This window comes from Pseudomonas sp., assembly GCF_030684895.1.
Lineage (GTDB): Bacteria > Pseudomonadota > Gammaproteobacteria > Pseudomonadales > Pseudomonadaceae > Aquipseudomonas.
In genome coordinates this window covers 1-54,245 of the sequence record NZ_JAUXXP010000090.1, presented here as the reverse complement: position 1 = coordinate 54,245, position 54,245 = coordinate 1, and the positions used below count along the sequence as shown (strand labels likewise).

Annotated in this window: 59 protein-coding genes (1 of these 59 running past the window's edge); 20 read left to right on the top strand and 39 right to left on the bottom strand. The window is 62.4% G+C overall.

What is annotated here, in order from left to right; translation table 11 throughout:
* The 7 genes from Q8M42_RS19860 to Q8M42_RS19830 all read right to left on the bottom strand — a co-directional run.
* A protein-coding gene (locus Q8M42_RS19860) for a DUF1028 domain-containing protein (protein ID WP_304864768.1) crosses the window boundary here: on the bottom strand, window positions 1-62 show its beginning. 613 nt of this gene lie to the left of the window's left edge; the window shows 62 of its 675 coding nt (coding positions 1-62); the start codon lies at window positions 60-62; its stop codon lies beyond the left edge, outside the window.
* Window positions 63-174: 112 nt separating this feature from the next.
* Entirely contained in the window at window positions 175-594 is a 420-nt protein-coding gene (locus tag Q8M42_RS19855; protein WP_304864766.1) for a RidA family protein, read from the bottom strand.
* 72 nt (window positions 595-666) lie between these two features.
* A complete protein-coding gene (locus tag Q8M42_RS19850) occupies window positions 667-1,986 on the bottom strand; it encodes an NAD(P)/FAD-dependent oxidoreductase (protein WP_304864764.1) in 1,320 nt (439 codons plus the stop codon).
* A gap of 296 nt (window positions 1,987-2,282) precedes the next feature.
* Window positions 2,283-2,912, bottom strand: coding sequence for a transcriptional regulator (locus Q8M42_RS19845; RefSeq protein WP_304864762.1), 630 nt, complete (start codon window positions 2,910-2,912; stop codon window positions 2,283-2,285).
* A gap of 81 nt (window positions 2,913-2,993) precedes the next feature.
* Window positions 2,994-4,121 carry an FAD-binding oxidoreductase gene (locus Q8M42_RS19840; RefSeq protein ID WP_304864760.1) on the bottom strand — a complete coding sequence of 376 codons (1,128 nt, stop codon included), beginning with the start codon at window positions 4,119-4,121 and terminating at the stop codon, window positions 2,994-2,996.
* Window positions 4,121-5,074, bottom strand: a complete 954-nt coding sequence (locus tag Q8M42_RS19835) for an ornithine cyclodeaminase family protein (protein ID WP_304864758.1) — start codon at window positions 5,072-5,074, stop codon at window positions 4,121-4,123. Before Q8M42_RS19835 ends, Q8M42_RS19840 begins: the two co-directional genes overlap by 1 nt.
* 99 nt (window positions 5,075-5,173) lie before the next feature.
* Entirely contained in the window at window positions 5,174-6,121 is a 948-nt protein-coding gene (locus Q8M42_RS19830; protein ID WP_304864757.1) for a GlxA family transcriptional regulator, read from the bottom strand.
* A 120-nt stretch (window positions 6,122-6,241) separates the two neighbouring features.
* Here Q8M42_RS19830 and Q8M42_RS19825 point away from each other — a divergent pair, with 120 nt between their 5' ends.
* The 3 genes from Q8M42_RS19825 to Q8M42_RS19815 all read left to right on the top strand — a co-directional run bounded on the left by Q8M42_RS19825 (window position 6,242) and on the right by Q8M42_RS19815 (window position 8,214).
* On the top strand, window positions 6,242-6,712 hold the full coding sequence (locus tag Q8M42_RS19825) for a nuclear transport factor 2 family protein (RefSeq protein ID WP_304864755.1): 471 nt from the start codon (window positions 6,242-6,244) through the stop codon (window positions 6,710-6,712).
* Between the two features lie 179 nt (window positions 6,713-6,891).
* Window positions 6,892-7,212, top strand: a complete 321-nt coding sequence (locus tag Q8M42_RS19820; protein ID WP_304864753.1) for a GIY-YIG nuclease family protein — start codon at window positions 6,892-6,894, stop codon at window positions 7,210-7,212.
* A gap of 66 nt (window positions 7,213-7,278) precedes the next feature.
* Window positions 7,279-8,214 (top strand): glutathione S-transferase family protein, encoded by a 936-nt coding sequence (locus Q8M42_RS19815; protein WP_304864751.1) that lies wholly within the window; start codon window positions 7,279-7,281, stop codon window positions 8,212-8,214.
* A gap of 45 nt (window positions 8,215-8,259) precedes the next feature.
* Here Q8M42_RS19815 and Q8M42_RS19810 read toward each other — a convergent pair whose 3' ends face one another.
* From Q8M42_RS19810 to yejK, 3 genes are all read right to left on the bottom strand, one after another.
* Window positions 8,260-8,577: a glutaredoxin domain-containing protein gene (locus Q8M42_RS19810; protein WP_304864749.1), complete on the bottom strand. Its 318-nt coding sequence runs from the start codon at window positions 8,575-8,577 to the stop codon at window positions 8,260-8,262.
* A gap of 46 nt (window positions 8,578-8,623) precedes the next feature.
* Entirely contained in the window at window positions 8,624-9,442 is an 819-nt protein-coding gene (locus Q8M42_RS19805; RefSeq protein ID WP_304864748.1) for a polyphosphate kinase 2 family protein, read from the bottom strand.
* A gap of 147 nt (window positions 9,443-9,589) precedes the next feature.
* Window positions 9,590-10,597 (bottom strand): nucleoid-associated protein YejK, encoded by a 1,008-nt coding sequence (gene yejK / locus Q8M42_RS19800; RefSeq protein WP_304864746.1) that lies wholly within the window; start codon window positions 10,595-10,597, stop codon window positions 9,590-9,592.
* Window positions 10,598-10,978: 381 nt separating this feature from the next.
* Here yejK and Q8M42_RS19795 point away from each other — a divergent pair, with 381 nt between their 5' ends.
* On the top strand, window positions 10,979-12,589 hold the full coding sequence (locus Q8M42_RS19795) for a M28 family metallopeptidase (protein ID WP_304864744.1): 1,611 nt from the start codon (window positions 10,979-10,981) through the stop codon (window positions 12,587-12,589).
* 89 nt (window positions 12,590-12,678) lie between these two features.
* On the opposite strand, the gene Q8M42_RS19790 is transcribed toward Q8M42_RS19795, so the two are convergent.
* Together Q8M42_RS19790 and yjeH are read right to left on the bottom strand one after the other, a co-directional pair.
* Window positions 12,679-14,004, bottom strand: coding sequence for a TAXI family TRAP transporter solute-binding subunit (locus tag Q8M42_RS19790; RefSeq protein ID WP_304864742.1), 1,326 nt, complete (start codon window positions 14,002-14,004; stop codon window positions 12,679-12,681).
* 215 nt (window positions 14,005-14,219) lie between these two features.
* On the bottom strand, window positions 14,220-15,488 hold the full coding sequence (gene yjeH / locus Q8M42_RS19785; protein WP_304864740.1) for an L-methionine/branched-chain amino acid transporter: 1,269 nt from the start codon (window positions 15,486-15,488) through the stop codon (window positions 14,220-14,222).
* A 127-nt stretch (window positions 15,489-15,615) separates the two neighbouring features.
* Between yjeH and Q8M42_RS19780 the strand changes: the two genes are divergently transcribed.
* The 5 genes from Q8M42_RS19780 (at window position 15,616) to Q8M42_RS19760 (ending at window position 23,124) form a co-directional block, all read left to right on the top strand.
* Window positions 15,616-16,035 carry an Lrp/AsnC family transcriptional regulator gene (locus Q8M42_RS19780; protein WP_304864738.1) on the top strand — a complete coding sequence of 140 codons (420 nt, stop codon included), beginning with the start codon at window positions 15,616-15,618 and terminating at the stop codon, window positions 16,033-16,035.
* A gap of 2 nt (window positions 16,036-16,037) precedes the next feature.
* Window positions 16,038-17,258 (top strand): exonuclease subunit SbcD, encoded by a 1,221-nt coding sequence (sbcD, locus tag Q8M42_RS19775; protein WP_304864736.1) that lies wholly within the window; start codon window positions 16,038-16,040, stop codon window positions 17,256-17,258.
* Window positions 17,255-20,689: an AAA family ATPase gene (locus Q8M42_RS19770; protein ID WP_304864734.1), complete on the top strand. Its 3,435-nt coding sequence runs from the start codon at window positions 17,255-17,257 to the stop codon at window positions 20,687-20,689. Before sbcD ends, Q8M42_RS19770 begins: the two co-directional genes overlap by 4 nt.
* A 273-nt stretch (window positions 20,690-20,962) precedes the next feature.
* The gene (locus Q8M42_RS19765) at window positions 20,963-21,754 is read left to right on the top strand and encodes an ABC transporter substrate-binding protein (protein WP_304864732.1); all 792 of its coding nucleotides are present in this window, start codon (window positions 20,963-20,965) and stop codon (window positions 21,752-21,754) included.
* Window positions 21,755-21,804: 50 nt separating this feature from the next.
* Window positions 21,805-23,124 (top strand): AarF/ABC1/UbiB kinase family protein, encoded by a 1,320-nt coding sequence (locus Q8M42_RS19760; protein WP_304864730.1) that lies wholly within the window; start codon window positions 21,805-21,807, stop codon window positions 23,122-23,124.
* Here the strand turns inward: Q8M42_RS19760 and Q8M42_RS19755 are convergent.
* The gene (locus Q8M42_RS19755) at window positions 23,121-24,263 is read right to left on the bottom strand and encodes an ABC transporter substrate-binding protein (protein ID WP_304864728.1); all 1,143 of its coding nucleotides are present in this window, start codon (window positions 24,261-24,263) and stop codon (window positions 23,121-23,123) included. The genes Q8M42_RS19760 and Q8M42_RS19755 overlap by 4 nt on opposite strands.
* Before the next feature lie 121 nt (window positions 24,264-24,384).
* Window positions 24,385-25,179 (bottom strand): ABC transporter substrate-binding protein, encoded by a 795-nt coding sequence (locus Q8M42_RS19750; protein WP_304864726.1) that lies wholly within the window; start codon window positions 25,177-25,179, stop codon window positions 24,385-24,387.
* 367 nt (window positions 25,180-25,546) lie between these two features.
* Between Q8M42_RS19750 and Q8M42_RS19745 the strand changes: the two genes are divergently transcribed.
* Window positions 25,547-26,785 (top strand): SLC13 family permease, encoded by a 1,239-nt coding sequence (locus Q8M42_RS19745; protein WP_304864724.1) that lies wholly within the window; start codon window positions 25,547-25,549, stop codon window positions 26,783-26,785.
* A gap of 103 nt (window positions 26,786-26,888) precedes the next feature.
* Here Q8M42_RS19745 and rlmF read toward each other — a convergent pair whose 3' ends face one another.
* The 25 genes from rlmF to Q8M42_RS19620 form a co-directional block, all read right to left on the bottom strand.
* Window positions 26,889-27,917 carry a 23S rRNA (adenine(1618)-N(6))-methyltransferase RlmF gene (gene rlmF, locus Q8M42_RS19740; protein ID WP_304864722.1) on the bottom strand — a complete coding sequence of 343 codons (1,029 nt, stop codon included), beginning with the start codon at window positions 27,915-27,917 and terminating at the stop codon, window positions 26,889-26,891.
* A gap of 90 nt (window positions 27,918-28,007) precedes the next feature.
* Window positions 28,008-28,571 (bottom strand): VTT domain-containing protein, encoded by a 564-nt coding sequence (locus tag Q8M42_RS19735; protein ID WP_304864720.1) that lies wholly within the window; start codon window positions 28,569-28,571, stop codon window positions 28,008-28,010.
* A 15-nt stretch (window positions 28,572-28,586) separates the two neighbouring features.
* A complete protein-coding gene (locus Q8M42_RS19730) occupies window positions 28,587-28,883 on the bottom strand; it encodes a winged helix-turn-helix domain-containing protein (protein WP_304864718.1) in 297 nt (98 codons plus the stop codon).
* Window positions 28,884-28,930: 47 nt separating this feature from the next.
* A complete protein-coding gene (gene nhaD / locus Q8M42_RS19725) occupies window positions 28,931-30,304 on the bottom strand; it encodes a sodium:proton antiporter NhaD (RefSeq protein WP_304864716.1) in 1,374 nt (457 codons plus the stop codon).
* A gap of 213 nt (window positions 30,305-30,517) precedes the next feature.
* The gene (gene nhaC / locus Q8M42_RS19720) at window positions 30,518-31,981 is read right to left on the bottom strand and encodes a Na+/H+ antiporter NhaC (protein WP_304864714.1); all 1,464 of its coding nucleotides are present in this window, start codon (window positions 31,979-31,981) and stop codon (window positions 30,518-30,520) included.
* 174 nt (window positions 31,982-32,155) lie between these two features.
* A complete protein-coding gene (locus Q8M42_RS19715; RefSeq protein WP_304864712.1) occupies window positions 32,156-35,002 on the bottom strand; it encodes a valine--tRNA ligase in 2,847 nt (948 codons plus the stop codon).
* Window positions 35,003-35,192: 190 nt separating this feature from the next.
* On the bottom strand, window positions 35,193-35,588 hold the full coding sequence (locus Q8M42_RS19710) for a DNA polymerase III subunit chi (protein ID WP_304864710.1): 396 nt from the start codon (window positions 35,586-35,588) through the stop codon (window positions 35,193-35,195).
* A 9-nt stretch (window positions 35,589-35,597) separates the two neighbouring features.
* Entirely contained in the window at window positions 35,598-36,017 is a 420-nt protein-coding gene (locus Q8M42_RS19705; protein WP_304864708.1) for a DNA polymerase III subunit chi, read from the bottom strand.
* A gap of 96 nt (window positions 36,018-36,113) precedes the next feature.
* On the bottom strand, window positions 36,114-37,604 hold the full coding sequence (locus tag Q8M42_RS19700; protein WP_304864706.1) for a leucyl aminopeptidase: 1,491 nt from the start codon (window positions 37,602-37,604) through the stop codon (window positions 36,114-36,116).
* Between the two features lie 72 nt (window positions 37,605-37,676).
* Window positions 37,677-38,885 (bottom strand): site-specific integrase, encoded by a 1,209-nt coding sequence (locus Q8M42_RS19695; protein ID WP_305285429.1) that lies wholly within the window; start codon window positions 38,883-38,885, stop codon window positions 37,677-37,679.
* 175 nt (window positions 38,886-39,060) lie between these two features.
* Window positions 39,061-40,938: a DNA cytosine methyltransferase gene (locus Q8M42_RS19690; protein ID WP_305285427.1), complete on the bottom strand. Its 1,878-nt coding sequence runs from the start codon at window positions 40,936-40,938 to the stop codon at window positions 39,061-39,063.
* The gene (locus Q8M42_RS19685; protein ID WP_305285425.1) at window positions 40,935-41,252 is read right to left on the bottom strand and encodes a hypothetical protein; all 318 of its coding nucleotides are present in this window, start codon (window positions 41,250-41,252) and stop codon (window positions 40,935-40,937) included. Before Q8M42_RS19685 ends, Q8M42_RS19690 begins: the two co-directional genes overlap by 4 nt.
* Window positions 41,249-41,635: a Lar family restriction alleviation protein gene (locus tag Q8M42_RS19680; protein WP_305285423.1), complete on the bottom strand. Its 387-nt coding sequence runs from the start codon at window positions 41,633-41,635 to the stop codon at window positions 41,249-41,251. Before Q8M42_RS19680 ends, Q8M42_RS19685 begins: the two co-directional genes overlap by 4 nt.
* A complete protein-coding gene (locus tag Q8M42_RS19675) occupies window positions 41,635-41,916 on the bottom strand; it encodes a hypothetical protein (protein WP_305285421.1) in 282 nt (93 codons plus the stop codon). The genes Q8M42_RS19680 and Q8M42_RS19675 overlap by 1 nt, the downstream gene beginning before the upstream one ends.
* Complete coding sequence (locus tag Q8M42_RS19670; protein WP_305285419.1) at window positions 41,913-42,497, bottom strand: phosphohydrolase; 585 nt, start codon at window positions 42,495-42,497, stop codon at window positions 41,913-41,915. Before Q8M42_RS19670 ends, Q8M42_RS19675 begins: the two co-directional genes overlap by 4 nt.
* Window positions 42,494-42,718: a hypothetical protein gene (locus Q8M42_RS19665; RefSeq protein ID WP_305285417.1), complete on the bottom strand. Its 225-nt coding sequence runs from the start codon at window positions 42,716-42,718 to the stop codon at window positions 42,494-42,496. The genes Q8M42_RS19670 and Q8M42_RS19665 overlap by 4 nt, the downstream gene beginning before the upstream one ends.
* Window positions 42,715-43,422: a hypothetical protein gene (locus Q8M42_RS19660; RefSeq protein ID WP_305285415.1), complete on the bottom strand. Its 708-nt coding sequence runs from the start codon at window positions 43,420-43,422 to the stop codon at window positions 42,715-42,717. Before Q8M42_RS19660 ends, Q8M42_RS19665 begins: the two co-directional genes overlap by 4 nt.
* A gap of 71 nt (window positions 43,423-43,493) precedes the next feature.
* The gene (locus tag Q8M42_RS19655; protein ID WP_305285413.1) at window positions 43,494-43,688 is read right to left on the bottom strand and encodes a hypothetical protein; all 195 of its coding nucleotides are present in this window, start codon (window positions 43,686-43,688) and stop codon (window positions 43,494-43,496) included.
* A 3-nt stretch (window positions 43,689-43,691) separates the two neighbouring features.
* Entirely contained in the window at window positions 43,692-44,018 is a 327-nt protein-coding gene (locus tag Q8M42_RS19650; protein ID WP_305285411.1) for a pyocin activator PrtN family protein, read from the bottom strand.
* On the bottom strand, window positions 44,015-44,470 hold the full coding sequence (locus Q8M42_RS19645) for a hypothetical protein (protein WP_305285410.1): 456 nt from the start codon (window positions 44,468-44,470) through the stop codon (window positions 44,015-44,017). The genes Q8M42_RS19650 and Q8M42_RS19645 overlap by 4 nt, the downstream gene beginning before the upstream one ends.
* Window positions 44,467-44,673, bottom strand: a complete 207-nt coding sequence (locus Q8M42_RS19640) for a hypothetical protein (protein WP_305285409.1) — start codon at window positions 44,671-44,673, stop codon at window positions 44,467-44,469. Before Q8M42_RS19640 ends, Q8M42_RS19645 begins: the two co-directional genes overlap by 4 nt.
* Complete coding sequence (locus Q8M42_RS19635) at window positions 44,663-44,953, bottom strand: phage antirepressor KilAC domain-containing protein (protein WP_305285408.1); 291 nt, start codon at window positions 44,951-44,953, stop codon at window positions 44,663-44,665. Before Q8M42_RS19635 ends, Q8M42_RS19640 begins: the two co-directional genes overlap by 11 nt.
* Window positions 44,954-44,962: 9 nt before the next feature.
* Window positions 44,963-45,562 carry a hypothetical protein gene (locus Q8M42_RS19630; protein ID WP_305285406.1) on the bottom strand — a complete coding sequence of 200 codons (600 nt, stop codon included), beginning with the start codon at window positions 45,560-45,562 and terminating at the stop codon, window positions 44,963-44,965.
* Window positions 45,559-45,864 carry a hypothetical protein gene (locus Q8M42_RS19625; protein WP_305285404.1) on the bottom strand — a complete coding sequence of 102 codons (306 nt, stop codon included), beginning with the start codon at window positions 45,862-45,864 and terminating at the stop codon, window positions 45,559-45,561. Before Q8M42_RS19625 ends, Q8M42_RS19630 begins: the two co-directional genes overlap by 4 nt.
* A 241-nt stretch (window positions 45,865-46,105) precedes the next feature.
* Window positions 46,106-46,927, bottom strand: coding sequence for a helix-turn-helix transcriptional regulator (locus tag Q8M42_RS19620; protein WP_305285403.1), 822 nt, complete (start codon window positions 46,925-46,927; stop codon window positions 46,106-46,108).
* 81 nt (window positions 46,928-47,008) lie between these two features.
* Between Q8M42_RS19620 and Q8M42_RS19615 the strand changes: the two genes are divergently transcribed.
* The 10 genes from Q8M42_RS19615 to Q8M42_RS19570 form a co-directional block, all read left to right on the top strand.
* Window positions 47,009-47,272, top strand: a complete 264-nt coding sequence (locus tag Q8M42_RS19615) for a YdaS family helix-turn-helix protein (RefSeq protein WP_305285401.1) — start codon at window positions 47,009-47,011, stop codon at window positions 47,270-47,272.
* A gap of 404 nt (window positions 47,273-47,676) precedes the next feature.
* On the top strand, window positions 47,677-48,198 hold the full coding sequence (locus Q8M42_RS19610; protein ID WP_305285399.1) for a phage regulatory CII family protein: 522 nt from the start codon (window positions 47,677-47,679) through the stop codon (window positions 48,196-48,198).
* A complete protein-coding gene (locus tag Q8M42_RS19605) occupies window positions 48,173-48,409 on the top strand; it encodes a TraR/DksA C4-type zinc finger protein (protein WP_370870363.1) in 237 nt (78 codons plus the stop codon). Before Q8M42_RS19610 ends, Q8M42_RS19605 begins: the two co-directional genes overlap by 26 nt.
* Complete coding sequence (locus Q8M42_RS19600) at window positions 48,406-48,732, top strand: hypothetical protein (protein WP_305285395.1); 327 nt, start codon at window positions 48,406-48,408, stop codon at window positions 48,730-48,732. The genes Q8M42_RS19605 and Q8M42_RS19600 overlap by 4 nt, the downstream gene beginning before the upstream one ends.
* Window positions 48,725-50,965 (top strand): VapE domain-containing protein, encoded by a 2,241-nt coding sequence (locus Q8M42_RS19595; protein ID WP_305285393.1) that lies wholly within the window; start codon window positions 48,725-48,727, stop codon window positions 50,963-50,965. The genes Q8M42_RS19600 and Q8M42_RS19595 overlap by 8 nt, the downstream gene beginning before the upstream one ends.
* Window positions 50,962-51,336: a hypothetical protein gene (locus Q8M42_RS19590; RefSeq protein ID WP_305285391.1), complete on the top strand. Its 375-nt coding sequence runs from the start codon at window positions 50,962-50,964 to the stop codon at window positions 51,334-51,336. The genes Q8M42_RS19595 and Q8M42_RS19590 overlap by 4 nt, the downstream gene beginning before the upstream one ends.
* Window positions 51,337-51,911: 575 nt before the next feature.
* Entirely contained in the window at window positions 51,912-52,259 is a 348-nt protein-coding gene (locus Q8M42_RS19585) for a phage holin family protein (RefSeq protein ID WP_305285389.1), read from the top strand.
* A gap of 89 nt (window positions 52,260-52,348) precedes the next feature.
* Window positions 52,349-52,690, top strand: a complete 342-nt coding sequence (locus Q8M42_RS19580) for an HNH endonuclease signature motif containing protein (protein ID WP_305285387.1) — start codon at window positions 52,349-52,351, stop codon at window positions 52,688-52,690.
* 122 nt (window positions 52,691-52,812) lie between these two features.
* Complete coding sequence (locus Q8M42_RS19575) at window positions 52,813-53,292, top strand: P27 family phage terminase small subunit (protein ID WP_305285383.1); 480 nt, start codon at window positions 52,813-52,815, stop codon at window positions 53,290-53,292.
* A 41-nt stretch (window positions 53,293-53,333) separates the two neighbouring features.
* A partial coding sequence (locus Q8M42_RS19570) for a terminase large subunit domain-containing protein (protein ID WP_305285381.1) occupies window positions 53,334-54,245 on the top strand: 912 nt, incomplete at its 3' end.

Sequence of the window (54,245 nt, the reverse complement as noted above, 5' to 3'; positions counted from 1 at the left end):
GAGCTGATGGCGATGCCCAGCTGGCCGGTTTCGGCGCAGCGACCGACGATGGAAAAGGTCATGCTTACTCCTTGTAATTGCTCGGGTGGATCGGGGCGCGTAGCTGACGCTTCACCCATCTGCCATGTGTTACTCGGTGGACGGAAAAAGCGCCGTCCACCCTACTTATCTCGCTTATGGCTGGCTGTCTGGAATTACCGCGATTACGTCGATCTCCATCAACCACTCCGGCTGGCCGAGGCCGCTGATCACCAGGCCGGTGGAGATCGGGAACACGCCTTTGAGCCACTTGCCGACTTCCTGGTAGACCGGTTCGCGGTAGCGCGGGTCGATCAGGTAGGTGGTGGTTTTGACGATATGCGACAGGTCGCTGCCGGCCTCTTCGAGCAGTTGCTTGACGTTCTTCATGGCCTGCTCAGCCTGCGCGCGCGGGTCGCCGAGGCCGACCAATTTGCCGCTAAAGTCGGTGCCGATCTGACCGCGTACATACACGGTGTTGCCGGCGCGCACGGCTTGGCACAGGTCGTTGTCCAGGCTCTGGTTGGGGTAGGTGTCTTTGGTGTTGAACATGCGGATGCGGGTATGGGTAGGCATCGACGTGCTTCCTGTAAGCAGAGTGGTTGAGGAGGCCCCGCAGGGCCTCGGTCGGCAAGCTGGGTAGGGCGCTCAGTCAGCGCGCTGCCGCGCGTTGCTATCGCGATAGGCCAGGTAGGTGCGTTGCGTGGCGATATGCCCGGCAACGTGTTTGGCGTCGTGCCACACGCCCCAGATAAAGCTCGAACCACGGCGCGACAGCCACGGTAGGCCGAGGAAGTACACCCCCGGCTCGCTGGAGACACCGCGCTGATGCTGCGGCTTGCCCTTGGCGTCGAAGGCGTTTACCTGCAGCCAGCTGAAATCCACGGCATAGCCCGTGGCCCAGATGATTGAGGTGACGCCGGCCTTGGCCAGGTCCAGTTCGAGCAGCGGCTTGGTCACGCAGTCCGGGTCCGGATAGCTGGCGCGGGCCTCGGGTTCTTCCGGCAGGTCGAGGCCATTGCGGGCGATATAGGCATCGGCGGCATCCAACAGCGCCAGGTAGTTCGTATCGCCGTTCTTGAGGTTCTCCAGCAGGTCCTGCTGGAAGGTCACTACGCCGTTGTCGAAAGCTTTGGTCAGCCCGACTAGGGTCATGCCCTGATGGGCCAGGCCACGGAAATCTACGGTATGGCCACCCCGAGCGCCGCTGACGGCGATGGTCACGTGCTCCTTGCCCGGCTGGGCGGCTTCCGCGTCCCACTCGCCGAGCACGCCAAGCCACCAGCAGAAGTCACGGTTGCGGTAGCTGCGCGGCGGCCGGTCGTGCGGGCCAACCGATAGATAGACCTTGCGCCCGGCGCGCTGCAGTTCATCGGCGATTTGCACGCCTGACGAGCCGGCACCGACCACCAGCACCGCGCCCTCGGGCAGTTGCTGCGGGTTGAAGTACTGCGCGGAGTGGATCTGCGTCAGTTGCTCGTCCTTGGGTGCAATCGGCGGGATCACCGGGCGTTGGAACGGCCCTGTGGCGCAGACCACGCGGTTGGCCTGGATCACGCCAGCGGAGGTTTCAATGGTGAAGCCTGGACGGTCGCTGTTGCGTACCACTGTCTTCACCTCCACGCCGGTACGGATCGGCGCGTCGAACTTCTTGGCGTAGGCCTCGAAGTAGGCGGCCATGCGTTCTTTCGGCGCGAAGGCGTCGGCGTCGAGGTCGTCGAATTCAAGACCAGGGAAGCGGTCGTGCCAGGCCGGGCCGTTGGCCACCAGCGAATCCCAGCGCCCGGTGCGCCAGGCTTCGGCGATGCGGTTGCGTTCCAGCACCAGGTGCGGCACGCCGAGTTTGCTCAGGTGCTCGCTGATGGCCACACCGGCCTGACCGGCACCGACCACCAGGGTGTCGATTTCTGTTCCTTCAAGGTTCACGCCGGTGTGCATGCGCAAGGCGCTTTGATTCAGATCGGTCATGGCAGGGTCCTCTGATTCCGAACGTTATTGTTCTAGTGCGGCGATGTGTGGGGCTTGGCCGCATTCTGTTCGGAGCTGAGGAATGGCGAAATTATGATTTTTGTCGTCGCTGGCAAGGTAAAAGCGTGCCCGCCTGCAAAGCGCCGGTGCGGCTTGGCGGAGGGCTTGGGCTATAGGTTTTTTAGCGCTAGAGGCGACAAATTAGCTGGTGTGGCGAGCTACCAACGCACTTGCCACGTTGGTCTTTTGCCCAGTGAGGATAATGGCAGGTCAGCGTTGCACTGATCCGTCAGGTGTTAGTCAGCCTTGATCTCTTTAAGGTGTTTGTACACCGTCGCCCTGCCCATATTCAGCACGTTGGCAATGTAGTTGGCGGCGCTTTTGCCTTTGAAGGCGCCCTCGGCGTGCAGAGCTTCGACCAGTTCGCGTTTGTGCTCGCGGGTCAGCAGGCTGAGGCCGAGTTGGCGCTGGCGCAGCCAGCTGTGCAGGAAGGTGTTGATGCGCTCCTGCCAGTCGTCGCGGAACAGCGCGTCGGGCTGCGGCACCAGTTTGCTGGAGGAAAGAAACAGATCCAGCGCCTGCTTGGCGGTCTCGAACAGCGAGATATTCAGGTTGATGCACAGTACCGCGATGGGGGTGCCGGCGGCGTCGCGCAGCACGCTGCTGACCGAGCGGATTTTCTGGCCGTCCCAGTTGAGCTTTTCGTAGGGGCCGATGGTGCGTTCATCGACTTCGCCGCTGAGCATGTCTTCCAGCGCAGCGTCATCGCCGATCACGCGCTTGGAGATGTTGTTGGCGATGTAGTCGACCTTTTGCGTGCGCAGGTCGTGCAGCACCACTTCGGCGTGGGGGAAGAACAGCGTGGCGATGGCGTCGGCGATGGTGCGGTAGTTGTCCAGCTCGGGGGCAGGGCGGGGCGGCGTCATGCGGCTAACTCTTCGGGCTCGGTGGGCGTTGCGAGTGTGCCGCAAAGCGCCCGAGGCGTCATCCTTGGGCGCTGCGACTGATTATTTGAGCAAGCGAGCGGGGGAGAGCATGGCTTCCGTCAGGCCAAACTGGCGCAAATGCTCGGGCAACGGTTCGCCACGGGCCAGAGCCGCACAGGCCATGCCCATGGCCGCCGAGGTCTGGATGCCGTAACCGCCTTGTGCGGCGACCCAGAAAAAGCCTGCCACCTGCGGGTCGAAACCGCCTACCAGATCGCCGTCGGCGACAAAGGAGCGCAGGCCGGCCCAGGTATGCGCCGGGCGACGAATGCTCAGGCTGGTGTGCTCTTCGATCTGGTAGATGCCCAGGGCGATATCCAGCTCTTCCGGCTGTACATCGTGGGGCTCGACCGGGTCGGCGTTTGCGGGCGAGCCGAGCAGCAGGCCGGCGTCGGGCTTGAAGTAGAAGGATTCATCCAGGCTGACCACGCAGGGCCAGGCATGGCAGTCGATACCTTCCGGCCCGTTAAATGTGAAGGCCGCCCGCCGTTTTGGGATCAAACCGATGGGCGCCACACCGGCCAGGGCGGCGATCTGGTCGCACCAGCCGCCGGCGGCATTGATCAGCACCTTGGCGCGGTATTGCGTGTTGCCACAGTCCACCAGCCAAGCGGCGCCGTCGCGCTGGATGCGCAGCACTTCGCAGCTAGTGTGGATTTCCCCGCCCTGCTGGCGAATGCCGCGCAGATAGCCCTGGTGCAGGGCGTCGGTGTCGATATCGGCGGCGCTGGGGTCGAGCATCGCGGCCTGCACCTTGTCGCGGCGCAGCACCGGCACCATGGCGCAGGCTTCATCGGCGCTAAGCAGGCGCATCTCCGGCACGCTGGCTTTGCCGCTATCGAACTGGCGTTGCAGCTCGGCGGCGTCGCCGGTGAAATCCACCACCAGTTCGCCGCGTGGGGTCAGCAGCGGGTGTTCGGCAAAACCTGCCGGAGGCGCGTCGTAGAACGCGCGGCTGGCGGCGGTTAGGGCGCGCACCTGGGTTGTGCCGTAGGCCACGGTGTAGAGCGCGGCGGAGCGGCCTGTGGAGTGATAACCGGGCAGTTGCTCACGCTCCAGCAGGATGGTTTTGCCATGGGACGCGAGAAAGTAGCCAGTCGAGGCACCGGCAATGCCGGCGCCGATGATCAGGTAGTCCGCCTGGTGCATCAGCAGGCCTCCTGCTTGAGCTGGTACAGCGCGTGGGCTAGGGCGACATCTTCCAGGCCCAGGCCGATGGAGCGGAAAAATACCGAGCGGCGGTAGTCCGGGCGCACGGCCTTAGCGCTGACGAGTTCGGCCAGATCACCGAGGATATCGGCGCTGTTCCAGCCTAGGCGGCTGGCCAGGAGCATTTCCCCCGCGCTATCCGGGGTGGTGGCGCGGTAGTCGCAGTAGACATCCATATTCAGCAGGCTGGCGGGCGTTACTTCATGGGCGCGCGGCGCGTTGGTGCTGATCGAGGTGATCAGCGCCGGTTTATCCAGCTCGACGGGATCGAGCAGTGGTTTCGCCGATGAGGTGCAGAGCATCACCACGTCGGCATCGCGAATGGCGTCTGCCTGGCTGGCGCACAGCTGTATGCGCGAATCGAGTTGCTGCAGCTTGAGCAGCTGCGCGCCGGTTTTGCCGGCCAGGCCGGGCGAGTAGAGGCGGATGCTTTGCCAGGGGCGCAGCTGTTTGGCGTAATGCACATGGGCCTGCGCCACGGCGCCGCTGCCGATCACCGCCAGGCGGCTGGCCTGGGGCGCGGCCAGGGCATCCACAGCCACTGCGGTGGTGGCGGCGGTGCGCGCGGTGGTCAGGCTACCGGCGTCGCACAGCAGCAGCGGCTGGCCAGTCTGCATCGACATCAGCAGGGTCCAGGCGGTAACCAGCGGGCCTTGCTCGCGGACGATATAGGGTGAAGTTTTCACCCCGTAAACGCCGGCCCCGGCCAGCACACCGAGGTAGTTGATAAAGTCGCCGCCGCCATTGGGGAACTCCACCAGTTGCTGCGCCGGTTGCGCTGCATTACCAGCGGCTAGCTCGCGGAACATGGCGACCATGGCCTGGTGTACATCGACCTGGGCCAGCAGCTGTTCGGCTGCGCTTTTATCCAGCACATAAGGGGTGGTCGACATGAGCAGCTCCGCAACGAATTGAACAATTAATTCCATTTTGGACTTTAAGGTATAAATCGACAAGCGTTGGCGCGGCAAGTTGATACGTTGCTGCGACGTTTAGTTCGCTTGGCGTAGGCGCTTGCGGAACGCCCCAGGGCTTTCCCCGCAGAGCTGCTTGAACAGCTTGGCAAAGGTGGCGCGGTCGGCGTAACCGACCTGTTCGGCGATCTGCTCCAGTGACGCCGGGCTACGCAGGGCGCGCTGCGCGGCGCTGATACGCACGCGCTGCAGGTAGTCATTGGGCGTTAGTCCGGTACTGGCCTTGAAGCGCCGCAACAGGGTGCGCGATGAGCAATTGGCCTGAGCGGCCAGGCGCTTGAGGTCAATCGCTTCGCCATGATGACGCTGCAGCCACTGCAACACGGGGGTGAGCGGGCAATCGCTGCTGGGCGCCGGCAGCAGCGGGGCAAAACGTGATTGCAGGCCACGCTGGCTGTCGAATACCAGAGCATTAGCCACCTGCTGCGCCAGGCCGGCGCCGCCATGCTGGGCGATCAGATGCAGGCACAGGTCGAGCCCTGCATGTGCACCGCCAGAGCTGAGCAGGTGGCCGTCCTCGCAGACCAGTTGTTCAATCTGCAATTTGACCCGCGGATAACGCTGACGAAACTGGTCGGCCAGCGCCCAGTGAGTAGTGGCGCATCGGCCGTCGAGCAGGCCAGCGGCGGCCAGGAGAAAGGCGCTGCTGCACAGGCTGGCCAGTTGCTGGCGCTGCGGTCGTTGCGCGAGCCAGGGCAGCAGCGCAGTGTTATCGCTCAGGGTGCTGTCGATGGCGCTGCCAGTGGCGGCGAGCAGAATCAGGTCTATATCCGCGGCCAAGCTTAGATCGCCATCGACCTGGATCTGCGCAAAGCCCAGATCAACCGCTTGCCCATTCAGGCTGACACGCTGCAACTCAAACAGCCGCTGCTCGGCCAGGCGGTTGGCCAGGACAAAAGCGTCCATGGCCATGCTCAGGCTGGAGCATACGGTTTGCGGGCAGACATACAGGGCGATTTTCAGCATGACGTGTTCAGGCTTGATAAAGGTTTGGCGATTATTGACACAAGTGTGTCTTTTTCGCCAATCGCGCAGTGGCGATTTAACGGCAATACTGCTCGCACGTTCCCTTTCGGAGTTCGCCCCATGACTCACCCCAACGCCGCGCTGATCACCCGTTTCTACCAGGCCTTCCAGCAGCTGGATGCCGAGACCATGGCCAGCTGTTACAGCGAGGACGTGCAGTTCAGTGACCCGGTGTTTACCGACCTGCGCGGTGCGGCCGCCGGTGATATGTGGCGCATGCTCTGCGCCAAGGCTCAGGGCTTTTCCCTGACCTTTGACGGCGTGGCAGCGGATGAGCATTCCGGCAAGGCGCGCTGGGTGGCGACCTATACCTTTAGCCAGACCGGCAATCAGGTGGTTAACCATATCGAGGCTACCTTCCGCTTTCGCGACGGCAAAATCAGCGAGCACCGCGATCACTTCGATCTGTGGCGTTGGGCCGGCCAGGCGCTGGGTCTTAAGGGCCGTCTGCTGGGCTGGGCGCCGTTTGTGCAGAACGCCATTCGCCAGCAGGCGGGGAAAGGGTTGGCGGCCTTCCAGAAGAGTCGTTAACAGTCCGTTGAGAAACTACCTACGTTGGCAATACTGCGTTAAAAACAGACTCGGAATGCTCATGTACAAAAGTACACTCCGCTTCCTCGCCTGTTTTTGCCTTGTCTTGCCTGCCTCGCCTACGTTTTCAACGGTCTGTTAAGCTCGGCGACCTTGCTCATTGCCTGCCGATTTAACTGATGCCTGACTCCTCTTCTGCGCCTGAAACACCTGCCGCCAAGCCCTGGTTTGTCTATCTGGTGCGGGCGGCCAATGGCGCGCTGTACTGCGGCATCAGCGACGATCCGTACAAGCGCTTCACCAAGCACCAGAGCGGCAAGGGTGCGCGCTTTTTCCATTCCAGCCCGGCGCAGGCCCTGGTGTATATCGAACCCTGTGCCGGCAAAGGCGATGCGCTGCGCCGCGAGCGAGCGGTCAAGGCCATGAGCAAGCGGGCCAAGGAAGTCCTGGTCGCTGCCATGCCTGTTATCGCTCTAGCTGATAACGCACCATCAGGCTAAGCGGGTAGGCCGCCACGGCTTGCGCGGTTAAGCTGCTGGTCTACCTGAACTGCTGCGGAGCCTGTCATGCACGAGTTGATCCTGCACCATTACCCGACCTCGCCCTTTGCCGAAAAGGCGCGGTTGATGCTCGGTTTCAAGCAGCTGTCCTGGCGCTCGGTGCTGATCCCGCCAATCATGCCCAAGCCGGATCTGACTGCCCTGACCGGCGGTTACCGCAAGACGCCGGTGCTGCAGGTCGGCGCGGATATCTACTGCGATACCGCGCTGATCGCCCGTCGCCTGGAAGCCGAAAAAGCCACCCCGGCGCTGTTTCCTGAAGGCCAGGAATTTAACGTCGCCTGCTTCGCCCAGTGGGCCGACTCCCAGGTGTTTCTGCATGCGGTGAGCCTGGTGTTCCAGCCGGAATCCATCGCGGCGCGCTTTGGCAAGCTGCCACCGGAATTTCTCAAGACTTTTATTGCCGACCGCTCGACCCTGTTTAACGGCGGCCTGGCGACGCGTATTCCGCTGGACGTGGCCAAGCACCAGTGGCCCACGCTGATGACGCGACTGCAGCAACAGCTTGAGCGCGAGCCAGGCGACTTCCTCTTCGGCGAGCCGTCGCTGGCCGATATCGCCATGGCCCACCCTTTGTGGTTCCTGCGTGGTACCCCGGTGACTGCGCCGCTGGTTGATGCCTACCCGGCAGTGACCGCTTGGCTGGCGAGGGTGCTGGATTTCGGCCACGGATCGTTCAGCGATATAAGCGCAGCTGAGGCCATTGAAGTGGCCCGTGAGGCGAGCCCTGCGGCTTTGCCGGATGCCGCGCTGGTTGATCCTAATGGCTTCACCGTCGGCCAGCAGGTGGCGATTTCCGCCATCGATTACGGCGTGGATGCAGTGGAAGGCGAGCTGGTGTTCAGCGGCACTGAAGAACTGATCCTGCGCCGCGAAGACCCGCGCGCCGGCACCGTGCATGTGCATTTCCCCCGCCTGGGCTTTGCTATCAAGGCGCTGTAAGGCTGCAATGCTCGGCGCGCCCTGTTGCAGGACTGCGCCGAGATTTCAGTACGCGGCGCGCATCGCTTGGGGGTCGTAGCCGTGAATAAGGGTGCCCTTGATATCCAGCAAGGGCACGCCGCGCCCGCCCAGGGCCTTGAAGGTCGCCTGGCCGGCGGGGTCTTTCTCGATATCGATTTCCCGGTAGGCAATCTGGTCCTGCGCCAGTTGCTCGCGGGTTTTCGCGCAGTAGCCGCACCATTGCGTGGCATACAACACCACTTCGCCTGGTCGTTCGGCCAGCGGCGGTTGCAACCAGCGTTGCACCGTGTCCCAGTGCTGGAACAGTGCCAAGGCGCATAGCAGCAGGATGACTTTCTTCATGGGCGTTCCTTTGCCTTCTTGTGTTGAGGGTCTAGTGAGCCGTGCGCTAACTGCGCTGCAAATCTTCCAAGCTGAACGGCAGCGGGGTATCCGGCCAGTCCAGCTGCAGGCCTTCCAGCTCGCGGGCCAACAGGCTGGCCACCAGCCAGTCGCGCAACCAGCGATGATCGGCTGGGATCACATACCAGGGCGCTGCGTCGCTGTGGCTGGCTGTTAGCTGCTCGGCCCAGCGCTGTTGGCGCAGCTCAAACTCGCGATAGGACTGCAGGTCGCTGCTGTGCAGTTTCCAGCGTTTATGCGGCTGCTCCAGGCGTTCCTGTAGGCGTTGCTTTTGTTCATGCCTGGATAGCTGCAAAAAGCATTTCAGCGGCTGAATTGACTGACTGATCAGTTGCGCCTCGAAGGCTTGAATCGCCTGCTGGCGCGCGGGCAGCTCTGCGACGCTGCACAGGCCATCCAGCGGATCGCTGATCAGTCCTTCGTAGTGGCTGCGGTTGAATACCTCAAGCAGGCCCGCCCCGGGCAAGCGCCGCTGGTAGCGCCAGAGAAAGTCATGGCGTTGCTCGCAGGCATCGGGTTTCTGAAAACTATGGATGCGCAGACCCTGCGGATCGAAGCTGCTGATCACCCGGCGAATCACCCCATCCTTACCGGAGCAATCGGTGCCTTGCAGGATCAGCAGCAGGGCGTTGCGCTGGTTGGCCCAGAGCATGCGCTGTTGCTGGTTGAGCCAGGGGCGCAGTTCGGCCAGAGCCCGTTTGGCCGTTTGCTTATCCAGGCCGAAATCGCGTGCCGGGTCCTGGGCAAAGGGCGCTATCGGGTCACAGCGGCAGGCATCCAGCAGGCTATCCGGCAGGCGGCTCATGGATGTGACAGGCCGTTTAAAAACGTAGGCGAGGCAGCCGAGGCAAGGCAAAAACAGGCGAAAAAGCGGAGTTTACTGGTGTAAATGAGCATTTTGAGCCTGTTTTTAACGCCGCATCGGCAACGTAGGTAGTTTTTCAGCGGCCTGTTAGTTCTTGCGGCGCTTTAGCTGATCGGTGAGCTGCGTCGGCAGATTGCGGATCACCAGGGTGTCGCTGCTTTCGTCGTACTCGATCTTCGAGCCCAGTAGGTGCGCCTCGAAGCTGATCGACAGGCCTTCGGCGCGCCCGGTAAAGCGCTGGAACTGGTTAAGGGTGCGTTTATCCGCCGGGATTTCCGGCGACAGGCCGTAGTCCTTGTTGCGGATATGGTTGTAGAAGGCTTGCGGGCGTTCCTCGTCGATCAGCCCGGACAGCTCGGTCAGGGTCATCGGCTCGCCCAGCTTGGCCTGGCTGCTGGCGTAGCCGACCAAGGTCTTGGTCTTCTCGCGGGCTTGTTCTTCGGGCAGGTCTTCGCTTTCCACGAAGTCGCTAAAGGCTTTCAGCAGGGTGCGGGTTTCGCCGGGGCCGTCGACGCCTTCCTGGCAGCCGATAAAGTCGCGGAAGTATTCCGAGACCTTCTTGCCGTTCTTGCCCTTGATAAAGGAGATGTACTGCTTGGAGTTGGCGTTGTTGCGCCACTCGGAAATATTGATACGAGCCGCCAGGTGCAGCTGGCTCAGATCCAGGTGCTTGGCGGCGGTCACGTCCAGCGCCTCGTTTACCGCCACGCCTTCACTGTGGTGCAGCAGGGCGATAGCCAGGTAATCGGTCATGCCTTGCTGGTAGTGGGCAAACAGCACATGGCCGCCGGTGGACAGGTTGGATTCTTCCATCAGCTTCTGCAGCTGCTCCACGGCCTTGCGGCTGAACGCGGCGAAATCCTGACCCTCGTCCAGGTAGTGCTTCAACCAGCCGCTGAACGGATACGCCCCGGATTCCTCATGGAAAAACCCCCAGGCCTTGCCCTGCTTGGCGTTATAGCTCTCGTTAAGGTCGGCGAGCATGTTCTCGATGGCCTGCGAGGCGGCCAGTTCGGTATCCCGGGCATGCAGCACGGCGGGCGTGCCATCGGGCTTCTTGTCGATCAGGTGGACGATGCAGTGGCGGATCGGCATGGGGCTAGGTCTTCAGGTCAGTCGCAGGGCGTGTGAGGGCTCCTGGGTTGTTGGCGAGGCCAGCCCGGAGCCGATCTATGAAATGTGCGCAGAGTTTACCTGAGTACGGGGCTCTCTCCATCTGTACGCGCGCCACAGCGGGCTGTTAACGCCCTGGCACCAGTTATCGCCGATAGATGGGCACGGCGTGCGATGCTGGCCAATTGCTCCCATATTCGTCGATAAGTTCTTATTTTCAAGAAAATTGTAGATATCGGTTCGCGCAGATGAATATCCACGTCTAGGTTATGTAGCGTCCACACGACGCAGTAAAGGGACGTATCGCGGCGGTGTCACAAGCGCTGCCGCACCTAAAAACTCCATATATGGATTGGAGGCAGCATGCATAACAAGATTGTGAAAAGCGGTCTGATTGTTGGAAGCCTACTGGCGGCGATCTCGGGCGAGGTGCTCGCAGAGTCGAACAAAAGTAGCAGCCAGCTGTTCAATGCGTTTTGGAGTCCGACCCGCTTGGGTCCTTTGGAATGTCGTTTTGGCCTGCTCAATAGCACGACATTGGGGTTGCCGCGCTGTATGCAGGCGAGCAACACCTCCATTCACCTGCAGATGTTCAAGGATATTGCCCAGGCCAATGGCGGCAATCGCGCTGCGGGCTTGCCCGGCTATCAGCGCTCAATCGACTACGTGAAATCCACCCTGGAAAGTGCCGGTTATCGCGTAGAGGTGCAGCCGTTCCCCTTCACTGCCTACTACCCGAAAGGGCCGGGTGAACTCCAGGCCTTGGCGCCGACTCCAGCGCAGTTTGAATGGGACGTGGATTTTACCTACCTGTCGCAGACCGAAGGCGGTGATGTCAGTGCACGGGTGGTAGCTGTGGATATCGCACTGGGTGCGGGCAACCTGTCGAGCAGTGGTTGCGAGGCGGAGGATTTTCTTGGCTTCCCCTCCGGGGCCATCGCCTTGCTGCAACGCGGCAGCTGTAACTTTCAGCTGAAAACGGAGAACGCAGCTGCGGCCGGAGCCTCAGGGGTGATCATCTTCAACCAGGGCGACACTGAAGACCGCAAGGGCCTGCTCAACGCCACGTTGGGTGACAGCTATGCCGGCGGTATTCCGGCCTTCTTCGCCACCTATGCGGTCGGGGTCGGCCTGGCACAGAGTGCTGAGAGCCAGGTGCGTATGCAGGCCAAGGTGGTGCGCGAGCGCACACAGACCTTCAACCTGATCGCCGAGAGCCGTTACGGTAATGCCAACAATGTGGTGATGGCAGGGGCTCACCTCGACTCGGTGTATGAGGGTGCCGGCATCAACGACAACGCATCTGGCAGTGCCGCGTTGCTGGAGTTGGCGTTGCAGCTGCAGAAGGTGCGGCCGAAGAACAAGCTGCGCTTTGCCTGGTGGGGTGCCGAGGAGTCGGGGTTGGTTGGTTCGACTTATTACGTCAATCAGCTACCGGCCGAGCAGAAGAGCAAGATCAAGACGTACTTGAACTTCGACATGATCGCTTCGCCAAACTTCGCCTATTTCATTTATGACGGCGACGGTTCTGCGTTCGGTCTGCAAGGCCCGCCCGGTTCGGCGGCCATCGAGAAGCTGTTCGAGGAGTACTACAAACTGCGCGGCTTGCCGTCAGAAGGCGATGAAATCACCTTCCGTTCGGATTACGCGCAGTTCTTCCTCGACGGCATCGCTTTCGGTGGCTTGTTTACCGGTGCAGAGGTGCTGAAAACTCCGGAGCAGGCGAGCCGCTATGGTGGCACTGCGGGCGTCGCGCTTGACCCTTGCTACCACGACAGCTGCGATGACCTGAACAACATCGCCCAGCGTGCCCTGGAGATCAACGGCGACGCCATGGCCTTTGTGACCAGTTGGCTGTCCTCCTCCACCAAGGTAGTGGATGACCAGATCGAAGCCGCCAAGGCCGGGAAGAGCTTGGCGCGCAGTGCGCAGAGCTACGACATCACTCATTGGGGCAAACACTGGGTCAAGTAATCGGCTGAAATGCAAAACCCCGCCAGGGCCCAGCTCTGGCGGGGTTTTCTTTGTCTGCATCAATCTGGCTGGCGGCTTGCTCTGCGGGCTTAGCTGGCCGTCAACTGGCGCTGCTTTAGCGCATGCAGCCGCTCGATCATATAGCGCAGGTGCATATGCAGTTGGTACAGCTCGCTGGAGTAGGACAGCGGCACCTCGACCCGCGCCAGTTCGTCTTCCAGGCGTTCCAGGCGAGCGATTTCGGCATCCAGGTCACTGGGCAGCTTGCCCTTGTACAGCTGCTGGTCGATCTCGCGTAGGTGCTTGTACCAGCGGTAGATGCGTGCGCGGATGCGCCACTGGTAGATCGGTCCCACGGCCTTGAACAGCGGGAACAGCAGGACCAGCAGCGGGATGGCCAGGATGATGTAGCGGTCAGCCAGCGAGGCGATGCGAAACGGCAGGTAGCGCTGCAGGATTGGCAGGCCCTTGTCGTAGTAGTAATCGGCTTCGCTCAGGGTATTGAGTGACAGCGGCGGCTTGGCCGGGTAGCTGCCGGCTGGGTCGAGCAGGCTGCCGTTTTTCAGCACAGTCTTCGCTGCTTCGAGAATCAGCGGGGTGAGTGACGGGTGGAATTCTTCGCCAGCGACCAGGGTGGCGACCGGGCCGAGGGTGACGATGTCGCGATCCGGGCTGTTGTGTGCCATATCGAGCATGCCTTCGCCCACCTGCAGCTGGCTCAGGTACGGCAGGCGCGCCCGATAGGCTTCGGTGCGGCGCAGGCTGACCAGGCGCACCTTGGGCTCTGCGGCCAGGCGCTGAATTAGCGCATTTTCCGCCGGGCCGATAAAGAAGGCAGCGTCCAGTTGGCCGGCAATCAGCGCATCGGCGGCGCGGCTGCCGCCCAACTGCTGCCAGCGCTCGGGGTATTGCGCGGGCTCGATTCGATTGGCTGCAAACAATGCTGCAGTCACCGCCTGGGTGCCGCTACCCGGCGAGCCAACCGCCAGGCGCAGTTTCATCAGATCGCTCAGGCGCTCGAATTTGACCTTGTCGCTGAGAAACAGCCACAGCGGCTCGCGGTACATCACCCCCAGGCCATTGAGCGTGCCGCGCGCCTCGTCGCTCAGGGTCAGTTCCTGGCCGCTCTGCACCAGCGCCAGTTCCACTTCACCCGTACCGAGTTTGCTTAGGTTGTCCTCAGAGCCCGCGCTCTCTACCAGTTCCAGGGTAAAGCCCTGCAACTCCAGCTCGGCTCGCAGACGCTGGCCAAACCCATGGTAGCCACCACCCACGGCGCCGGTCGCCATACGCGCATGCATCGGTGGCGGCGGGGCGGCGAAATAGAACAGCGCGCCGACCAACCCGGCCAGCACCGGCACAATCCACAGGTTGGTGAGGATGAGGATTTTCAGGTCATGAAGAATGCGGCGCATGGTCAGTCCTTGTCGTTAGCAGGGCTCAGAATAGCCGCAATAAGTGGCCAAGCTAAGAACCTGTTTATGATCTGCTTCGCGTCGGCCCTGCCGCGTTAGAACCAGGTTCGGAATGCTCATGTACAACAGTACACTCCGCTTCCTCGCCTGTTTCTGCCTTGCAGGACTCTAGCTCGCGAGATCGTAAATCAGGTTCTAAATGCCAAATACGTATCTCAGCTGCTTGCGCCAGCCAGGCGCATGCTGCGCTGCTCGCGCCAGCGATCCAGCAACCCGAGCACCACCAGCAAGCCCAGGGCATACCCGGCATCCATACCCAGCATCAGCAGCACCAGGGCGCACAGCAGGCAACTGAATACGGCCAGAGCGCGCCAGATACCGCGTAACAGCACCGCGCCTGCGGCCATGCTCAGCAGGTAGATCACCACAAAATTACCGTTGGCGTAGCGGATCAGGTCATCCACGGTCAGGTCGAGCATGCTGGCCAGGCTGGCGCACAGGGCGCAGCTGAGGATCACCAGCAGCAGCGCGCGGGCCGGTACGCCGTGCTTGTTGCGTTGAGCCAGGCTGGCGGGCAGTTTGCCTTCGTCGGCCAGGCTCCAGATCAGCCGGGCGAAGCCCTGCATATAGACGTTCATCGAGGCGAAGCAGGCCAGATAGCCCACAGTAGCGGCGATCCAGCGTGCCTGGTCGCCCAGCAGCAGGTCGAGCATACGCGGCATGGATGCCGCATCGGTCTGCACATCGCCGTAGGTATGCAGGCTCAGCACCGCCACCGAACAGGCCCAGTACACCAGGCCCGCCAACAGTACGCCAAACAGCAGGGCCAGGGGGAAGTCGCGCTCGGGGTTCTTGAATTCCTCGCCCATATGGGTAAAGGCCTCGATGCCGACAAAACACCAGAACATCACCCCCAGCGCCGCCGGTAGCAAATGCCAGGAGCCGCTAATCGGCGGTAGTAGCGGCTGGCTGCTGATGGGCAGATCACCCGCCCACCAGATCAGCGCGATGGTGGCGATAATCGCCACGGCAATCGCGCCCTGAATCATCCCGCTGGCCTTGGCCGGGCGCTGGCCGAGCAGCAGCATGGCCGCCAGGGTGGCGAGTTGAATGGCCAGGGCTTGGCCACGGCTGAGATCGAACAGCGCCTGCCAGAAGCCGCTGGCGATATTCAGCGCCGCTGGCAAACCCACCGGCAGCACGGCAAGAAACAGCAGGGCGCTTAGGCGTTCCATCCGTGCACCGAAGGCGCGGCCAATCAGATGCGGCGCGCCGCCAGCGTGGGGGAAGTGGCGGCCCAGTTGGGCAAAGGTAAAGGCCACCGGCAGCACCAGGGCGATCAATAGCATCCAGGCCCATAACGACGCTTCGCCAGCGGCTGTGGCCGCCAGCGCCGGGATCACGAAAATCCCGGTGCCCAGCAGTGAAGTGCTTAGCAGGCCAATCCCTTGCAGCAGGCCCAATTCCTGGTTCAGACGACTCATGTTGTATGCTCTGCGGTTTCGTCCGCCATGTTAAATCGCCCACCTGTTGCAGGCTGCTGGCGAAGCGTCGTCTTTGACCGACGAAGTGGTGGAATTGACCGTCAAATTGCCTTTCTGAGAGCCCCGCGTGGACAAGTTCGATCAGCAGATACTCGCCCTTTTGCGCGCCGATGCGCGTTTGCCCGTCAGCCAGATCGCCCGCGAGGTCAACCTGTCGCGCTCGGCGGTCAGCGAGCGCATTCGTCAGCTGGAGCAGGCCGGTGTGATCAGCGGCTATCACGCCCAAGTGGCGGTTCCTGGGGCTGCTGGGATCAAGGCCTATCTGGAGCTGTTCTATCAGGGCGGGCGCTGCGAGCACTATGTCGAGCTAATGCGCGTGTTTCCCGAGGTGCGCCGTTGCAGCGGCATCAGTGGCGAGACCGACATGCTGGTGTCCATCGAAGCCGCGTCGATGCAGCGCTTGAGCGAGATTCGCGGCGAGATCGAAAACTTCCCCGGTATGCAGAAAGTGAAGACCCATATGGTGGTCAAGGATTGGGTTTTCTAAATATGCGCATCCTGCACACCTCCGACTGGCACCTCGGTCAGCACTTTATGGGCAAGACCCGCCAGGCCGAGCATCAGGCCTTTTGCGCCTGGCTGATCGAGCAGGTGCGCGAACAGGCCGTCGATGCCGTGCTGATCGCCGGCGATATCTTCGACACCGGCGCGCCGCCCAGCTACGCCCGCGAGCAGTACAACCGCTTTATCGTCGAGTTGCGTGGCACCGGCTGCGAGCTAGTGGTGCTCGGCGGTAACCATGATTCGGTGGCCATGCTTGGCGAGAGCAAGACGCTGCTGGCGCAATTGGGTACGCGGGTGATTCCCGGCGTCTGCGAGCAGCTGGATGAGCAGCTGCTGGTGCTGCATCTGCGCGATGGCTCGCCCGGTGCGATTCTCTGTGGCATCCCCTTTATCCGCCCGCGCGACGTATTGCTGAGCCAGGCCGGGCAGAGCGCACAGGACAAACAGCAGTCGCTGCAGCAGGCGATCCAGCAGCATTATCAGGACCTCTATGCCCTGGCCGAGGCCAAGCGTGCCGAGCTGGACGGCGACCTGCCGATTATCGCCACAGGGCATCTCACCACCGTGGGTGCCAGCGCCAGCGATTCGGTGCGCGAGATCTATGTCGGCAGCCTGGAGGCCTTTCCCACCAGCGCCTTTCCGCCCGCGGCCTATATCGCCCTGGGGCATATCCACCGCCCGCAGAAGGTCGGTGGCCTGGAGCATATCCGCTACTGCGGCTCGCCGATTGCGCTGAGCTTCGATGAAGCCAAACAGCAGAAAGAAGTGCTGCTGGTGGAGCTGGATAGCAGCGGCTTGCGCCAGATCACCGCGCTGCCGGTGCCGCGTTTTCAGCCGTTGCTGTCGCTGCGCGGCTCGCTTAAAGAGCTGGATGTGCAGATCAAGCAAGCGGCGGAGCAGGGCAGCGCCGAACAGCCGGTGTGGCTGGAGGTGCTGGTCGGCACCGACGATTACCTAAGCGATTTGCAGCTGCGTATCGCCGCGCTGTGCGAAGGCCTACCGGTGGAGGTGCTGCGTATCCGTCGCGAGCGCGGCAATGCCAGCGCCAGCTTGCAGGGCCAGGCCAAGGAAACCCTGGATGAGCTGAGCGTCGAGGATGTTTTCGCCCAACGCCTAAGCAGTGAAAGCCTGAGTGAGGCCGAGCAGGCGCGCCTGCTGGGGCTGTATCAGCAGGTGGTCAGTGAACTGCGCGAGGGCGAGGCATGAAGATCCTTAGCCTGCGTCTCAAGAATCTCAATTCGCTCAAGGGCGAGTGGAAGATCGATTTCACCGCCGACCCCTTCAAGGACAATGGCCTGTTCGCCATCACCGGGCCAACGGGCGCGGGCAAGACCACGCTGCTGGATGCCATCTGCCTGGCCCTGTATCACCGCACCCCGCGCATGAGCACGGTGTCGGCCAGCGCCAACGAGCTGATGAGCCGGCACACCGCCGATTGTCTGGCCGAGGTCGAATTCGAGGTCAAGGGCGTCGGTTACCGCGCCTTCTGGAGTCAGCGCCGCGCCCGCGACAAGGCCGATGGCGCGTTGCAGGCGCCCAAGGTGGAACTGGCTGCCGCCGATGGGCAGATCATTACCGACAAAATCAACGAGAAGCTGCGCGAGACCGAACGTCTGACGGGGCTGGACTTCGAGCGCTTTACCAAATCCATGCTGCTGGCCCAGGGCGGGTTTGCCGCCTTTCTCGAAGCCAACGCCAATCAGCGCGCCGAACTGCTGGAAGAGCTGACCGGTACCGATATCTACGGGCAGATTTCCCAGCGGGTGTTCGAGCAGTGCCGCGAGGCCAAGGTCGCTCTCGATCAACTGCGCGCCAAGGCCGAAGGTGTTGAACTGCTCAGCGAAGAGCAACGCGCCGAGTTGCAGACGCAGGCCGCGCAACTGGCTATTGATGAAGCCGCCCTCGGCGCTCAGCAAACCGAGTTGCAGCACCAGCGCCGCTGGTGTGAAGAGCTGAGCAAAGCCCAGATTCAGTTGCATGCCAGCCAGCAGGCCGAGCAGGCGGCGCAGCAGGATTTACAGCTGGCCCAGTCGCAGTTGGCGCAACTGGCCGCCGGCGAGCCGGCACTGCGTTTGCAGCCGCTGCACCATGGCTGGCAGCAAGCCCGCCAGAGCCTGGCGCAGACCGAGCAGGCGCTGCAGGAAAATACCGCCGCACAGCGTCAGGTTGAGCAGGCTATCGCCGAGCACACTTGGCAGGCCCGTGAGCTTAGCGCCTTGCTGCTGGCCGATTGCCAAGCACAGCGTCAGCAGCTGGCCGAGCGTTTACAGCAGGTGCAGCAGCAACTGGCCGCACAGCCGCAGCATGGGCAGTTGGGTGAGCAGCTGGGTAGCTGGGGCGAGCAGCTAAAGGCGCGTCAGCAGCTGGCTGAAGAAATCGCCCAGCTGCAACTCAGTCAACAGCAGCTGCAAGAAACCATCGCCGCGTTGCAGGCGCAATTGAGCCAGCAGACTGAGCAACTGGGTGCCGAACAGAATCGCCTGCAGCAGGCCCGCGAGCAGGAAAACGCCGCACAACAGCAACGCGATGCGCTATTGGTTGGGCGCAGCGAAGCGGCCCTGAGGGAGCGCTGGCAGCAGCTGCATATCCAGGGCGGTGTGCTGGCGCAGCTGGGTGAGTTGGCCACGGCGCAGCAGCGTCTGAATGCCGAGCAGACCCAGCTGACAACAGCCCTTGCCAGCTTGCGTGAACAGCACCAGGCCAAAGGCGCCGAAGTGGCGCAGTTGCGCCTGAGCTACAAGGACCTGCAGCAACAGGTACAGGCCCAGGAAAAGCTGCTGGAGCAGGAGCAGCGCATCCAGGCCCTAGAAGCCCATCGCGCCCAGCTGCAACCCGGCGAGGCCTGCCCGCTGTGCGGCTCCGAGTCGCATCCGGCGATCAGCGCCTATCAGGCCCTGGATGTCTCGGCGACCAAGGCGCTGCTCAACAGCAAGCGCACTGAGCTGGAGGCTTTGACCGAACAAGGCCGGCAACTGGCCGGCGAGCTGGAAAAAATCGCCGCGCGCCTGGAGCAGCAGCAACAGCAATTCGAGCGTGGCCAGCAGACCCAGACCGAGCAGGGCGAACACTGGCGGGCGCTTAATACCCAGCTGGAAACCCCGCTGGCCGATGCCGATGCCCTCGCTGAGCAACAGGCGCAACAGAGCGTTGAGCTACAACAGCTGCAGCAGAGCCTCGAGCAGCTGCAACAGCTCAATAGCCACCTCGAACAGTGCCAGCAGGCACGGCTGAATCTGCAGCAGCGCTGCAGCGAACTGGAACAGCAGCAGGCGCTTAATCGCCTGCAACTGCAGCAACGCCAGGAGCAGGCGGAGCAGGGCCAGTTACGCCTGCAACAACTGCAGGACGTTGCGCGCGCACGCAGTGAAAACCTGAGCAAGACTCTGACCAGCTTTGGCTATCCGCTGCCGCAGGATGCCAGCGCCTGGCTGGCCGAGCGCCAGGGTGAGTGGCAACTCTGGCAGCACAACCAGCAGCACAGCCTGGATTTACAGCGCCAGCTCAGCGAGCTGGAGCATGGCCTGCAGGCTGCTGTGCAACAGGCTCAACTCTGGCAGCAGCGTTGGGCTGCCCTGGGCCTGGCCGATCAATCGGCCTTGGCCAGACCCGTCGATGCCCAGGCAGCTTTACCGCAGGCGCAGGTGCAGCTGGAAGACGCGCAACGCCGTCAGCAGCAATTGGCCGGTAGCCGCCAGGCCCTGGCCAGTCGACTGCACGATGAACAAGCGCGTCTGCAGCAGGCCGAGCAGCAGTGGTCGGCGGCTCTGGCCGCCAGTCCCTTTAACGATGAAACCGATTACCTGGCCGCCCTGCTGGATGAGGCGCAGCGCGCTGCGTTGCAGCGCTTGCGTCAGCGCCTGGACAAAGCCTTGAGCGATGCCCAGGCCCTGGCCAGTGCCGCCGCACAGCAACTGGCTGCCCTCCAGGCCAGCCCGGCCACCGCGCTTAGCCTGGCGCAACTGGACGAACAACTGCTCGCCCTGGGCGGCCAACTTAAAACCCTGAGCGAACGCCAGGGCGAAATCCGCGCCCAGCTGCAGGGTGACGACGCGCGCAGGCAAGGTCAGCAAAGCCTGTTTGCCGCGATCCAAGCCAAGCAGGGCGAATACGATTTGTGGCAGCAACTCAACAGCCTGATCGGCTCGGCGGATGGCGCCAAGTACCGCAAATTCGCCCAGGGTCTGACCCTGGATCATCTGGTCTACCTGGCCAATCAGCAGCTCGAACGCCTGCACGGACGTTATCAGCTGGCGCGGCGCAGCAGCGGCGAACTGGAACTGGAGGTGATCGACACCTGGCAGGCCGATGCGGCGCGTGACACCAAGACCCTGTCCGGCGGCGAGAGCTTTTTGGTCAGCCTGGCCCTGGCCTTGGCGTTGTCCGACCTGGTCAGCCACAAAACCAGCATCGACTCACTGTTTCTCGATGAAGGCTTCGGCACATTGGACGGCGAAACCCTGGAGGTGGCCCTGGACGCCCTGGATAACCTCAATGCCAGCGGCAAGATGATCGGCGTGATCAGCCACGTCGAGGCGCTCAAGGAGCGCATCCCGGTGCAGCTGAAAGTTCACAAGGGTGTGGGCATGGGCTACAGCGGCCTGGATAAGCGCTTTGCGGTGAGTGCGCGGGACAATTGATCTGCGCCAGCGTTGCTTGGGCCATGCCTACCTATACTGAAGCCTAGGAGCCTGTCGGACTTAACGCTGTTCTACTGCGGCAACGCCGGATCTGGTCATTTTTGCTGCTTTCCCTCGTTAAATAGCCAGCTATTCGCCTCGGAAAACCAGCAAAACTGCCTCAAGCCGGGCTTTCCCTCGCTACGAACGGTTAAGCCCGACAGGCTCCTAGCGCGCAGGAAGCCGCACTCACCATCAGGGAACGACGCTCTCCACTGCCTCGGAGCATTGCACTTGGCCAAGTTGTTGATCTGCCTGCTGTGCTGCTATTGCCTGGTTGTTGATACCCATGCAGCCCCGCGCTCGGCCCAGACCTTGACCCTCTGTTATGAGGATCAGAACTCCTACCCCTGGGTGATGACTGACGGCAGCGGGCTCAACCTGCAGTTGCTGCGTCTGGTCGCCGATGCCTTGCCGCTGCAGTTCAACTTCGTTGCGGTGCCCTGGAAGCGCTGTTTGTCTGGCATGGCTCAAGGCACCTATGACGGCGCCTTTGCCTCCAGCTTCAAAGAGGAGCGTTTGCTTCTCGGTCGTTACCCACTGGATGCCGATGGCCGGTTGGATGAACGCAAACGCCTGCACACCTCGATCTATGCCCTGTACCGGCGCAAGGGCAGCCCAGTGAGCTGGAACGGCGAGGAGTTTCGCCAGTTGCATGGGCGGGTGGGGTCTCTGAGCGGCTTTTCGATTGTCGACTTTATTCGCGCCCAGGGCGCCGAGGTCGATGAAACCAGCCGCGATCCTTTGGCGCTGCTACAGATGCTCAGTCATAAGCGCATCGAAGCGGCGGCGCTGCAGAGCCTGCGCGGCGATTTCGTGCTGCAGGCCAATCCTGCGCTGGCGGCGCGGCTGGAGAAGGTCAAGCTGCCGCTGGAAGAGAAGGCCTACTACCTGATGCTGTCCAATGCTTATGTGGCGACCAACCCCGCGTATGCCGCGCGTATCTGGGATGAAATCGAGCGTCAGCGCGAGTCGGTGACCTATCTGCAGCAGGTGCGGGATTTTCTGGCACGCTCGCAGCCCTGAGCCGCTTAGTGCTTAGTGCTTAGTGCTTGGTGCCTGTCAGGCGCAGGCGCATGATCGTGCTTCGCCTCGATGAGTATTGCCGCATGGCCAAGCCTCCCGCCGCTCCACCGTCTGCCTCTGCACTGGGGCGCTTTCTCACGTTGGCGGGCACTGCCACGCGTATCGGCGGCAGCGTGCTGGGACAGCGCCTGCGACCCGGGCGCAGCGGCATTGACTGGCAGCCGGTGGGCGATCTGCTCACGGATGTGCTGGGCGAGATGAAAGGCCCGGTACTCAAGCTGGGGCAAATGGCCTCGCAGTGGCAGGGTGTGCTGCCTGAGCCGGTGGCAGTGGCGTTGGCCTCGCTGCAGAACCGTGTGCCGGCCTTGCCCTTCAGCGCGCTGCGCGGGCATTTGCAGCAGGTGTATGGCGCGGACCTTGGGCAGTTTTTTCAGCAAATCGACGAACAACCCTTTGCCGCAGCGTCCCTCGGCCAGGTGCACCGCGCCGTGGCGGCGGATGGCCGGGCGCTGGTGCTCAAGGTGCAATACCCGGGCATCGCCGAGATCTGCCAGGCGGATCTGCGTCAGCTGCGCCGTTTGTTGCCGCTGGGGCGCTTGTTCCGCGCGCCCGCCGAGCAGCTGGAGGGCCTGTATCAGGAACTGGCAGCGGTGATCGAGGCCGAGCTGGATTACCCGGCGGAGATGCGCCGCCTACAGGACTTTCGCGCGCATTTCGCCGATTGGCCGGGCCTGCGTCTGCCGCAGCCGCAGGCAGACCTGTGCCGCCCCGGTGTACTGGCGCTCAGCGAGGAAGCCGGCTTGCCGTTTGCCGAGGTCAGCCAGGCCAGTGCCGAGGTGCGTGAGCGCCTGGCCCTGACCCTGGTGCGCTGGCTGAGTGCCCAGGCCTTTGAGCTGGGCCTGCTGCATGCCGATCCGCATCCGGGCAATTTTGCCTACACCGTTGCCGGTGAACTGGTGGTCTATGACTTCGGTTGCGTGCAGGCGCTGTCTGCGCCATTGCTGGCGGCCTATGTGCAAACCTACAAGGCGTTGCAGGCCCGCGACGGCGAACAGCTGGAAAAGGCCTTCCAGGCGCTCGGCACACGCCAGCCGCAATCCACCACGCCCTATGGTTTGTACCGTCAGCTGCATGGCTTGCTCGGGCCGCTGTTGCAGCCAGGAGTGCATTGGGATTTTGCCGCCACGCCGCTGCATGAGCAGGTGCAGCGGCTGTTGCCTGATGTGCTGGGTGCCTTGGGCAGCCTGCAACCGGCGCCGGCCACCTTGCTGGTCAATCGCACGCTGGAAGGGCACTACTGGAACCTCAGCCGCCTCGGCGTGGCGCTGCCGGTGGCCGACCTGTTGCAGGTGCAGCTGGCCGGGCGCTAGCGCATGCGGGTAACAGGTATGGCTTGGCCATTCTCGATACGGGTCAGGTATACCGCGCTGGAGCCCTGATGCTGACTGCGCGAGAACGCCACCTTGAAGCCGCCCAGATCCGTTTTGAGGTGTTCCAGCGCGTCAAGAAACGCCTCCCGTGTCGGTTCCGCGCCGGCCGTGCGCAGCGCCTGAGTAAACACCGCCGCGCCGATATAACCCTCCAGCGAAGCATGGTCAAAGTCGCCGGGCTGCATATCGGCCTGATAGGCCCGCACCAGCGCCAGCGAGCTGTCGTGCGGAGAGGGCACCACCTGGGAGATATACACCCCGTCGCCGTCATTGCCGGCCTCGCGGATAAAGCCCTCGGTGCCGATAAATGACACCGTCATAAACCGCGTGTTGAAGCCCAGCGCTTTTGCCTGCTTGATCGCGGCCGCCAGTTGCCTGTAGGTGCCGACAAAGAACACCGCTTCCGGTTGCGTAAGCTGCAGCGCCTTGATGGCCGCGGTTACGTCCAGCGAATTGCGCTGGATGCGCGCCTGCGCATAAATCGTCAGGTCACGCTTGAGTAGGGCGCCGTTAAGGCCGCCCTTGACCGACTCACCGAAGGAGTCGTCCTGCATCAGGATGGCGATCTTGCTCAGCTTGAGGTCCTCGGTCATGCGTTCGACCAGTTGTTCGGTTTCCTCGATATAGGAGGCGCGAATATTGAACACCCCAGGTCTTGCCGGTGTGCGCAGAAACTCGGCGCCGGTAAAGGGGAACAGGTAAGGCACCTGCGCCCGCAAAGCCAATGGCACAGCGGCACGCGAGGTGGGCGTGCCGACGTAACCGAGCAGGGCGAACACCTGTTGGGTTTTCAACAGGCTGCGGGTGTGTGCGGCGGTCTGGCTGGGCTCGTAGCCATCGTCCCGGCTGAGCAGGTTGATCCGCCGACCATGTACCCCGCCTTCGGCGTTGACGCGCTTGAAGTAGGCCTGGGCGCCATTGAGCATGCCTAACCCCAGGGCAGCCGCCGGGCCGCTCTGCGCGTTGACCATGCCGATACGCACTTCATCCGTGCTCAGGCCTGGCTCCGCTGCATTGGCAAAACCTGGCGTCAGCAGGCAGCTGATCAGCAGGCCACGCAGCAGCTGTCGAGAAGTCATCGATAAGCTCCTTGCCATGATCGTAGGCCGCTGCAGGGCCCGCTCGTCCATTTCTTCTTATTCTGGATGTGCATGTGATCCTCTAAAACACTCTAGTCAGTTGTGCATAAAAGACCGGGCTTTACTCGCTTGCCGGTGATGCTGACGGCTCCTGCTGGTACTTGCCTTGCTGTAGATCATCGAAATAACGCTGATAACGGCCGCTGTCACGGTAGAGCTGCAGGCGTTTATTGAAGCGTTCGAGCAGCGCCGGGCTGCCTTCCAGGCTTTTGGGCAGCATCAAGTAGCTGAGGTTGACCAGCAGTGGTTTGCGGTGATGGGTGATCTTGGCCTGATCTTGCGCACTGAAGTGGCTGCGCAGGGCGGCGTAGCCGACGTTCATCTCCTGCGGGTAGAGCACCACGCGCTCCTTGAGCAGCTTGTCGAAGTTCTGCTGGTCGTTGGAGACGCGCTCGATCTTCACCTTGTTCTCGGCGAGAAAGGCATCGAACTGCGGGCCGTAGCTGTATTCCAGGCCACCGCCCAAGGTCATACCGGTGAGGTCGTCAAAGGTCTGCCAGTCGAAGGGCAGGCTTTTCAGGTGAAAGAACACGAATTGTTCATCGAGCAGTGGCGCGCTGAACAGAAAGTCCGCCTCGCGCTCTGCTTTGTGCATCCACACTGCGGTGCCATCAAAGCGGCCCGCCGCCGCCGCTGAATAAGCCCGTGGCCAGGGCAAAAACTGAAAGGTGACGCGATAACCCTCATCGGCCAGCAGGTCGCTGATCAGGTGGGCGATGACTCCGTTATGTTGCAACTCGCTGGACAGATAGGGCGGCCAGTCGCCGACGCTGATCTTCAGTTCCGGCTGTTCACTGGCTTGCGCGGGCAGGCCCAGCAACAGGCAGAGGGCGACGAACAGGTTTTTCCACTTCATTTATACCCCTTAGTTGCAACCGCAAGAGCAGGTGCGCGTTGGCCCATAACGCAGTAATAGCACTGCAATGGCGCAGATGAAATGCCATTAAAACGTCATCTTGTGGGTAAGTATTTCCGTGGATGTGCCCAATTTGCCTGCCTTTGCATGAAGGATAGTTGCTGCAGCGCGAATCCTTACACTTTGTGCGCTTTTTACTCAGGTCGCTGCTCACTGTCATGTAGCAGAAGTTGTAGCGCAATATCAGGGCACAGGCTGCCAGTGCTCTATTTGTCTCTGCTAAAGCCTGTTACGGCTAGCCCGCTAACGGCAGTGCCATTACAGTGCTGCAGCGCAATTGCGCGGCGGTAATGGGGATGGCTGCAGCATGACCTTCTGGGTCGTTTCACTTTTGTTTGTATTGACCTACCTGGGCATGGCCGCAGGGGGCATTCGTGGCCTGCGCGTCGATCGCAGCTGGATTGCCGGCTGCGCGGCGGTGTTGCTGCTGGTCAGCGGCGTGCAGTCACCTGCTGATGCGGCCAGCCACCTGGATGCCGGCGCGCTGTTGCTGCTGCTGGCGTTGATGCTGATCAGCGCGCAATTCGATTTCTCCGGCGTATACGCCTGGCTTAATCAGCAACTCAGCCACTATGCCGAGCAGCCGGCGCTGCTGCTGTTGGGCGTGGTTGTGCTGGGCGGTGTGCTGTCGGCGCTGCTGGTCAATGACATCGTTGCTTTCGCTCTGACCCCGCTGCTGTGCCATAGCTTGCTGGCGCGCGGCCTCGACCCACGGCCGTTTCTCCTGGCGTTGGCGCTGGCGTGCAATGCCGGCTCATCCGCCAGCCTGATTGGTAATCCGCAGAACATTCTGATCGGTCAGGCCGGTGGCCTGGACTTCTGGTCGTATACCTTCATCGCCGGTCCGCCGGCACTGGCGGCCTTGGCCATTACCTACGCGGTGATCTGGCTGCAGTGGCGCAAACGCTGGGGTACGGCCAAGCCGGCGCTGCAGGAAGAAACCCCGGTGCAGCATATTTACGGTGTACGCAGTTACCTGAAACCCTTGCTGGCCAGCCTGGTGCTGCTCGGGTTGTTTTCCACGAGCCTGCCGCGGGAGATTTCTGCGCTGCTGATTGCCGCCTTGGTGATGATTTCGCGGCGGGTGGACAGCCGCGACTATGTGCAGAAGGTCGACTGGAACCTATTGCTGCTGTTTGCCGGGTTATTCGTCGTTACTGGCGCGGCGATGAGCCTGCCGCAGGTCGCTGGTATGGCTGGTAATCTGGCCGAGCTGGGCCTGCTGCCGCACGGGGTGATCACCCTGGCGAGCCTATCCTTGCTGGCCGGCAACCTGATTGGCAATGTGCCCTACGTGATGTTGCTGCTGGGCGTGTTGCCGGATGCCAGCGAAACCTTGCTGGTGGGTCTGGCGATCATGTCGACCCTGGCCGGCAACTTGCTGCTGATCGGCAGTGTGGTCAACCTGATCGTCGCCGAAAGCGCGCGGCGTCAGGGTGTACCGCTGAGCTTTGTCGACTTCGCCCGCAGCGGCGTGCCAGTGACCCTGCTGAGCATGGGCGTGGCGGGGGTGTGGCTGGCGTTGGGCGGTTGGCTGCCCTGGTAGGCGTAAGCCGTAGCCCGGATGCAATCCGGGGCGCTTTGCTGGCCGCAAGATTCACTCCCGGATTGCATCCGGGCTACGTGCAACGCGTCATCGCGTTGCCAGCCTACGACCAGCGGGCTTTGCGCCAGGCCTGCTGCTGCTCTGGTGTCTGGAAGGTCCAGGCAACAAAGCGGCTCTGCTTCTGGCCCTGGGCCATTTCCACGGTTTGTACCTGGAGTGCGCCGGCTTTCTTCAACTCGCTGTAAACGCCCGGTAGGTTGCCGGCCTTGGAAATCAGGCTGCTAAACCACAGCACCTGCTGACCCACCGCGACACTTTCCTTGATCAACTGGCTGACAAACGCCGCTTCACCACCCTTGCACCACAGCTCCGCCGCCTGGCCGCCGAAATTCAATACCGGCAGTTTGCGCTTGGGGTCGAGCTTGCCAAGGTTGCGCCATTTGCGTTTGCTGCCGCTGCTGGCTTCTTCCGCGCTGGCATGGAAGGGCGGGTTGCACAGGCTCAGGTCGAAACGCTCATCGCTCTGTAGCAAGCCCTGGAAGATATGCGCGCTGTCGCGCTGCTGGCGCAGCTCAATCGCCTCGCCCAGGCCCGGGTTGGCCTGCACGATGGCCTTGGCCGAGGCGATGGCACTGGCGGCGATGTCCGAGCCGAGAAACTGCCAGGCGTATTCGCGGTTACCCAGCAATGGGTAGATGCAGTTGGCGCCCACGCCAATATCCAGTGCACGCACCTTGGCCCCGTGCGGGATCTGACCGCCATTGCTGGCGGCCAGCAGGTCGGCCAAGTAATGCAGGTAATCGGCGCGGCCGGGGATCGGCGGGCACAGGTAATCCGCCGGAATATCCCAATGACTGATGCCATAAAACTGCTTGAGCAGCGCCCGGTTGAACACCTTAACCGCCGCCGGATTGGCGAAGTCGATGCTCTCATTGCCATAGGGATTAATGATCACAAAGGCCGCCAGCTCCGGGCTGGCCTTGATCAGCGCGGGAAAGTCATAGCGCCCCTGATGACGGTTGCGTGGGTGCAACTGGCCCTTGGCTGCATCGGGCTTGCCGGCAGCAGATTTGCTGGGAGCAGGGCGCGGCGCGGCGGGTTTACGGCTGGGGCGTTTCGGCGGCAGGGACATGGCAGGCAGATCGCAGGCTTGGGGCGCGGGATTTTCCCACAGCTGGGCGCCGCTTGCTTGTCGAGCTTATGTAAACGCGCAATGCCCGCTCTAGTGGGCAATGTTCAGCAGCATGGCCAGGTAATCGAAGAACACGCAGTACAGGGCAATCGGCAGAGGCAGGCCGAGCAGGGTGCCGAGCAGGTAGGTGCGAAAGCGTACGCCGGACAGGGCCAGTGCATAGTTCAACGCCGGTACGGTCTGAAACAGTATGCGCAAGATAATGATGCTGGCCAGTGGGCGGCGGTCGAGACCGCTTAGCAGGCGTTGCGCCAGGGGATTGTTCAACTCGCGCAGGGCGTTACCGCCCAGATAGCGAATGGTGATGTAGGTGACGATGCAGGACACGCAGGCCGCTACATAGGTGACGATGCCGCCATAAATCTGCCCGAGTGCCAGCACTGCAGCTGCGAGAAATACCCAGCCGGGAATCTGGATCAGATTGCCGAGGGCAAACAGCAGAATAAACAGCAGCAGGCCGGCGACCGGGTGCATAAGAATCAGCGCCTGCAAGGCATCCAGGCTGAACTGTGCACGGATACCCAGGGTTTCGAACAGCACAAACAAGCTGAGCAGAAACACAATGACCAGCAGTAGGCGGCGGGAGCTGCGCATGGCGGCCTCGGCAGTTTAGGGATAGCCCAGCACGGCCTTGATCTGCGCCAGGTTGGCGGCAATCCACTGGGGGTTGATCGCGCCCCAGTCGAGAATTTCATAGTGGCCAGCGTTGTTTCGTTCGCCGTTTTGTTGGGCGAATGCGCATTCGATATCCAGTTCGGTCAGGGCGCTTAGGGTGTCCTGGGCGGTGCGCCGTGGCATGCCGGTGGCGGCCATCAGCGCCGGGACGCTGGTGGCGGCGCCGCTGTCGATCAGCCAGGCCACATACAGGCGGCGATAGAAGCTGCTGCGGGTTTTACTGACTTCCATAAGAGCTCCTGCATGAGGCGGTTGCTACAACCGCCTCATGGCGTGGCTTAAAGGGCGAAGAGTGCGATATAGCTCAGGGCACCGGCGATATAACCGGCAAAGGCCAGGCCGCTGATGTACTTCACGTACCAGATAAAGTTGATCTTCTCCATGCCCATGGCGGCTACGCCGGCCGCTGAGCCGATGATCAGGCAGCTACCGCCGGTGCCGGCGCAGTAGGCGAGCATTTCCCAGAAATTGCCGTTGACCACAAAGTTGCTCAGCCAACTGCTTTCACTACCCGCCATGGCCAGGGTTTCAGGGCTGACCAAGGGGTACATCTTCATTGCACCGGCGACCATCGGCACGTTGTCCACCACGGCGGAGAGCAGGCCGATGGACATGGCGATGGTGTAGACATTGCCCAGGCTGTCTTTCAGGTAGGTGGCGACGTCAATCAGGTGGCCAGCGGTGGACAGGCTGGACACCGCCAGCAGGATGCCGAGGAAGAACAGCACGCTGGTGACGTCGATACGGCGCAATACGCCGACCACCGAGAGCGGGTCTTTTTCTTCGCTGTTTTTGCTGCGGTGGATGATTTCGGTGGTGACCCAGAGCACGCCGAGGCCGAACAGGATGCCCATATACGGCGGCAGGTGGGTGATGGTCTTGAACACCGGGACGAAGATCAGCGCGCCCAGGCCCATGACAAATACCAGGTTGCGCTCGAAGGGCGTGGTCGGGTCGCGACGGCTTTCGCGGCTTTCCTTGTGCTTGGGCGGGGTGATGTCACCCTTGAGCACGAAGCTCATGATGGTCAGCGGCACCAGCAGGCAGATCATACTGGGGATGATCAGCTTGACCACGATGCCACTGGCGGTGACCTGGTTGCCGATCCACAGCATGGTGGTGGTTACGTCACCAATCGGCGACCAGGCGCCGCCTGCGTTGGCGGCAATCACCACGATGCCGGCATAGAACCAGCGTTCCTTCTGGTCGTCGATCAGTTTGCGCAGCAGCGAGATCATCACGATGGTGGTGGCCAGGTTATCCAGCGCCGCCGAGAGGAAGAAGGTGATCAACCCCACCAGCCAGAGCAGGTGCACGCGCTTGTTGGTGCGGATGCGGTCGGTGATGACCTTGAAGCCTTCATGGGCGTCGATCAGCTCGACGATGGTCATGGCGCCCATCAGGAAGAACAGGATCTCGGAGATTTCGCCCAGATGATGGCGCAGCTCTTCGGTGACGTGATGGTCATTGCCACTGGCGCCGGCGGTGGCGGCGCCAATCAGCGGCAGAATGCTGTCCGCGCCCAGAACCAGCAGGGTCCAGCAGATAACAGCGGTGAGAATTGCCGATGCGGCTTTGTCGACTTTCAGCGGGTGTTCGAGGGCGATACACAGGTAACCGAAGACGAAGGTCAGTGCCATCAACGCATACATGATCAGAATTCCAGATTCAGGGCTTTTTTATTGAGTTGGAGGTGCCAGAGGCATCTAGATGCGCCGACGAAGATGCCTGATTTGCGTGGAAATTGGCAGCGGATTTATCGCCCGGCCAGGCGGGCTGTACCTTTGGCGGCGATTTCTCGGCCTAGGGGCAGCCCTGGCGCGCCCGAACTACGCGCTGACGCGCAGTTGCGGGCGGGCATGGGTTCAGGCCTGCGACAGGTCGTCGCGTTCGGCGCTGTGTTGCACAGCGGGCTGCGGCGGGAAGATAAACGCCAGGCAAATCGCCAATAGCGGCATCAGCAGGTTGAAGAAGCAGTACGGCAGGTAACTCAGGGTCGCCACGCCCAGAGTGGCGGCCATATAGGCGCCGCAGGTGTTCCACGGCACCAGCACCGAGGTCAGGGTGCCGCCGTCTTCCAGGGCGCGTGACAGGTTGACCGGCGCCAGCCCGCGCTTCTCATACTCGGCGCGGTACATGCGGCCCGGCAGCACCAGGGCGATGTACTGGTCGGCGGTGATGATGTTGGTGCCGATGCTGGTGGCAATGGTGCTGACGATCAGGCTGCTGGTGCTTTTTGCCAGGTGCAGGGTGCTTTGTAGCAGGCGCTGCAGCAGGCCGAGCTTTTCCAGCACGCCGCCAAAACACATAGCGCAGATGATCAGCCACACGGTGGTGAGCATGCTGGCCATGCCGCCCTTGGACAGCAGGCCATCCAGCGCCGGGTTGCCGCTGCTCGATTCATAGCCGGCGAACAGCGCGCTCCACACGGTTTTCAGCGGCGCCAGGCTGCCGGCAGCCGGATCGGCCAAACGCGCCATCACCTCGGGCTGAAACGCCACGGCAAACACGCCGCCGAGCAGCGCCGCAACAAACACTGCTGGAAAGGCCGCCCACTGGCGCACGGCGAGAAACAGCAGCAGGGCCACCGGCAGCAGCAGGTGCCAGCCCAGGCTGAATTGGGTTTCCAGCGCGGTCAGCACTTCGGCGATACGCGCGGTGTCGTGACTGTTACTGGCTTGCTGGCCGAGCACGAAGAAAATCACCAGGGCAATCAACAAAGCCGGTGTGGTGGTGCGCAGCATCAGGCGGATATGCGCGAACAGATCCGCCCCGGCCGCAGCGGGCGCCAGGTTGGTGGTGTCCGACAGCGGCGAGAGCTTGTCGCCAAAGTAGGCGCCAGAAATGATCGCTCCGGCGGTAATCGCCGGGTCCAGGCCCAAGCCTGCCGCCACGCCCATCAGGCCGATGCCCAGGGTGCCGGCCACCGTCCAGGAGCTGCCGATCGAAAGCGCGGTGAGGGCGCAGATCAGGCAACTGGTGACGTAAAAGTATTCTGCGGAAATCAGCTTGAGACCGAGCCAGATCATGGTCGGCACCGTGCCGGCAAGAATCCAGGTGCCGATCAGCGCACCGACCGCCAGCAGGATCAGGTTGGCCTTCATCGCCATATGGATGCCGGCGAGGATGCCTTCCTCGATCTGCGCCCATTGCAGGCCATTCTTCAGGCCGACCAGGCCAGCGACAAAGGCCGCGCTCATCAGCGCGATCTGGTTCGGCCCGCTGGAGGAGCTGTCGCCATACAGGTAAACGGAGAGACCCAGCAGCAGCACCAGCACGCCAATCGGCAGCAGGGCATCGAGCAGGGAAGGGGAGCGTGTATCAGTCATGGGTGTTCCGGTAAATCAGGTGAACCGTGGGAGGCGCTTCAGCGGCGACAGTCGCGGCTACGACTGCATGGATGCAGGAGGTAGAGCGAAGCAGGACGCCAGAGCCGAAAGCCCCTCCTACAAAAAAAGAAACCCGCGCCGGTAAGGGCGCGGGCTGCGGGTGTTGCCAGTGGATCAGAGTGCGGCGATCTTGCCGCGCTGCTCGACCATCTTGCTCAGGGCCTGTTCGGCCTCGGCCAGCTTGGCGCGCTCTTTATCGAGCACTTCGGCCGGCGCCTTGGCGACGAAGCCTTCATTGCTCAGCTTGCCGCCGACGCGCTGCACTTCACCGGAAAGGCGGGCGATCTCTTTATCCAGGCGCGCCAGTTCGGCGTCCTTGTCGATCAGCCCGGCCATGGGCACCAGCACCTGCATCTCGCCGACCAGGGCGGTGGCAGACATCGGCGCTTCTTCGCCCGCTTCCAGCACGCGCACCGACTCCAGCTTGGCCAGCTTGTTCAGCAGCGGCGCGTTGTCGGCCAGGCGACGCAGGTCTTCCGCACTGGCGTTCTGCAGGATGATATCGATGCGCTTGGCCATAGAGATTTTCATCTCGCCACGGATCTGGCGCAGGCCGAGCATCAGCTGCTTGACCCACTCGATATCGCCTTCGGCGGCGGCGTCGATGCGGCTTTCATTGGCCACTGGCCAGGCCTGCAGCATGATGGTATCGCCCTGCTTGTCACCTTGGGGGACGCCGGCCTGCGCCTTGATGCGCTGCCAGATTTCTTCGGTGATAAACGGCATAAAGGGGTGGGCCAGACGCAGCGCCACTTCCAGCACGCGGATCAGCGTGCGGCGGGTGCCGCGCTGACGTTCGATGGGTGCGGCTTCGTCCCACAGCACGGGCTTGACCAGCTCCAGGTACCAGGCGCAGTACTCGTCCCAGATAAACTCGTAAAGCGCCTGGGCGGCCAGGTCAAAGCGGAAGGCGTCGAGCTGGCGGGTCACTTCGGCTTCGGTGCGCTGCAGGGCCGAGATGATCCAGCGGTCCACCGAGGACAGCTCAACTTCTTCGCCGTTAACGCCACAGTCCTGGCCATCGGTGTTTTCCAGCACGAAGTTGGCGGCGTTCCAGATCTTGTTGCAGAAGTTGCGGTAACCCTCGACGCGGCCCATGTCGAACTTGATGTCGCGACCGGTGGAGGCCAGCGCCAGGTTGGTAAAGCGCAGGGCGTCGGTGCCATAGGCGGCGATGCCCTCGGGGAACTCGGCGCGGGTCTGCTTGGCGATCTTCTCGGCGAGCTTGGGTTGCATCATGCCGCTGGTGCGTTTTTCCAGCAGCTCGTCGAGGGTGATGCCGTCGACGATATCCAGTGGGTCGAGCACGTTGCCCTTGGACTTGGACATTTTCTGGCCCTGGCCATCGCGCACCAGGCCGTGCACGTACACGGTCTTGAACGGGATCTGCCCGGTCAGGTGGGTGGACAGCATGATCATCCGGGCGACCCAGAAGAAGATGATGTCGAAGCCGGTCACCAGCACGTCGGTGGGGTGGAAGGTCTTCAGTTCTTCAGTTTGCTGCGGCCAGCCGAGGGTGGAGAAGGTCCACAGGCCGGAGCTGAACCAGGTGTCCAGCACGTCTTCATCCTGGCGCAGATTGGCGTCGCCGAGGTTGTGTGTAGCGCGTACTTCTGCCTCGTCGCGGCCGACATAGACGTTGCCGGCATCGTCGTACCAGGCCGGGATGCGGTGGCCCCACCAGAGCTGACGGCTGATGCACCAGTCCTGGATATCGCGCATCCAGCTGAAGTACATGTTTTCGTACTGCTTGGGCACGAACTGGATTTCACCACTCTCGACCACGGCGATGGCTTTCTCGGCCAGCGGCTTGGTGCTGACGTACCACTGGTCGGTCAGCCACGGCTCGATGATGGTGCCGGAGCGGTCACCTTTTGGAACTTTCAGGGCGTGAGCGTCGATGCTTTCCAAGAGGCCGGCGGCCTCGAAGGCAGCAACGATCTGCTTGCGCGCCTCGAAACGATCCAGGCCGGCGTATGCGGCCGGCAGGCTGCAGTCGATCTGGCTGTTGACGCTGCCATCGACATTGAACGCCTGGACCTGTGCCAGCACGGCGGCGTTCTTGTCGAAGATATTCAGCAGCGGCAGGTTGTGGCGCTTGCCGACTTCATAGTCGTTGAAGTCATGGGCTGGGGTGATTTTCACGCAGCCGGTGCCGAATTCAGGGTCGCAGTAATCGTCGGCGATGATCGGGATACGACGGCCAACCAGTGGCAGCTCGACGAAGGTGCCGATCAGGGCTTTATAGCGCTCGTCTTCCGGGTGCACGGCCACGGCGCTGTCGCCGAGCATGGTTTCCGGGCGCGTGGTGGCGACGATCAGGTAGTCCTTGCCGTCGGCGGTGGTGTTGCCGTCAGCCAGCGGGTAGCGCAGGTTCCACAGGCTGCCTTTCTCGTCGTGGTTTTCCACTTCGAGGTCGGAGATAGCGGTGTGGAACTTGGTGTCCCAGTTGACCAGGCGCTTGCCGCGGTAGATCAGGCCGTCCTTGTGCAGGCGCACGAAGGCTTCTTTAACCGATTCGGACAGACCGTCGTCCATGGTGAAGCGTTCGCGCGACCAATCTACCGAGCTGCCCAGGCGACGGATCTGCCGGGTGATGGTGCCGCCGGACTGTTCTTTCCATTCCCAGACCTTTTCCAGGAACTTCTCGCGGCCCAGATCGTGACGGCCGATGCCGTCAGCGGCCAGTTGGCGCTCAACCACCATCTGCGTGGCGATACCGGCGTGGTCGGTACCCGGCTGCCACAGGGTGTTGCGGCCCTGCATGCGACGCAAACGAATCAGGCAGTCCATGATCGAGTTGTTGAAACCATGGCCCATGTGCAGGCTGCCGGTGACGTTCGGCGGCGGGATCATGATGGTGTAGGGCGCGCCGGAACCCTGCGGGGCGAAATAGTTGTTCGCCTCCCAGTTCTGGTACAGGGCGGTTTCAATGGCGTGCGGCTGGTAGGTCTTGTCCATGCGCGGCGGGACCCTTATGACGGCTAGACGGAAAAGCCGGCAAGTATAGCGGGGAAGGCCTGTGTGGCGTAAGGGCGCGCGTGGCGTGGCTGACTGGTGGGCGTTGGGGCGCGGGTATGGCGAATTCGTAGCTGTAATCCGGGTCAGCGCCTTCCCGGATTGCGCTGGGGCTTATCCGGGCTACAGGTGCCTATCTGCGCGGCGGCAGTAAGCGGCTTAGGCGGGCATCCAGGCGGCGTTTCAGCTCGGCCTCGATCTGCGGCACGAAATCGTCGATCACATCCTGCAGAATCAGCTGGGCAGCGGCGCGCAGTTCGTTGTCCAGGCGGTTCAGCTCGCTGTCGCGGCTGACGCTCTGGCTAACGGTTTCACGCAGGGTTTGCGCAATCGCTGGTTTGGGCGCAGGTGTTGGTGCGGCGGCCACGGGTGGCGGGGTAACGATTTCCGAGAGCAGGGGGATGCTGTCCGGGTCGAGCGTGTCGATCAGCAGCGGTGGTTCGAGGTTTTCATCGCCCAGCAGTTGGCGGATCGACTCCAGGTCGTTCAGCAGTTGGGCGGGTTTTTGCGGCGGTTTTGGGGTGTCCATGGTGTGCAACTAGAGTTCGACTCGTTTGGGATCATACCCGCGCTGCCGGTAACTGCGGAAATTCTCCCGGCAGGCGGTCAGCAGGTCGGGTTCCTGGTTGACGATTTCAATCACCCGGCTAAAACGCTCAACCTGCGGGGACAGGGTGCTACCCAGGTTGATCAGTACGCCCTGGGTGCTGCTGGGTTCTTCGTCCAGCCCAATCACCACCGGTGCTTGCGCGTCTTCCTGGTACAGGCTGTGCGGCACAAAACTTTCCGCTTTAAAGCGCCACAGCAGTTCGTCCACTTCGCTGCATTGTTGCGCGTCGCTGCCGCGCAGAAACACCGGCAGGCCGGCGCGCCAGGCTTTCATCGCTAATTGGCAGGCCGCGCGTAGGCGTTCGGCCGGCACGGCGGTGGAGAGTACGTAGAATTCTATTCGGGGCATGACATGGTTCATGTATGGGGCGTTCGTGGAAGAGCCGTAGCCCGGATGCAATCCGGGACAGGGGCGTCCCCGGATTACATCCGGGCTACGGGGGCATCAGACCTTGGCGCGGTCCAGCAGGTACTGCGTCAGCATCGGCACCGGGCGACCGGTCGCGCCTTTGTCCTTGCCGCCGCTGATCCAGGCGGTGCCGGCGATATCCAGGTGCGCCCAGTGGTAGTTCTTGGCAAAGCGCGAGAGGAAGCAGCCAGCGGTGATGGTGCCGGCTTTTGGCCCGCCGATATTGGCGATGTCGGCGAACGGGCTGTCCAGCTGCTCCTGGTATTCGTCATACAGCGGCAGCTGCCAGGCGCGGTCGTCGGCGGTGAGGCCTGCGCCGAGAATCTGCTGCACCAGTTCGTCGTTGTTACCCATCAGGCCGGAGACATTGCTGCCCAGGGCCACGATGCAGGCACCGGTGAGGGTGGCGATGTCAATCACCGCTTGCGGCTTGAAGCGCTCGGCATAGGTCAGGGTGTCGCACAGCACCAGACGGCCTTCGGCGTCGGTGTTGAGGATTTCCACGGTCTGCCCACTCATGGTGGTGACGATATCGCCTGGGCGCGCGGCGCCACCGCTGGGCATATTCTCGGCGCAGGCCAGCAGGCACACCAGGTTGATCGGCAGTTGCAGCTCAAGCACTGCTTTGAGGGTGCCGAACACGCTGGCGGCGCCGCACATGTCGTACTTCATCTCATCCATGCCGGCCGCCGGCTTGATGCTGATGCCGCCGGTGTCGAAGGTGATGCCTTTGCCGACCAGGGCGTAGGGCTTCTCGGATTTTTTGCCGCCCTGGTAATGCATGACGATCATGCGCGGCGGCTGGTCGCTGCCCTGGGCGACGGCGAGGAAGGCGCCGGCACCGAGCTCCTTGAGCTTCTTCTCATCCAGGATTTCGACCTTGAGGTTCTTGTAGGCCTTGCCCAGGTTCTTGGCTTCTTCGGCGAGATAGCTTGGGTGGCAGAGGTTGGGCGGCAGGTTGCCGAGGTCCTTGGTAAAGGCCATGCCGGCGGCAATCGCCTGGGCGTGGGTGCTGGCGCGCTCGGCGTCGGCCAGGTTGGCTTTGTCAGTGAGCAGGGTGAGCTTTTTCAGTGCGCCGGCTTCGGCCTTCTGGCTCTTGAAGCGGTCGAAGCAGTAGCCGGCATCGGCCAGGCTTTCCACCATCAGGCGGGTTTTGCCGTAGGTGCCGCGGCCTTTGACCTGCAATTCGTCGAGCGCGAGTACGGCGTCGCTGCCGCCAAGGCTTTTCAGGCTGTTGTAAACGCTGGTGATCAATTTGCGCAGTTGGCGGTCAGACAGTTCGCTGTCTTTGCCGGTGCCGACCAGCAGCACGCGTTCGGCTTTCAGGTTCGGCAGGTTGTGTACCAGCAGGGTCTGGCCGACCTTGCCGGCCAGGTCGCCGCGCTTGAGCAGAGCGCTGATCGCGCCAGCGCTAGTGGTGTCGATGGCCTTGGCGGTTTCGCCGAGTTTTTTGCCCTCACCAACAGGGATAACCAGGGTGGCGGTTTTTAGTGTTTCTGGGCGTGCGCTTTTAACAATAAATTCCATTACGTGGTGTCCCCAAGACAAGGCGTCGGTATTGCAGGATGATTTATGGCAATTTTGCCAAGCCCTTGATAGTTAAGGGCTTTCTGCGTTTATGCTTTCTTTCTGTACCAATTTTGTACCAATCGATGCAACAGACAGCTTGTTCATCTCTGACCAGTCGCCCTCGGAGTTGATCCATTCGGCATAGGTGCTGAGCAGTACTTCGATTGTGTGGCCGAGCTGGTTGGCGATGAACGCCACGTTCATTCCAGCCATCAGGCACATGGTCGCGTAAGTGTGGCGGGTATCGTACAGCCGGCGTTGTCGGATGCCCAGTGCCGCCAGTGCCGGCCTTAGGTAGCCAGTAGGGCCGTCTGGGTCCTGCATCCATTCCCCGCCCTGTGCTGGTGGGAATATGAAATCAGTCTTCAGCCTGATTTTCTCCTTCACCACCTTTGCCCTATCCAGTGCATGCATGGCCCGGTCGTTCAACAGTACGTTGCGCGGCTTGCGGTTCTTGATGCGCTCGGCCACCTCGCCATCGACCACGATCCTGCAGACGCGGGCGGTGCGCTTCGTTTCGTCTATCTCATCCCAACGTAATGCCCGCACTTCGCCTGGGCGCATGCCTGTATAGAAGGCAAACTCAATCAGGCAGGCATAGATCTCGGTGCGTTCGCCGCCAAGGGTGGTGTACAGGTGCTCGATGATGGTGTCGGCTTCCTCCTTGGTGAACGGGTCTAGCTTGCGCTTGGCCTTGATAGGCAGGTCGATGCCTATGGCTGGGTTCTTATCCAGCCAGCCATCGTTCACGGCGGATCTGAGCACAGCGCGCAGGCGTACCAGGGCGGTGCGCTTGGCGGTTGTGGATGCCCACTCGGTGGCCACCACGATTTTGCGGATGTCGAAGGCGCTGATGGCGTTCACTGGCAGCAACGCCAGGTAGGGCATCCAGTGCTTGTTCATGGTGATGCGGTAGTTTCGGCGGGTACCGGCGACGATCTCACGGCTATCCAGCCAAACCTGGGCGTAGTCCCTGAAGTTGGGCACGCGTTTGCTCACGGAGTAGCTGGTGTTGGGGAAGAGCTGGATGTACTTGTCGTCATCCAGCGCCTGGTGGTCGATCAGCTGCTTTACACGAGCAAGTAGCTTGGTGGCAGCGTTGATCCCCTTGGGAGTTTGCGCGAGCCGGAGGGTTTCACAGCGGCGCGGCGGGGTCGCGCCACGCCAGGTGAAGCGGATTCGGATGGTGTCACCAACGAACTCAACTCCGGGGGGCAATCCCAAGTGCTTTCCAGCCATGCTTCGTACCTTTTAACGCTGTAAATCACATCCCCGTTGACCTTGTTCCAAACGCCGTGGGGTATTTTCTTCTTGAGCCGCCGGGTCTGTAGGGCGCGAAAGGTGATGCCCAGGTGGGCTGCCATTTCGTGCTCGTTCAGTTTGTCATGTTCCAGCGGCAGGGCTTCGGCTGCGCTCATGCTGCCTCCTGCAGTGCTTGCCGGCCGCGCAGTGGGTTTGCGCGCAGCAGGGCTTCTAGTGGTGGTGGTGATACCGAGTTGCCGCACATGCGCACCTGGGCGCGTGCGGTGATCGGTTTGCCGTCGTGGCCTTGGTCGATCACGTAATTGCTCGGGAAGCCTTGCGCTAGGTACAGCTCGCGCGGGGTGAGCATGCGCATGCCGATGTCGACGATCACGTATGGCGAGCCCTTGATCACAACCGTTACCAGCGCCAGGCGGTCGCGGGTGGTGATGGTGGCGGCTGGGTCGCGGGCGTCGTAGGTGTTGTCGGTGCCGTAGTAGCCCATCAGGAAGGCGGCCACGCGCAGGGCTCCGGCTTCGTGCTCGGGTGCCAGGGTGCATTCCATCAGCGCCAGGTGGGTGCCGCCGGCGGTGATGGCCGGTGCTTGGTCTCGCAGATCCTCGCCTACGCAGTTGTTGCGCAGGGTCACAAGGCTGGCCGCTACGATGTTCTGCTGGCTTCCGGTGGTGGTGATGGCTGATGCCGGGCGTGACGGATGATGGCCTGGCGTGGTGTTGAAGCCGCCGTTGTGCTGCGCCAGGTACGCGACAGCGATTGCCTTGTGGTTCTCGGTGAGGATGGTGCCGGTTGGTTGATCAGCTGAAACGGGCTTTGCCGAATAGGCTGGGCCGCCTGCGCCCACTAGTATCGGGCTGACCACCGCAAAGTGACCTCCTTTAACCTCGGCGCATAGCGTCGGGATCGGCTCGGCCGCTGCCACGTTGCGCTGGTTGCTGGCGTTGGCGTGCTCGGTGATGAAGGGCGCGAGGGTAGGCTGTGCAATCGCAAAACCGTGGCCTCCCGTGATTGTTGCGATTGGGTTGCCAGTGCCCTGGCCACGGAAATCGGCGCCGCCGTGGTTCACGCTGACGATGAATGGGTCGGCGTGGTTGATGACGAAGCGCTCGATGCCCTTGCGGATGCGCGCCATGGTCTTGGCCACCAGTGGGCGCTTGACCTTGAAGGCTTTGCCGCCTTCCTTGTCGAGGAAGATGCTCGGGCAGGGGATGGACCAGTCAATGCACTCGGCCACCGGCACCCAGGCTTTGTGGCCCTTGCCTGGTGCTTTGCAGTGGGTTGGCTCGGGCCAGTACAGCGGCTCGCCGTCGCGCCGTGCGATCAGGAACAGGCGCTCGCGGGTGGTTGGTGCGCCGTACTCGGCTGCATTCAGTTTGCCGAACAGCACCTCATACCCCATGCCCTGCAGCTCACCGATGAAGCGCGCCCAGGTTTTGCCTTTTCGTTTCGGATCTGGCACCAGGTACTGCTGTTGCACGGGTACGCGCTCGCCTGGGTTGGCCACGCGGTTGACCTGCTTGCCGGTACGTGGGCAGGTGATCATGTCCAGCGTCACCACGCGGCCGGTGTGCTTGCAGCGCTTGGCGATCAGTGGACCCCACTGCAGGATCTGCATCACGTTTTCCATGGTGATCATCACCGGCCGGGCCTGACCGCCCCAACGGATCATCGTCCACGACAGTGAGCGGCTTTCCACGCTGCGTGGTTGCCCGCCGGATGCTTGGCTGTGGTGGGTGCATTCCGGGCTGCCGTGCAAGTGGCCTACCTGGCGCCCGCGCGTGGCTACCTTGGGGCATACCTCGCGAATGTCCTTCTGGTAGTGCTCGGCCTGCGGGTGGTTGCGCATGTGCAGGCTGATGGCTTCGGCATCGTGGTTGATGGCGATGTCCACCGGCTTGCCTGTGGCTTTCTCGATAGCAATGGATGCGCCGCCACCGCCCGAGAACAGATCGACGGTGATGTAGCCCTCGAAGTCCAGGGCGAACTGGGTGCGGCAGGCCTTGGCGAAGTGGCTTTGATTGAAGGCTGTCATGCGCGCCCCCGGTTGATGTTCAGTTGGTGCGTATACCCCACGAGAAGCTGCGCGGGCGGGCGGACAGGAGAGCGGAGCGGGGTGCTCAACTTTTGCGCCTGGCGCACGCCTGTCATGGGGTATGCGAGGGCGGCGGTGGCTTGCAGATCAAGAGCATTAATGCCTGCTGCTGCGCAGCAGAGACTCTTTTTAACGCCCCCGCTCGGGCATTGCTGGCGGCCGCGCAAAGCGGCACGCGGCTGGTTGGCCTGTACCAGGCCGCCGCCGTGCTGACGCACGGCCTTGGTTGTTGTGGTCGCGGTGGCTGGTTTCATTGCCCTGCCTCCTGTGGGTACAGATTGAGCCCTTCGGGCGAGCCGGCGTCGTAGAGGTGGCGATGCTTGGCGGAGCGTTCCGTCCATAGCACCGCGCCTGCGCGTTCCGCTTCCAGGTAGTCGGCCTGGGTGAAGATCACCGTTTCGTGCTTCGGCCCTTCGGCGCCGCATTCGTGGCAGAAGACGTAGGCGTCTACGTCCAGGCCCGTGCAGCCGAAGTGCTCTGTCGGCTCGACTGAACCGAAGGGTTCGAACGTTCTGGTGACGATCACTGCCGGTGGGCCTTCGCAGAATGGGCAGGGTGGCAGGGTGATCTGCTCGGCCGCCTGGGTTGGGGCTTCGTTGCCTGGTGTGTGTGCGCCTTGTGTGCTGGTAGTGGTCATCAGAAGTTGCTCCGGCGGCCGAATGCCAGCCACAGATAGGCGCGGCCCTTGGCGGTGACTTTGTACTTTTCGTTGATGAGTCCCAGTTCGGTGCAGATCGTCCGGCTGGTGTGGCCTTGGTGCCAGCCGGCCAGGCATTTAAGCGTGCCGAGGCGGATCACCTCGCGCTTTGACATGCCGCCAAAGTTGGCGCCGCCCCAGGCCTGGTCAAGTTCCGCGTCGGTGATCAGGTCGGCCTCGGTGTCTGCTTTCTGCAGCATTTCGATGGTCTTCTTGCTCATGCTGCAGCCCTTGCGCGGTGGGTGGTGGCCAGCAGGTCAAGCAGCCGGTCGTGGAAGGCCTGGCGGGCTTGGCCGGGTGTCCAGTTTTCCAGCTCGATGCGGTGCGGGGTGATGCCGTGCAGGCAATCCCAAACAGATGGGTGATCTGGCAGTAGCTCGCGGCGTTCGGTGGCGAGGGCGATCATGTCGGCGTCGTGCACGACGAATGGCAGCTCGGGCTCCAGCTCGAACTGATCGCAGATGGCCTCCCACACCCTTTCCTCTACTCGGTCGAAGTCCGACTGCTGCCCGCAGGCTTGGCGGCGTAGGTGGTATTTGAGCGGGCGCACCAGGTCGCCGACATAGGCCTCGGCCGCATCGTGCAGCAGGGCCTGCAGTTGGATCTCTGGGCCGTGGCCTTGGCTTTCGACGATATCGGCCACCAGCAGGCTGTGCTGCGCCACTGAGTAGTGGCGGTTGCAGTGGCCGTTGAAGCGGCAGATCAGGCTCAGGGCGTGAGCGATGTCGAGCGTGGTGATCAGATCCGCGCGGGGCTTGAGTAGGTCAAATTCGCGGGCGGATTGAAGGATGATCCGTGTCATGCGGCGATCTCCTGTTTCAGCAGCGCGGCCTGGGCCTGGTTGCGGGCGTGGTTGCGCAGTTCAAGGAAGGCTTGCGAGCCGTAGAGGTCGCGCATGGCTTGTTCCAGCGCGGCCAGCTGGGCCTTGAGTTCGGTGTGGTTGGCCTGCAAGCGGTTGAAGTCGTGCTGCAGCTTGCCGGCTTGGTCTGGGGTGAGGCGCAGCAGGGGGTAATTGCGGTTCATGCTGCACGCTCCGCTTCCTGCTCGCGCCAGTTGCCGATGGTGGTGGTAGCGCTTTCGGTGTCGGCCTGCTTCTGCTGGATGGCCAGGGTGAGCACGTCGCGCAGGTGCTCGAAGCCTTCCTCGGGGCTGTTTACGTCAAAGCGCAGGGTGCCGTGATCCGGTTCGCCCCAGTAATCGCCGTTGGTGTTCAGCCATTCGATGATCTCGGTATCCGGGTGCGGCTGCTGGTTGGCGAGCGCCTTTTCGATGCGGTCTGCCATGTCCAGCGCTTGAGCCTGAAAGAGGCGTGATGCTTTGGCGTGGTCGTGGGCGTTGAGGCCGGCGAAGGTGTCGGCTGCCAGGCTGAGCTTGGCGGCGATGGCCACCAGTACGGCTTGATCCTCTGTGGTCAATCGGTAGGCGGCGGCCAGGCGATTCAGCAGGCCGCGCTCGACCTCGCCGTGGTCGCGTTGCTCCTCGATCAGGCTCTGGCGCAGCTTGCTCAGTGCGCCCTCGCGGGCGTCCAGTGTGCGGTTGACCTCGATCAGGCCGGCAACGAGTTTGGCGTTGGTGTTGCCCAGGTTGGTTTTGGACTGTTCCAGGGCAGCGATGATGTTGGTTGATGCCTGGCGTCCGGTACGCAGGCCGATGCAGTAGAAGATCAAGCCGGCGATGGCGGCGACGGTGAGCATGGCAAACAGGCCATAGATTTGCGGTGTGGTCATGGTGGATCTCCTCGGGTTGGCCGGTCGCTGGTGGTGGCAGCGGGTGCGGCTGTCAGGTGGTTTTGGGTGGATCAGTCGGCGTCGGGGTCTGGTGGATCTGCGAGGCCGGCCATCAGCTTGGCGGCATAGGTGCTGTGGCCTTCCTCGCGCAGGTCATCAAAGCGTTTCCAGTCCTCGCAGAGTTGTATGTGCTCTTGGCAAAGCCCGATCTCTTTGTGGTCGAACTCGCCGAGTTCGGCGCGGCATTCACGGCAGTAGCGGTGCATGGCTCAGGTCTCCTGCTCGCTGCCCAGCGCTTTGGCCAGGGTGTCGTCTGCCTGGCCGGCGCGTTGTTCGATGTGGGCGGCCAGGTGGTGGATCTCGATAAAGCGCTGGGCCTTGGTGCTGTCTTCCAGGGTGGTGACTGGGAGCGGCAGACGAGGCGTGGCGACCACGCGGCCGAAGCGGTCGGCGTTGAGGTTGCGGAACAGCTCGGTGCGCACTGCCTCCAGCGGGATCAGCACGGTGCCGAACATGCGAAAGAGCATGTCCACCGTGCTGGCCTTGGGCGCGACTAGCAGGCGCAGGGGCTGCTGTTGGTCGTTGGGTGGGCTCATGCGCTGCGGGCCTCACGCGGGAGCAGGCGCAGCGGGTTTTTGTCGGGGTGGCGCACCTTGGGCTTGGCCGTGCCGATGTTGATGCCGTGTGCGGCGATGGCCTGTTGGAGCTTGTTGAGCACGCCGTGGGCGGTGGAGCCAAAGCCGGTAAACCGCAGGTCAGCCCGGCCGATGGCCTCGATTGAGGCGAACAGCTCAATGCCGGCTACGTCCGGCCCTAGGCGAAGGGTGGTGCGGTGGGTGAAGCCATTGCCCAGGGCGGCGGTGAGGCGTGCCACCGCGCCCTCAAGCTGCATGTGTTGCTGCTGCAGGTCAGATGGGTGGCCGAGGCGCAGGCCGGCTGCGGTGGCTGCCAGGTGCAGGGCGCTGCTGATGACTTCACTGGTGCGGTAACTTTCTGGCGTGCGCAGCAGGTCAATCAGGGTGTCGTCGAGTAGCTTTGAGTCTTTCATTGTTTGCTCCGGCTTGGGTGTTCCCAGGCGTTGCGGCCCATGGTGCGAACGAGTTCGCGCAGGTGCTCGGGTACTTGGTCGCGGATGGCTGCTTTGCGATCCTCCTGGGTGGGCAGCTTCATCAGTGCTGCCACCCATTGGCGTGCCCAGATCGGGGTGATCTCGCGGCCATCCGGGGTTGTGTATTTGATCTCACGCGACATCACGCGGATCTGCCTGTGGTTCTGGCATTGGCTGCTCGATGCCCAGCTTGCGCGCCAGCCAGGGAATGCCGGCATCGGTCACGCGGGTGGTGCGGGTGAAGCGCCAGCCCTTTTCGTCGCTGTAGAACTTGTTCTCGCGGGTGACCAGATAGTGCTTGGTCATCTCCGGGTTGCTGGGCAGGTTGAAGTTGTCTAGCAAGCCGGCCGTGCGCATGCGCTTCATCAGGTCGCGATGGCCCAGGCCGAGGCGCTGTGCGGTGTACTTGAATGAATTGGACATGGCGACCTCCTACGCTGCGGCCGCGCGCTGGGGCGTGGCGATGATGTGCAGATCCTCGATGCTGATCAGCAGGCGCTTGAGGCATTCGCGCTCATCACCGCGCACGGTGAAGCACTTGGTGCGTGGGCGGCTGCTGCCGATGCTGGCAATGACGGTTACGCCCTGAGCTGGGCGGGTGCGGTGCACGGCCACGTTGATCGGGCATTGGTGCCCGGTTTCAAGGCTGGCAAAGCCGCCATGGCGAACCATGTGCTTGAGGCGGCCCAGCTGGGTGTCATCCAGCAGACCGTCTGGCTCAGGCAGCAGGGGCATGCGGGTGACGCGGGCGGGGGCCACCTCTGCGCTGTCTACGCGGCCGTTGGCGATGGCGTCGATCAGATCGGCCACCAGCAGATGGCGCTGTGGGTCAGCGTTGTTGACAGTGATGCTGTGGGTCTGCCCGCCCATCTCAATGGTTGCGCAGGTGTCGTCCTGGCCGCGCTCGACCTTGATGCGGAACATCACCTGGTGCGAGTTGTAGGCCGAGCGAACGGTGTGGTTGAACGTGCCGTTTAGGCTGAGCTGAGCAGCCAGGCGCAGCAGGGCGTCTTCGGGGAGGGTGAAATTCATGCTGCGGCCTCCAGTACTGGAGACGTTGCCGGTTGGCGCGAGTACAGCGGGAGCTTGTGATGGAATTCAAACCAGCGGCAGCCCCAGGCGTTCGACGCGAGGTCCCAGAGGATGCTGTACTCAGCCGATGTGAGCTGGTCGAGGAACAAGCCGGCCGCGATCATGCCGTGCGCCTGAAGTTGGGCGTGCTCGCTGGCTGTAGCGTGCTTGTTTTCTCGGATGCTGCGTATCTCCTTCAGCAACTGCTGAAGGTAGAACGCCTTGCTTTGTGATTTGGCGGTTGGCTTTTTACGCTTGCTCATGCCGCGCGCCCCCCATCGTTTGGATCGAAGGGGGCCGGCGCAGTGCGGGGCTTGGGTTTTACGCGGGTGAACTGGCAGCCGGTGGCCAGGGCGGCGCGGCGGAGTTCAAAGATGCGCTCGGTCGGGCATGACGGGAGCGCGTGAACAGATGCTGACATGGTTTACCTCGGCTCTGTGGTGGAGAGACGAGGTAAAAGATAACTGCGGTTTTAATTCTTGGCAATTACCAGGGTAATAATTTTTACAGCAGTGGTGGTGAATTGAGGTGGTTCAGAGTCGACCACCAGAATATCCAGCCGATGATTTGGATGCGCTGTTCCATCACCTGGTCGAAGGTGTAGTCCTCGTCTGGGTACTCTTCTCGGTTGTAGCTGCGCAGTCGGATGCCGCCACCAGGTAGGCGATATAGAAACTTAACGCGCAACTGGCCGTCGTGGTCGATGGCGTAGATCTGTCCGTCAACGATGCGGGTGGTGCCCTTGTCGACGCCGAGGGTGGCGCCGTTGAGGATCAGGGGGAAGTTGCTGTTGCCTGTGTTGGTGGCGCAAGCCGCCATGGATGGGTCTACGCCAGCCATGCGCATGGTGTAGGCCGAGAATCTGATTTTACGGTCGGGCACGATTTGCACTGACGAGCGGCCGTGACCTGATGCGAGTTCAACTTCCTTGTAGATGGGCAAAGCAACCTCGTCTTCATCGAGTGGCGTGCTGTCGTCCCATGGCGACAGTTCGTCAAGCAGTACTGGGCCGCCATCCTTTGGGCGTATGCGGTAGACGTTGCTGGTCTCGGCTGTTCTCAGTGGTGGCAGCTTGCCCAGCTCAAGCCAGTCAATGTCAATGTCGAGCGCGCGGGCAATGGCTGGCAGGAATTTGCTTTTGCCGGTTTTGCTCTTGCCGGATGCAAGTTTCTGCACGGCGGTCTGCGAGCATCCGGCGCGCTCGGCCAAAGTGTCCTGCACGATGCCGCGCTGCTTCATCGCATAGTTCAGCCGGTCGGCCAGGGTTGGGAGTTGTGGGGCGTTTAGGTAGTCCATGTCGGCGATGTTAAAACCTCGGTTATACATGCGTCCAACCACCTTGGTGTTGACGTATTATGTCTGTGGTTATAATCTCGCTAGTGTTCCTACAACCACAGAGCATTCCCAATGGAGCCCACCACTACTGATGCCGATCTGTGCCGCAAGGCACTGAAAAAGGTTATGGGGCTGTGCGGCAACAGCCAATCCGAACTCGCCCGCCGCGTTGGAGGCACCGTCAAGCAGCCTCATGTGTGGAAGTGGCTCAAGTCTGGCCGTGTGCCGCCTGAGCGTGTTCCTGCTGTTTGTCGTGCAGTCGAATTCAAGGTTTTGCCGCATGAGCTGCGGCCTGACCTGCCCGAGCTGTTCCCGATTCCTGCTCAAGCCGCTTAGAAAAAAGGCGCCGTGAGGCGCCCTGTTTCCCGGCCACCGTTGAAGCGGTGACCGCCAGAGCCCGAGGGCTCTGTGTTGCCTGCCTCTCCACCACAGATCAGCAGGCTAGCTGTGACCACCTGACTAAGGGGAGCCACGGCGTGACTATAGCAACACGTCATGTCGGGGTCACTGGCAGCTTTCTCTGGCTGCTGCCACTCCCAATGCGCGCACCACCACTGCGCGTTGTGCCTGGGCTTGGATGCCTGGGGTTGCCACTTCGCTGCCACCACAAGCGGGGCTGGCTGTTTAGGCGGGGCCTGTGCGGAGCATGGGCCTTGCCTGGGGTGCGGTCGGTTTGCCGGCCGTATGCGACCACCTGACTAAGGGCGCCATACCAACGGGTATGGGCCGGGAGTTATGCCATGCCTTACCGTTCCCGCTGGAGCAGTGTTGAGCGCGCCAAGCGTTCGATTCTGACTCTGCAACAAGCGCTGCACCACGCCGCGCACGATTACCCAGGCGGGGCGACCGCCATTGCCGCCGTAGACGGGGCCATGAGTGCCTCAACCCTGAACCACAAGCTGAGCCTGACCAGTGCGAACCCAAAGCATCGGGTCAACATTGATGAGCTGCAGCTGATTCTCGACCTTACCCGTGACCCGCGCATTGTTGACGCCTTGCTGCAGCCGGTTGGCTGGGTGGGCATTGATGTTTCCGAGCTTGGGGATGCGGCCACGCCGCAGTCGCTGCTGGCTGGCATCACCGGGCTATTGCACAGCGAGAACGACCTGAGCGAGCAGCTGACCAAGGCGATGGCTGATAACCACCTGGACGACGATGAGCTGGCTCAGTTCGAGATGCTGACCGTGCGGATGCTGCAGGCGGTGTTTCGGCTGCGGGCCGTTGTGCGTCGCACGCATGATGAGGGTCGCGCCGATGGCTGATAACGCGGATCGGGCGGCGGATGAATACGCCGTTTACGAGCAAGCCCGCCTTGCAGCGCAGTTGGCCAAGCCGGCACCTGTGCATGAGGACTATTGCGATGGGTGTGGGGTGCCTATCCCGCTGGCCCGCCGTGAGGCGTTGGCGGGGCATGACTGTGTGATGTGTGTTGATTGCCAGGATCTGTTTGAGCGGAAAGGGGGTGGGCGATGAGCAATCAACCTTGTGTGCCCGATTGCCAGCGCGCTGGGTGCTTCCATGCCGAGCTGCGTAAGGCGCATGAGCTGGGGCGTGCAGTGTTTCAGGGCGACCAGGCGCAGTTGGATGCTGTTGAGTACATGGTGGCGCTGATGGGGGTTGTCTTGAGCAACGCCCTGGGCGACCTCTCGCGCTGCTGCAGCCCCGTGACGGCGTGCGAGCATCAGTACATGTGGTTCGGTTGCCAGGTAAAGCGGCGGTGCTGGAAGTGTGCCCAGGTAGAGCCGGAGCAGCAGCAGGCCGTCGGGATTGATTCGGAGGGAGGCAGCCATGACTGACCGTCACGAACTACTCGACGATGTGCTGGCCCAGCTGCAGGACGCGGGGCTAGATCCTGACCTGCCACTGCTGCTGGATGTGCGCACGCGCTGCCGTGCCAGTGGCGACAAGGGCAAGACCAAAACCGGCTTCTACGTGATTTATGAGCACACGAACGAGGGGCGCACCTATTACGCGGGTGCGTTCGGGTCGTGGCGTGAGGGTGAGAAAGGCGACTTCCACAAGCTCAAGCCCGTTGGCGGGCGTATGAGTGATGAGGATCGCAAGGTCATCCGGGCGCGTATCGAGGCGGCGAAGGCGAAAGAGGATGCCAAGCGCTTAGCCCGCGCAGCGAGTGCACGACGGCGTGCGGCGCGGATGTGGGAGACGCTGCCGGAGCGCGGGCGCTGTGGCTATCTGGAGCGCAAGGCGGTGCCGGCTGTTGGGCTGAAGTTTGGCCGCAAGCCGGATACGGCGTTGGTGCCGATGATGAATGTGCACGACAAGGTTGTTGGCTTGCAGGTGCTTTTCGGACAGCCGGACGCGGACGGGCTGAGCAAGCGCTTTTGGCCGGCCGGTGTTGACCCGGTTGGAGCGTTCCATCTGCTCGGCCCGCACCCGGAGCCAGGTGAGCCGGTGTTGATCTGTGAGGGGTATGCGACGGCAGCAAGCGTGCATCTGGCCACTGGCCTCTGCGCCTGCGCAGCCTTTACTGCGGGCAATTTGATGCCGGTGGCCGAGGTGTTGCGTGAGCGCTTCCCTGGTCGGCAGTTCCTGTTCTGCGCAGATGACGATTGGAAGACGACAACGGCCAAAGGTGCGCCGTGGAACCCTGGCATCGAGAAGGCCGAGCACGCGGCGCAGGTGGTAGGTGGGCGTGTGGTTTGCCCGGTGTTCAGCGGGGAGCGTGAGGACAAGTGGACGGACTTCAATGACCTGCAGCTGGCCGAGGGGTTGGATGCGGTGCGCCGCCAGGTGCTGGTGGCTGTGCGGCCGCCTGTTGATGCTGAGTGGAAGGCGGCGCTGCATCGCAACGGCAAGGGCGCGCTGCTGTCGGTGGTGGCGAACGTGGTGTTGATTCTGGAGAACGATGAGCGCTGGAAGGGCGTGATCGGTGAGGATCTGTTTGCGGGGCGCACGGTTAAGCGCCGGGCAACGCCTTATGGTGGCCGGGCGGGTGAGTGGTCCGACCTTGATGACACGCGCACGGCGATCTGGCTGGCTGAGCAGTATGGGCTGCAGATTAAGTCCCTGGCGGTGCTTGAGGCTGTGGCGGTGGTTGCGAACCAGAACCCGTTTCATCCGGTGCGCGATTACCTGCAGGGTTTGAAGTGGGATGGCACGCCGCGCCTGGCGTCTTGGGTGAAAGATTACCTGGGCGGTGTTGCGTTGGCTGGGAACGATAACTACCCCGGCATCATGGGGATGCGTTACCTGGTGTCGGCGGTGGCGCGGGTGATGAAGCCGGGTGCTAAAGCTGACTGTGTGATCATCCTCGAAGGTGAGCAGGGGCTGAATAAGTCGTCGGCCCTGCGTGTGCTGGGTGGTGAGTGGTTTATGGATACGCCGATCCCGCTGGGGGAGAAAGAGGCTTATCAGGCTATCCAGGGTATGTGGATCATCGAGCTGGCCGAGCTGGATGCGTTCAACAAGGTTGAGAGCACCAAGGCGAAGTCGTTCTTCGGGGCAGAGGTGGACATCTTCAGGCCGAGCTATGGGCGGCGGAACATCCGGTTGCCGCGCCAGTGTGTGTTCGCTGGCTCGACGAACCAGGATGAGTACCTGCGCGACCCGACCGGGAACCGCCGTTACTGGCCGGTGCTGTGTATGAAGGTGAACCTGGCCGGCCTGCGCGCGGTGCGTGATCAGCTGTGGGCTGAGGCGTTGCATCTGTACGAAGCCGGTGAGCCGTGGTGGCCGCAGGATGATGAAAAGGTGATGTTTGAGGAGGAGCAGGATGTGCGCTTCCAGGGTGATGCGTGGGAGCCGCGCATTGTGTCCTGGTTGCAGGCGAACCCGTGCGAGAGCGTGGGTGGTGACATTTTGCTGGAGAAGGCCTTGATGCTTGACCCTGGCCATTGGGGGCGGCCGGACCAGACGCGCTTGGGGCAGATTATGCATCGCCTCAAGTGGCGTCGTAAGCGCATGGCGCCTGAGGGCCGGGGCGGGGTGAGGCCTTACAAGTACGTGCGGCCTGATAGCTGGAAAGAGCCAGGCCAGATGCCGCTGGCGCAGCGGGAGACGTTCGCATGATCAAGTATCTGGATGATGCGTTGCAGCTGTGGGCGGCTGAGTTGCATCCGCCGCATGGGGTGGAGAGGATCGGGCCGGGGTCTGGTGGGTGTTCGCTGGCGGCTCTGATAGACTCGCGCGGCGTGCTGATCCGCAGTACGCGTGGCAGCCGTGTGCTGCTTGAGCAGGCAGCCGAGATTGAGCTGCTGGTGAACCGGTATCTGCCGGATAAGGAACGACAAGTGGTGATCGAGCATTACACCAACTACGACAGCCTGGACTCGCAGAAGTGGGGGGCGTGTGGATGTAGTCGACCGCAGTATTACCGACGATTGCACCAGGCGCACGAGAGCCTGGAGCGTGAGTTGATCAACCGGAAGCGCGCCGCATGAGGCGCGCTTTTCGTTTGTGCCCCACTTGCCCTACCGGGTTTTGCCTGTGGGGCACGCTTGAGGCCGCGCGTTTGCTGGTTGCGTCCAACCTCCCCACCTTCCCTGTGGGCACGTATGTGCAGGTACGACGCGTGTGTACACGCGCACGCGTGCTCGCGCGCTCACACAATCTACTTATTCCTTTAGAAAGGTAGGGAAGTGGGGAACAGTTAGTGGGGATGCGGGGTGTAGCGTTGCCCCACCTTGAAAGCGGTGTAGGTCATGTGGGGTTGCGCCTGCGGCGCGGTAGCCGAGTTTTGTTATATGGTCGGTGCATTGCGGGCGCTTTGTTGTCGCTTTGTTGGTGCATTGCTGGGGTGGCAGCGTTAGGCCCTTGCTGCCATGAGAATCAAGGGGTATAAATCAGCCATCTTCAAGGAAGTCCGCAAAGGCGGGCTGACTGCAAACCCGGCCACCGCGCCGGGTTTTTTGTTTATGGCGCCCCGTGGTTGCGGCGCCTTGCGCAGGGATGCGCTACCTATTCGAGCCTCGGCAGTTGCCGGGGCTTTTTTGTTTCTGGCAGGCGAGGTGGCGTGATGACGCATGAGCAACAGCAGGCACTGGCTGACCTGCCGGTCTGGGTGGTGATCGCGATTGCGGTTGCTGCCGGCTTCAGCGGCGAGATGTGGCGCGCCGACCGCGATGGCCTACGCGGCCGTGAGTTGGTTTACCGCGTCATCCTGCGGGCCGGTGCCTCAGTGGTGTTCGGCCTGGCGACCATGCTGCTGATTTGGGCAGCCGGCGCGCATGTGCTGGTGGCGGCGGCCATCGGCTTTGTGGTTGCGACCATGGGCGCGGACGTGGCCAGCGGGTTGTACGAACGCTGGCTGGCCAAGCGTGCTGGCGTGTGCGAAGTGCCAGCCAAGCCAGAGGCTGATGGCTGATGCCACTCGCCCCGGCCGCTGTCTGCTCCTTCCCCAACTGCTTACGGCTAGCGGTTGGTCGCGGCACCCGGTGTGCCGAGCACAAGGCTTTGCGTGAGGCCGAGCGAGCAGCGGCCATCAAGGAGACGCACAAGGCGTACAACGCAAAGCGTCCAGCATCGGACAAGTTCTACTGGACCAATACCTGGAAGCGTAAGAGCGAGAGCTTTCGTGAGGCTCACCCGCTTTGCATGGAATGCGAAAGCATTGGGCTTGTCGTGCCGTCGACCATGGTTGACCACATCATCCCTTACCGCGAGCGGCCTGACCTGGGGCTGGTTGACAGCAACCTGCGAGCCCTGTGCTGGCAGTGCCACAACCGCATCGGCAAGAAGGTTCGTGACTGCGGTGTGGCCGAGCGAGTCGAGCCGCCGAAGCTCGGCCGCTTCTAGCCCAGGGGTAGGGGGTGGTAAATCCTCCCCGAAATCCGATGCCCGAACGAATGGGGGAGCCACGTGTACCCCAACGGCTGAATTTCAAATAGGGGGGGGGTTAAAAGCCCGGAGTAGATCTGATGAATTCGAACCCACCGATCACCGTTGCGCCGGCGGGCAGTGAAGCTGCGCAAGCCCCGGCCAAGGCCGAGGTGGTTTCGCCAGATTGCCCGATCAAGTTCAGTGAGCCCGAGCAGCAGGTGTGGGACTACATCTGCGACCAGCTGCGCAAGGCTAACTTGTTACACCTCACGGCTGGCATCGCCATCTCGGTGATCGTCAAGAAGTACCGCCGCTGGCTGACTGCCATCGAGGCGCTGGACGAGTACATGGATGCGAACGGCGGCTCCTTCCAGGTGAAGACGCCGAACGGCTACCAGCAACCGCACCAGCTGGTGCACTACGTCGATAAGCAGGAAAAGGAGCTGTTGAAATGGCTGCCGTCCTGCTGTCTGACAATCCCGACCTTTGCCAAAGTGAAGGCGCTGGAAAACGGTCAAGAACAAGGCGATCTCTTCCTCGACGAGATCCGAAGCTTTATGCAGGGGCGACCAAGCTAATACCCAAGGAGCTGTACCCCTGGGACCATTACGGCGTCGACGTGCTACGCGGCAAGATCCCGGTCTGCCGCTACACCTTCCTGGCGGTAAAGCGGCACTACAAGGATCTGCGCAACGGTGCCAAGCGCGGCCTGTGGTTCGATCCGTTGCGCGCGGCTTACATCATCGACTTCTTCCCGAAGTTCCTGCGGCATGTGCGTGGTGAGAAAACCGGCCAGCCGATTGTGCTGGAGCCCTGGCAGCAATTCTGGCGCGCCGTCCAGTTCGGCTGGCGTCGTGCTGATGGCACCCGTCGCTTTCGTCAGTGGTACGAAGAGGTCCCGCGTAAGAGCGGCAAGAGCACCACCCTGAGCGGCATCGGCCTGCACCTGGCGGCGTTCGATGGTGAGCCAGGTGCCAAGGTGTACACGGCCGCGACCAAGCTAGAGCAGGCCAAGATCACGCACGGCGATGCCGAGCTGATGCGCGAGTTCTCGCCAGCCCTCAAGCGGCTGTTCAAGAACCACCGCAACCGGTTGTTTGTGCAGGGCACCGCCAACGAGTTTCTGCCACTGGGCGCGGACGCCCGCACCCTGGACGGTCTCGACCCGCACGGGGCGATCATCGACGAACTGCACGCCCACCGCACCCGCGAACTGTGGGACGTAATCATCTCTGCGATGGGCGCGCGGCGCGAGCCGATGCTGACCGCGATTACCACCGCCGGCTTCAACCAGCATGGCATCTGCTACGAGCAGCGCACGCTGCTGGTGGACATCCTTGAAGAGCGGGTGATCAACGGCAAGAAGATCCTCAACGACAGCGTTGGTGGTGTGATCTACACGCTCGATGAGGGCGACGACTGGACGGACGAACGCAACTGGCCCAAGGCGCACCCGAACCTGGGCGTATCGGTACGGCTGGCCTACCTGCGGGAGCAGTGCGCGTTGGCGCAGCAGGTGATCGCGCAGCAG

Excerpts from the sequence above, each read along its gene's own strand:
- Q8M42_RS19625 (WP_305285404.1), bottom strand. The coding sequence starts at position 45,864 with ATGAGCAAGCGTAAAAAGCCAACCGCCAAATCACAAAGCAAGGCGTTC.
- Q8M42_RS19735 (WP_304864720.1), bottom strand. The coding sequence starts at position 28,571 with ATGCGCAGCTCCCGCCGCCTACTGCTGGTCATTGTGTTTCTGCTCAGC.
- Q8M42_RS19605 (WP_370870363.1), top strand. The coding sequence starts at position 48,173 with ATGATGAGGGTCGCGCCGATGGCTGATAACGCGGATCGGGCGGCGGAT.
- Q8M42_RS19760 (WP_304864730.1), top strand. The coding sequence starts at position 21,805 with ATGATCGTGCTTCGCCTCGATGAGTATTGCCGCATGGCCAAGCCTCCC.
- Q8M42_RS19730 (WP_304864718.1), bottom strand. The coding sequence starts at position 28,883 with ATGGAAGTCAGTAAAACCCGCAGCAGCTTCTATCGCCGCCTGTATGTG.
- Q8M42_RS19630 (WP_305285406.1), bottom strand. The coding sequence starts at position 45,562 with ATGAATTTCACCCTCCCCGAAGACGCCCTGCTGCGCCTGGCTGCTCAG.
- Q8M42_RS19745 (WP_304864724.1), top strand. The coding sequence starts at position 25,547 with ATGACCTTCTGGGTCGTTTCACTTTTGTTTGTATTGACCTACCTGGGC.
- Q8M42_RS19665 (WP_305285417.1), bottom strand. The coding sequence starts at position 42,718 with ATGAACCGCAATTACCCCCTGCTGCGCCTCACCCCAGACCAAGCCGGC.
- Q8M42_RS19610 (WP_305285399.1), top strand. The coding sequence starts at position 47,677 with ATGCCTTACCGTTCCCGCTGGAGCAGTGTTGAGCGCGCCAAGCGTTCG.
- Q8M42_RS19715 (WP_304864712.1), bottom strand. The coding sequence starts at position 35,002 with ATGGACAAGACCTACCAGCCGCACGCCATTGAAACCGCCCTGTACCAG.
- Q8M42_RS19680 (WP_305285423.1), bottom strand. The coding sequence starts at position 41,635 with ATGACCACTACCAGCACACAAGGCGCACACACACCAGGCAACGAAGCC.
- Q8M42_RS19575 (WP_305285383.1), top strand. The coding sequence starts at position 52,813 with ATGAATTCGAACCCACCGATCACCGTTGCGCCGGCGGGCAGTGAAGCT.
- Q8M42_RS19690 (WP_305285427.1), bottom strand. The coding sequence starts at position 40,938 with ATGACAGCCTTCAATCAAAGCCACTTCGCCAAGGCCTGCCGCACCCAG.
- Q8M42_RS19835 (WP_304864758.1), bottom strand. The coding sequence starts at position 5,074 with ATGTCGACCACCCCTTATGTGCTGGATAAAAGCGCAGCCGAACAGCTG.
- Q8M42_RS19840 (WP_304864760.1), bottom strand. The coding sequence starts at position 4,121 with ATGCACCAGGCGGACTACCTGATCATCGGCGCCGGCATTGCCGGTGCC.
- Q8M42_RS19615 (WP_305285401.1), top strand. The coding sequence starts at position 47,009 with ATGGAGCCCACCACTACTGATGCCGATCTGTGCCGCAAGGCACTGAAA.
- Q8M42_RS19795 (WP_304864744.1), top strand. The coding sequence starts at position 10,979 with ATGCATAACAAGATTGTGAAAAGCGGTCTGATTGTTGGAAGCCTACTG.
- Q8M42_RS19830 (WP_304864757.1), bottom strand. The coding sequence starts at position 6,121 with ATGCTGAAAATCGCCCTGTATGTCTGCCCGCAAACCGTATGCTCCAGC.
- Q8M42_RS19685 (WP_305285425.1), bottom strand. The coding sequence starts at position 41,252 with ATGAAACCAGCCACCGCGACCACAACAACCAAGGCCGTGCGTCAGCAC.
- Q8M42_RS19825 (WP_304864755.1), top strand. The coding sequence starts at position 6,242 with ATGACTCACCCCAACGCCGCGCTGATCACCCGTTTCTACCAGGCCTTC.
- Q8M42_RS19750 (WP_304864726.1), bottom strand. The coding sequence starts at position 25,179 with ATGAAGTGGAAAAACCTGTTCGTCGCCCTCTGCCTGTTGCTGGGCCTG.
- yejK (WP_304864746.1), bottom strand. The coding sequence starts at position 10,597 with ATGCCGATCCGCCACTGCATCGTCCACCTGATCGACAAGAAGCCCGAT.
- Q8M42_RS19850 (WP_304864764.1), bottom strand. The coding sequence starts at position 1,986 with ATGACCGATCTGAATCAAAGCGCCTTGCGCATGCACACCGGCGTGAAC.
- Q8M42_RS19590 (WP_305285391.1), top strand. The coding sequence starts at position 50,962 with ATGATCAAGTATCTGGATGATGCGTTGCAGCTGTGGGCGGCTGAGTTG.
- Q8M42_RS19845 (WP_304864762.1), bottom strand. The coding sequence starts at position 2,912 with ATGACGCCGCCCCGCCCTGCCCCCGAGCTGGACAACTACCGCACCATC.
- Q8M42_RS19675 (WP_305285421.1), bottom strand. The coding sequence starts at position 41,916 with ATGAGCAAGAAGACCATCGAAATGCTGCAGAAAGCAGACACCGAGGCC.
- Q8M42_RS19620 (WP_305285403.1), bottom strand. The coding sequence starts at position 46,927 with ATGTATAACCGAGGTTTTAACATCGCCGACATGGACTACCTAAACGCC.
- Q8M42_RS19855 (WP_304864766.1), bottom strand. The coding sequence starts at position 594 with ATGCCTACCCATACCCGCATCCGCATGTTCAACACCAAAGACACCTAC.
- yjeH (WP_304864740.1), bottom strand. The coding sequence starts at position 15,488 with ATGAGTCGTCTGAACCAGGAATTGGGCCTGCTGCAAGGGATTGGCCTG.
- nhaC (WP_304864714.1), bottom strand. The coding sequence starts at position 31,981 with ATGACTGATACACGCTCCCCTTCCCTGCTCGATGCCCTGCTGCCGATT.
- Q8M42_RS19600 (WP_305285395.1), top strand. The coding sequence starts at position 48,406 with ATGAGCAATCAACCTTGTGTGCCCGATTGCCAGCGCGCTGGGTGCTTC.
- Q8M42_RS19700 (WP_304864706.1), bottom strand. The coding sequence starts at position 37,604 with ATGGAATTTATTGTTAAAAGCGCACGCCCAGAAACACTAAAAACCGCC.
- Q8M42_RS19660 (WP_305285415.1), bottom strand. The coding sequence starts at position 43,422 with ATGACCACACCGCAAATCTATGGCCTGTTTGCCATGCTCACCGTCGCC.
- Q8M42_RS19815 (WP_304864751.1), top strand. The coding sequence starts at position 7,279 with ATGCACGAGTTGATCCTGCACCATTACCCGACCTCGCCCTTTGCCGAA.
- Q8M42_RS19635 (WP_305285408.1), bottom strand. The coding sequence starts at position 44,953 with ATGTCCAATTCATTCAAGTACACCGCACAGCGCCTCGGCCTGGGCCAT.
- sbcD (WP_304864736.1), top strand. The coding sequence starts at position 16,038 with ATGCGCATCCTGCACACCTCCGACTGGCACCTCGGTCAGCACTTTATG.
- Q8M42_RS19655 (WP_305285413.1), bottom strand. The coding sequence starts at position 43,688 with ATGCACCGCTACTGCCGTGAATGCCGCGCCGAACTCGGCGAGTTCGAC.
- Q8M42_RS19805 (WP_304864748.1), bottom strand. The coding sequence starts at position 9,442 with ATGAGCCGCCTGCCGGATAGCCTGCTGGATGCCTGCCGCTGTGACCCG.
- Q8M42_RS19585 (WP_305285389.1), top strand. The coding sequence starts at position 51,912 with ATGACGCATGAGCAACAGCAGGCACTGGCTGACCTGCCGGTCTGGGTG.
- Q8M42_RS19595 (WP_305285393.1), top strand. The coding sequence starts at position 48,725 with ATGACTGACCGTCACGAACTACTCGACGATGTGCTGGCCCAGCTGCAG.
- nhaD (WP_304864716.1), bottom strand. The coding sequence starts at position 30,304 with ATGTATGCGTTGATGGCACTGACCTTCGTCTTCGGTTACCTGTGTATC.
- Q8M42_RS19670 (WP_305285419.1), bottom strand. The coding sequence starts at position 42,497 with ATGACACGGATCATCCTTCAATCCGCCCGCGAATTTGACCTACTCAAG.
- Q8M42_RS19820 (WP_304864753.1), top strand. The coding sequence starts at position 6,892 with ATGCCTGACTCCTCTTCTGCGCCTGAAACACCTGCCGCCAAGCCCTGG.
- Q8M42_RS19705 (WP_304864708.1), bottom strand. The coding sequence starts at position 36,017 with ATGCCCCGAATAGAATTCTACGTACTCTCCACCGCCGTGCCGGCCGAA.
- Q8M42_RS19810 (WP_304864749.1), bottom strand. The coding sequence starts at position 8,577 with ATGAAGAAAGTCATCCTGCTGCTATGCGCCTTGGCACTGTTCCAGCAC.
- Q8M42_RS19710 (WP_304864710.1), bottom strand. The coding sequence starts at position 35,588 with ATGGACACCCCAAAACCGCCGCAAAAACCCGCCCAACTGCTGAACGAC.
- Q8M42_RS19645 (WP_305285410.1), bottom strand. The coding sequence starts at position 44,470 with ATGAAAGACTCAAAGCTACTCGACGACACCCTGATTGACCTGCTGCGC.
- Q8M42_RS19755 (WP_304864728.1), bottom strand. The coding sequence starts at position 24,263 with ATGACTTCTCGACAGCTGCTGCGTGGCCTGCTGATCAGCTGCCTGCTG.
- Q8M42_RS19790 (WP_304864742.1), bottom strand. The coding sequence starts at position 14,004 with ATGCGCCGCATTCTTCATGACCTGAAAATCCTCATCCTCACCAACCTG.
- Q8M42_RS19770 (WP_304864734.1), top strand. The coding sequence starts at position 17,255 with ATGAAGATCCTTAGCCTGCGTCTCAAGAATCTCAATTCGCTCAAGGGC.
- rlmF (WP_304864722.1), bottom strand. The coding sequence starts at position 27,917 with ATGTCCCTGCCGCCGAAACGCCCCAGCCGTAAACCCGCCGCGCCGCGC.
- Q8M42_RS19640 (WP_305285409.1), bottom strand. The coding sequence starts at position 44,673 with ATGTCGCGTGAGATCAAATACACAACCCCGGATGGCCGCGAGATCACC.
- Q8M42_RS19650 (WP_305285411.1), bottom strand. The coding sequence starts at position 44,018 with ATGAGCCCACCCAACGACCAACAGCAGCCCCTGCGCCTGCTAGTCGCG.
- Q8M42_RS19695 (WP_305285429.1), bottom strand. The coding sequence starts at position 38,885 with ATGGCTGGAAAGCACTTGGGATTGCCCCCCGGAGTTGAGTTCGTTGGT.